This window comes from Aeromonas cavernicola, from assembly GCF_002795305.1.
GTDB lineage: Bacteria > Pseudomonadota > Gammaproteobacteria > Enterobacterales > Aeromonadaceae > Aeromonas > Aeromonas cavernicola.
Genome location: NZ_PGGC01000102.1, coordinates 1 through 57,671, shown reverse-complemented (window position 1 = coordinate 57,671; position 57,671 = coordinate 1). Strand labels below are relative to the sequence as shown.

The window sequence follows — 57,671 nt, the reverse complement described above, 5'->3', positions numbered from 1 at the left end:
GCACGCTTACCCCCTCTGAGATCGCCACGGCCGCGCAGCCCGCGTTATCAGGCGACGAGCCGAGCAGCGCCCCACCGCGCTATACCACCAAACGGGTGACCGTGCGTCGTGGTGATAACATGGGGGCCATTTTTCAACGGATGGGCATTGCCAGCACCGATTTGCATCAGATTGATCAGCTGGATGGCAGTGACCCGCTGCGGATGTTACAGCCAGGGCAGGAGCTGACATTCAAATTCAACCAGCAGGGCGAGCTTCATAGCCTCTATTACCCCCACAGCGTGGAGCAGGCACTGAAGATCCGTCGTCAAGCCGACGCCTTTGTGGCTCGCTCCATCACCTTGGCGTTAGACACCCGTGAGCAGGTGACGGAAGGCGAGATCCGCTCTAGCTTCTGGGGCGCCGCAGTAGCAGCGGGGATGACGGAAGATCAGATCATGGATCTGGCTGCCATCTTCGGCTGGGACATCGATTTTGCCCAAGATTTGCAGCCAGGCGACCGCTTTCGCGTGGTCTACCAAAACAAATTCCGCGACGACGAGCGGGTCGCCTCCGGCGATATTCTGGCCGCCGAGTTCGTCAACCAAGGGGTGACCTATCGCGCCATTCTCCACGAGGATGACAACTACTACACCCCCGAAGGCAAGGCGATGCGCAAGAGCTTCCTGCGTGCGCCGGTCAACTTCAAATACATCAGCTCCAACTTCAATCCCCGTCGTCTTCATCCGGTGACCGGCAAAATCCGCCCCCACAACGGCATCGATTATGTGGCACCCGTGGGCACTCCCATCATGGCAGCGGGCTCAGGCAGCGTGGTGGCGGCGGGCTACAACCAGTTCAACGGCAACTATGTCTTTATCAAGCACGCTGGCAACTACGTGACCAAGTACCTGCACCTGACCAAGCGCACGGTGAATAAAGGCCAGCGGGTCAAACAGGGGCAAACCATTGGCACCTTAGGCGGCACTGGCCGTGTGACTGGTGCTCATCTGCACTATGAATTCGTAGTGGGCGGTATTCACAAAAATCCACGCACCCTCACCTTGCCCCAAGCGGATACCCTGACAGGGCGCGAATTGGCTAATTTCAAACGCCTTGCCGCACCGCAGCTAGCCAAGTTGAATCAACCCGATCTGCAACTGGCCCAGCGTCAAGAGAGTGATCGCAGAGGGTAAATCTCGCCATGGCCCCTAGGAGACCTATTTCTGCTGTGATACAACCAAGGCAGACAGTCACCTTACCCACTAACAGGGGCAGCGACCTTGCCATCCTTCACCTGGATGTGCCGATGAGCCCTCGTTACGCCACATCCACTGTCGATGCTGGCGTCGAAACGCCCTTGCCCCACAAGGAGATGCCATGAGTGAGCGTTATATCGGATTGATGTCAGGGACCAGCATGGACGGGATCGATGCGGTACTTATCCATTGCACCGCCGAGTCGTTGCAGGTCGAGGCCGCGCTTTGCCACCCTTGGCCAGCGCAGACGGCTGACGCCCTCCATGCGCTGTGTACGCCCAGTGATAATGAGATCGACCGGATGGGAGTGGCCGACAACTTGATTGCCCAAGAGTTTGCCGCTGCCACCCACGCACTGCTCGCCAAGGCGGGATTGACCGCCAAAGACATTCGCGCCATCGGTAGCCACGGCCAGACCATCCGCCATCGCCCCCACTTAGGATTTACCTTGCAAATCGGCAACGCCGCCTTGCTAGCGGCACTGACTGGGATTGATGTGATCGCTGATTTTCGTACCCTAGACATGGCGTTGGGGGGGCAGGGAGCGCCGTTAGTACCGGCCTTTCATCAGGCTATCTTCGCCAAACCGGGGGTAATGCGGGTCGTGTTGAACTTAGGGGGGATCGCCAATATTTCAGTACTGCCGGGCCATCCTGATGGGGTATATGGCTTTGATACAGGCCCAGCGAATACCCTGCTTGATGGCTGGTATCGCCGTCATCAGCCGCAAGGCGGCAATTATGATGCGGGTGGTCAATGGGCGGCCAGTGGTCAGTTACTCCCCGAGCTGCTAGCTCAGTTGCTCACCCACCCCTATTTCAGCAGCCCCGCCCCCAAGAGCACAGGGCGCGAGATGTTTACCCTAGCTTGGCTCGACGACCAGCTGGCGGGCCACCACTACGCCGCAGTCGATGTACAGCGGACCCTGCAATCACTCACCTGCCACACTATCGCTCATCAGTTACCAACGCTCGCAGCCCCCACCGAGGGCCGCCCCGCACAGGCTGATCTGTTCGTCTGTGGCGGCGGGGCTCACAATCCACCGCTGCTTGCTGAGCTGGCCACTTTGTTGCCACAGTGGCGTATTGCTAGCACCGCAGAGTTAGAGCTAGCCCCCGACTGGGTGGAAGGGGCTGCCTTTGGGTGGCTGGCACAGCAGTTTATTGCCCGCAAACCGGGTAACCTGCCAGCCGTGACCGGTGCACGCCGTTTGGCGGTATTAGGGGCGCTCTATCCTGCCTAGCCACACTTGGCCACTAACAACCCGGTTGGCGTGCTGACCGTCTCCCCCCCTTGCGCCAGCAGAGCAGGCCCGTCGTCCGACTAAGCGACAACTCGCTAGGCACTGTTAAATAGACGGGCTACCTGCTGGCGGACAGGGGCGAAGAAGGGCGGCTTGGGTGGCACCAGATTTATCTGGCGACGCCCTGCTCGGGTCTCGCAGCGCGATAAAAGTTGCAGATAGAGGTCATGCTCACGCTGAATAAATTGCGAAACCTGATACGCCCATACCTTGGGCACGCCCCATAGCGTGCTGGCAATCGCGCCAACAATGCAGAAGAACGCAGGATCGCGCATCCCCATCTTGATGCCATTTTCCAAACTCTCTTTGAACGAGTCAGCGTGGGCGATACCGGTCATGATGTTGATGATAAAGGCCTCATGATCTCCCTCTGTCGCACTGGCTACGCGCGCGCGCAAGCTAACCTCAGGCTGGTAGCCAAACTGGTGGCTGATATTTGCGAGCACCGCATTACGCTGACGGATCACCTTGGCGTAGAACAGCAGCATCACAGTGCAATCAATCACCTTGCACAGTGCAGCCCATTGAGGGTGACTCTTTTTAGGACGGGGGGCGGTTAACAGGGCAATCTCTTCCGACATCGCCAGCAGCCCCACGGGGACTGCCGTGCTGATAAATGACCGCTCGATGGAGCGCTCAAGCTCCTCGCCTTGGGCGGGGCGGGCTAACACAATATGCTCTGCAAACAAGCGGCGTTGCCGCTCGACCACATGACCGTAGACCAGATCACGATACAGCTTCTGTGGATAGGGCGTCGCAAGCAGTGTGTCGATCGTCATCATGGCGGCAGAGACGCGCCCATAACATTGATAGCCCGCAGGCAGAGGAAAATGCTTGCCCAACCGCGGCGGCGGCGTTAACAAAGGCCAGCGACCATACATATCACCCAAGACAAAACCCAGCATCACTCCTCCCTCATTACCGCATTGTCACAAAAACCCAATCGAGTCTTTTTGTTATTTGATAATACGCGTGATAACAACGGAGAAAAGCGACCCAGATCGCAACGACCTGCTATAAAACAAATTAATCAATAATGAGAGCAATCCGATGGATTGGCACACCCCGCTTCACTATCCGCTGGTGGTGTTGGCGAGTAATAAAGTGCCATACCAAGTATCAAAGTGTCATACCGAGCAATAAAGATTCATCCTTACTTAGGCCGTAGCCACGCCCCGTTGGTTTACCGTCGGATCCGGTACCAATCTCTATTGAAGGACAGTCTCTCCGTCCAGTGGGAGGGGTGTTATCTCTTACAAGAAATTTTTTGTCAGTAAGGGCTTGGTTTGCAAGCAATAGCCCCAATATCCGTATGGAGCATAGTGCTCTACAAACGAAAGGCTGGCTGATAGATGCATAATTACAGATATGATTTGCCGCGTAGTGGGACAGGGTATTTAAAGCGTGAAGACGTTAGTCCATTGCAGCCCGACAATGTCTATTGTGTAACCTCAACACAGGTTCTTTCAGATGAACATATCAAACACGTTCATGCGAGTCTTGAAAAGATGCACAATGTTAGCTTGACATTTTGCGATATAACCAACGGAAGTTATATTTTCAAAGAAACCTTTTAATAACAAAGACTTATAATTGATGATGCCGATAATTCCATTTATCGGCATCAGAATGCGAAGAGGTTTCTTATGCGCTTTACACTAGCACTAGGTCAGCAAGTGGCCTTACCTAATTGCCAACAGAAGATGACCGTTAGCTCGGTAGCTGAGGATGGAAGTAAGGTTACCTGCATTTGGTTTAACCAAGAAATGGGCGGGGAGCCCGTTGAATGGACTTTCGATAGCGCTCTTCTTGTTACGAAAAGTCCTCAGACAACTCGTAGACTGCACCAACAGCAAGAACCTGTTTTCTCCGTTCGTGATAATGTCACTCTGTGTAGTAGTGATAAGCCTGTGATGACTGTTGCCGAGATTCTTGAAAATGGCATTCAGTGCATCTGGTTTGATCCGCATCATCGAGAACCTATGCGATTCAAGTTTCCTGCGGCCACATTATCCTTGTTTGATGAACCAAGTTGACATCAAGGGGCCTCTGGTCCCTTTGTTCTACCTACAGGCATGACTGCGCATAATGAAACGTTCTGTTAAATGGGTTCAGGGAACAATAAAACAGGCTGGTATGACACTTTATTGTTCTTGGGTGTGATCCAATGGGGGCAGATCTCACCAGTTGGTATGACACTATTACCTCCGTGAGGGATGTTCAAAACCATGAAACGTTGGCCTACCGTCAGATCTGGTATGAAACTCTATTACTCGCCCACAGGTGGCTTATGCAGGAGGGAAAAGCGCAGTGCGGGCCTATTTCAGGCGGCGTAATGGGAGCAGTGCTTACCTTGAACCAGCAGCCTGTGCGGCGGTTCTCATCATAAGGGGAGCATCACGCTCCCCTTGACGTGCCATCAGTGCTTGATGTTATCACCGCTCCTGATGCTGAGACGGGTTATCCCAAATCCCCTCTTCTAACTGGCTGCGCAGTTCTGGGTATTTGTTGGCATCAAAGGTGGGCAACTTACCCAGCTTAAGCTGATCGTTGTAATCCTTGGCCAGCTTGATGGCAACGCCTGACAGCAGCAAGATGGCAATCAGGTTGACGATCGCCATCAATCCCATTGAAACATCCGCCATCGCCCACACAATCGGCAGCTCACCTACCGCCCCAAACATCACCATGCCCAGCACGAACATCCGAAACAGTACCAACCCCCCTTTGTGGTTGTGCTCAAGGAACACCAGGTTGGTCTCGGCATAGGAATAATTTGCCACGATAGAGGTGAACGCGAAGAAGAAAATCGCCGCTGCAATAAAGATGTTGCCGCCACTACCAACCTGAGAGGAGAGGGCACGCTGAGTCAGCTCAACCCCCGTGACGCCTGAGCCAGGTTCGAATTGACCAGACATCAAGATAATCGCCGCAGTGCAACTGCAAATAACGATGGTATCGAGGAACACCCCCAGCATCTGCACATAGCCTTGCGAGGCAGGATGTGGCGGATAAGGGGTAGCGGTCGCAGCGGCATTGGGCGCCGAGCCCATCCCTGCTTCGTTAGAGAAGAGACCACGCTTGATCCCGTTGAGCATCGCCTGGGAAATGGCATAGCCAATGGCCCCTGACCCCGCCTGTTCGATACCAAAAGCGGATTTGATGATCAGGCTAAACACGGCAGGCAACTCGCCAATATTCATCAGCACCACAAACAGGGCCATCAGAATGTACGCCAGCGCCATAAACGGCACCACCAACTCGGCAAAACGGGCGATGCCGCGAATCCCACCGAAGATGATCAAACCAGACAGCAGCACCAGCGCAAGACCACTGACCCAATCAGGGATGCCAAAGGCAACCTTCATCGCCAAGCTAATGGAGTTTGCTTGTACCGCATTAAACACCAGACCAAAGGCCAAGATCAGGCAGAGTGAAAACAGCACCCCCATCCAGCGCATACCAAGGCCTTTCTCCATGTAGTAGGCAGGGCCGCCGCGGTAGTTGCCATCCTCATCTTTGACCTTATAGAGCTGGGCTAGGGTGCTCTCAACGAAGGCGGTGGCCATACCAATAAAGGCAATCAGCCACATCCAGAAAATAGCCCCAGGGCCGCCCAAATAGATGGCAACGGCCACCCCGGCCAAGTTACCCGTACCGACCCGTGCCGCTAAGCTAGTGCACAGCGCTTGGAAAGAGGAGATGCCAGCGTTATCCGATTTACGGCTGTTTTTCAGCACGGAGAACATGTGACCAAAATGACGGATCTGGATAAACCCCAGACGGAAGGTGAAAAAGATACCGACCCCAATCAGCAGGTAGATGAGCACCGCTCCCCACATCAGGTCGTTTAACATCGCAATCAAGGTATCCATAATTCTCTCGTTGTTATACACATCCATGACCAATCTGCGCTGGCCGCTTATTGTCTGTCTTTTAATTAGCGATAGCGCTAAAGGGCCGGAATCTAGCACAGTGGGAGAGCCCAGAATAGTGATCCCTATCACTGGAGAGACAAAAAATGAGCTAACAAACTTCATTTGAAACCCATCTATTTTATAAAAAAATCTTTTATTACAATCAGTTACCAACCTAATATTCTGCTCACGCTAAAAGACTCATCTGAATTTTTTTGTTAACACTTGTCGTTATAAACGTTTCTATAGCCAACGACACTTATGGTGTGACAGTGCCAAACGTTTTCGCTGTAATAAAATTTCAAGCCCCAACCTTGAACATTTGTGTGACCAATGACACAAATATGAATATTGGTTAAAAAATTTGGCCGCAAAAGAATTGCCGGCAAGGCTCTAAATTGCGTTAAAAAACCTTATTTATCATATATTTTCATATGATTAGTCCTCGCCGTGCAAGGGGCTGGACGTTTAACCATCAACTCCCCCTATTGCAGGATGTAGCACATCAGTATTAATTAGGCAGGCAATGACGATGGGCACTGCCTATCGCCCTTTTCTGAGCTTGAGGCAGCAAGGCGATGTAATTTTATTTCACAACCCACGCCTCACGCCCGCAACCTAGGGGTTTCCCCTCCTTAAGAGACGATATTTGCTATGGCCGATCAATTAACCCAGCTCAAAGCCCTCACCACCGTTGTTGCCGATACCGGCGATATTGAAGCCATCAAACGCTATCAGCCCATCGATGCCACCACCAACCCCTCGTTGGTTCTGAAAGCAGCCGAGATCCCAGAATACGCCCCACTGATCGAAGATGCGGTCAAATGGGCCAAAGCCCAGAGCCAAGACAAGGCGCAGCAAATTCTCGATGCCGGTGACAAACTGGCAGTCAACATTGGTTTGGAGGTGCTGAAGATCGTCCCGGGCCGCATCTCCACCGAGGTGGATGCCCGTCTCTCCTTCGATACCGACGCCAGCATCGCCAAAGCACGCAAACTGATCCGGCTCTACAACGAAGCGGGGATCAGTAACGACCGTATCCTGATCAAACTCGCCTCCACCTGGGAAGGGATCCGGGCCGCCGAGGTGCTGGAGCAAGAGGGCATCCAGTGCAATCTGACCCTGCTGTTCTCCTTCGCCCAGGCCCGTGCTTGTGCCGAAGCGGGCGCCTTTTTGATCTCCCCGTTCGTGGGGCGCATTCTCGACTGGTACAAGGCCAAGCACAACCGTGACTACACCGCCAGCGAAGATCCAGGCGTGGTCTCGGTGACCGCTATCTACAACTACTACAAGCAGCACGACTACCCAACGGTGGTGATGGGTGCCAGCTTCCGTAACACCGGTGAGATCTTAGAACTAGCCGGCTGTGATCGGCTAACTATTGGCCCAGCCCTGCTGGAAACATTGAGCAACACCGAGGCCGCCGTGGTCCGCAAGCTCGATTACACCGGCGAGCGCAAGGCTAAACCAAGCCCGATGACCGAAGCAGAATTTCGCTGGGAATTGAACCAAGACGCCATGGCCCATGAGAAGCTGGGCGAAGGTATCCGGCTATTTGCCATCGACCAAGGTAAGCTGGAGACCATGCTAGCCAGCCGTCTCTAAACCATCGAATACCACCCTAAAAGCCGGTCTTTCAATAAAAGAGACCGGCTTTTTTATTGGCTGTTTAGCGAGTTTTTTACCCTGTCATAGAAGTGTCACGAAAACGTTTTACTTTCAGCTGCGGTGTGTTATATGGATGGTGAAAACGATAAAAACCAAGGAGGGAACCATGGAAATGTTCAACTTCGATTATGAAGAAGTAGTTGAGCTCGGTTCACGCAGCCGCGGGACAACGGGAAAAAAACGCAAATGGCGTGAAATAGAAGCCTTGAAAGATAAACATCGTCTGCAGAAGGAGCTGCAATCCATCGATATCGCTTACGAAGGTGTCTCTGACGATATCGATTTATAAACCTTACGATATGTCGATAACAACGCCCCGCCCCCGTCGCGGGGCGTTTTATTTAGCACAGAAAACCGCCACTTTATGGCGATCCCTCATCTAAGCCACCGCGATATAACAAAAGCCCCCGCATCATGCGGGGGCTAGTTGGTGCGCTATCGATGTTAAGTATTAGCAGTAGCCATAACCCAGCAACCGCTGATAACGCTGCTCTAACAGCTGCTCGGCATCCAGTGGGCGTAACGCGCTGAGATCTTGCTTGATGCGATCTTTAAGACGCTTAGCCATCAACTCGATATTACGGTGTGCGCCACCCAGAGGCTCTTCCACAATCGTATCAATCAACTTGAGCTCTTTGAGACGCTGAGCAGTAATCCCCATGGCATCCGCAGCAACGGGGGCTTTATCTGCACTTTTCCACAAAATAGAGGCACACCCTTCTGGAGAGATAACAGAGTACGTAGAGTACTGCAGCATGTTGACGCGATCGCCGACCCCAATGGCCAGCGCACCGCCAGAACCGCCCTCACCGATCACGGTGCAGACCACCGGCACCGTCAGACCCGCCATCACTTTGAGGTTACGGGCAATCGCTTCGGACTGGCCACGCTCCTCAGCACCGACTCCAGGATAAGCACCTGGGGTGTCGATAAAGGTAATAATGGGCATCTTGAAGCGCTCAGCCATCTCCATCAAACGCAAGGCCTTACGGTACCCTTCTGGGCGCGGCATACCAAAGTTGCGTCTGATCTTCTCTTTGGTCTCACGCCCTTTTTGCTGACCAATCACCATCACCGGCTCACCGTCGAAGCGAGCAATACCGCCAACAATGGCTTTATCATCGGCATAAGCGCGATCACCGGCCAGCTCATCGAAATCGGTAAAGATATGTTCGATATAATCGAGGGTATAGGGGCGCTGGGGATGACGTGCCATTTGGGATACCTGCCACGCCCCCAAATCACCGAAGATCTTCTTAGTCAGCTCTTCGTTTTTCTTCTCCAGCCGGCGGATCTCCTCTTTAAGATCCACGGCACGATTGCCTTCACTCACATGACGGAGCTCATCAATTTGTGCCTGCAATTCGGCGATCGGCTGTTCAAAATCCAGAAAAAGACTCATAAGGCCTTAAAACCTCTATTCAAAAACCAATTCAACCCGCTCTCGTCCCAGCAGGACGCGCAGGTCATCTATCAGTTGATCAGTGGGCGTCACCCGCCACTCGGTACCGAGCGTCAGTCGCACCTGGGAACCAGGGCGACGATAGTTTACCTGAACCGGACAAACTCCGGCACGGGCGGGCTCCAAAATCTCGCACAAACGCGGAAAAAAGCGATCATCGATACGCTGTGCATCGAGGGAGAGGCGAATCGCCCTAGCAAAACGCTCCCTCGCGTCATTGATATCCAGTAATTCTCGGGCCGACATTTTAAGGCCACCAGAGAAGTCATCAAAGCTGACCTGTCCTGAAACCACCAAAATACGGTCTTTTTGCATCAATTCTTCATATTTTTCCAGCGCCTCACTAAACAGCGTCACATCGAGGCGACCGGAGCGGTCGTCTAGGGTGAAGATCCCCATCTTGTTGCCACGCTTGGTCACCATGCTGCGGGCCGCAATCACCAACCCTGCCGCGGTGGTCACGGTATCACGGGAAGTCGGGTGCAGATCGCACAACCGCCCCGAGGTATAACGACGCAATTCGCTGCTGTACTGGTTGATAGGGTGGCCGGTCAGATAGAGCCCGAGAGTTTCACGCTCTCCCTCCAACCACACTTTATCGGGCCAGTGCGGCACGTTGGCAAACGCCTTTTTGACGTCGTCGATCTCCTCGGTCAGCACGCCGAACATGTCGACCTGCCCCACCGCCTGCGCCTTGGCGTGTTGGTCCGCAGCACGCATCGCCTCCTCCAGCGTCGCCATCAGGGCAGCGCGGTGGGGACCGAGCCGATCCATGGCACCGGAGAGGATCAGCTTCTCCATCACTCGCTTGTTGAGTTTCTTGATGTCGACTCGGTTACAGAAGTCGAACAGATCGCGGAACGGGCCATCCCGATCCCGTGCTTCTAGGATCGCTTCGATAGGGCCTTCCCCCACCCCCTTCACCGCCCCGATACCGTAGACGATGTGACCATCTTCGTTGACCGAAAAACGATAACGACCAGTGTTCACATCCGGCGGGATCACGGTCAATCCCATCCGCTGGCACTCATCCACTAAGGTCACGATCTTGTCGGTGTTGTCCATATCAGCGGTCATCACCGCCGCCATGAACTCGGCCGGGAAGTGGGTCTTGAGCCAGAGGGTCTGGTAGGAAACCAGCGCGTAGGCAGCCGAGTGCGATTTGTTAAAACCGTAGCCCGCAAACTTTTCCACCAGATCGAAGATTTTAACCGCCAGTTCGCCGTCAATGCCGTTTTTGACCGCCCCCTCCTCGAACCCAGAACGCTGCTTAGCCATCTCGGCCGGGTTTTTCTTACCCATGGCACGACGCAGCATATCTGCGCCACCCAAGGTGTACCCGGCCAAGGTCTGGGCAATCTGCATCACCTGCTCTTGATAGACGATGATGCCGTAGGTGGGCTCAAGGATTGGCTTGAGGCTCTCGTGCTGCCATGTGGCATCTGGGTAGGAGATCACCTCATTCCCGCGTTTGCGATCGATGAAGTTATCCACCATCCCTGACTGCAGCGGACCCGGGCGAAACAGCGCCACCAGCGCGATCATGTCTTCGAAGCAGTCGGGCTGCAGCCGCTTGATGAGATCTTTCATGCCACGGGATTCCAGCTGGAATACCGCCGTGGTCTCGTAACGTTGCAGCAAATCAAATGACTTTTTGTCATCAATGGGGATAGCGGCAATGTCGACTGGCGGCTTGCCCTCTTTGGCTAGGCGCGGGTTAATCATGCCAAGCGCCCAATCAATGATGGTCAGGGTGCGCAGACCGAGGAAGTCAAACTTCACCAGACCGGCATACTCGACGTCGTTCTTATCGAACTGGGTCACCGGATGGTGACCCTCGTCATCACAATAGAGCGGGGCAAAGTCGGTGATCTTGGTCGGGGCTATCACCACCCCACCGGCGTGTTTACCAGCGTTGCGCACGACCCCTTCGAGGCGACGAGCCATGTCGATGAGGTCTTTGACCTCCTCATCCTGCTCGTAAAGCTCAGGCAATTTAGGCTCGACTTCAAAGGCCTTGGCCAAGGTCATCCCAGGATCCGGTGGGATCAGCTTCGAGATGCGATCGACAAAGCCGTAGGCGTGGCCCAATACCCTTCCAACGTCCCGCACCACCGCCTTGGCCGCCATGCTGCCGAAGGTGATGATCTGCGACACCGCATCCTGACCATACATCTCGGAGACGTGATCAATCACCTCATCGCGCCGATCCATGCAAAAGTCGACGTCGAAGTCAGGCATGGATACCCGCTCGGGGTTCAAGAAACGCTCGAACAGCAGGTCAAATTCCAGTGGGTCGAGGTCGGTGATTTTGAGGGCGTAAGCCACCAGCGAGCCCGCCCCCGAGCCCCGGCCTGGGCCAACGGGAATACCGTTGTCCTTGGACCACTGAATAAACTCCATCACGATGAGGAAGTAACCCGGGAAGCCCATCTGGTTGATCACTTTGAGCTCGATGTCGAGACGCTCATCATACTCGGGGCGCCGCTCGGCCCGCACTTGCGGGTCAGGGAACAGGAATGCGAGCCGCTCCTCCAATCCCTCTTTTGATTTCATGACCAGAAAATCTTCGGTGGTCATGTCACCGGTCGGGAAGTTGGGCAGGAAGTATTCGCCCAGACGCACCGTCACGTTGCAGCGCTTGGCGATCTCCACCGTGTTCTCCAACGCTTCGGGGATGTCGGCAAACAGCTGTGCCATCTCCTCCTGACTACGTAGGTACTGTTGCGGGCTGTAGCGGCGCGGGCGGCGCTTGTCCATCAAGGTGTAGCCATCGTGGATGGCAACTCGGATCTCGTGGGCGTCGAAATCATCGGCGTTAAGGAACACCACCTCGTTGGTCGCCACCACCGGCAGCTCGAACTCGGTGGCGATCGCCACGGCCATGTGCAGATAGACCTCTTCATCGGGTCGACCGGTACGCAGCAATTCGAGGTAGTAAGCATCGGGGAAGTGGGTCTGATAGAACGTAAGGCACTGCTCGGTCATCTGCCGATTACCCTTGAGCAGGAATTTGCCCACGTCGCCCTCGCGCCCGCCGGAGAGCACGATCACTCCCTTGGCGTGTTCAGCAAGCCAGCCCTTGTCGATCACCGGGCGCCCCTGCAGATGCCCACGCTGATAACCACGGGAGATAAGCAGGGTAATGTTCTGGTAACCCTCGTTATCCATGGCCAGCAAGGTAAGATGAAACTGCTCATCCCCCAGCTCATCGCTCTGCACCCAGAAGTCAGCCCCAACGATGGGTTTGATCCCCTTGCCGTGGGCAGCGCCGTAGAAACGCACCAGACCACACATGTTCATCTGATCGGTCAGCGCTATCGCCGGCATGTTGTCGGCCGCAGCCGCCCCGACGATGGGGTTGATCTTCTGCAGGCCATCGACCATGGAGAAGTCGGAGTGGACTCGCAGGTGGATAAAACGGGGATCAGCCATTGTTATCTCCTCTTGCTGCTCAAACAACATGGCATGGTCTACTCGATGCCCAGTGCGCGGCGCACTGGTTTAAAACTTTTGCGATATTCGGGCAGCGGGCCACGCTCGGCCAAGATGGCGAGGTGTTCCGCTGTTGGATAGCCCTTATGGCGGGCAAAGCCATAGTCGGGATGGCGGCTGTCCAGCTCGATCATCTCAGCGTCGCGGGTCACCTTGGCAAGGATTGAAGCGGCACTGATGGCGGCCACTAGGCTATCACCCTTAACCACGGCGCGCGCCTCCATCGGCAAAGCCGGGCAACGGTTGCCATCGATAAACACCAGCTCGGGGGTGACCTTGAGCCCTGCCACGGCGCGCTGCATCGCCAGCATGGTGGCGTGCAGGATATTGAGCTCGTCGATCTCCTCCGGACTCGCGCGACCAATAGCCCAAGCGATCGCCTTCGCTCTGATCTCGTCAACCAAGGCGAGGCGCTTCTTCTCGGAAAGCTTTTTGGAGTCGGCCAGGCCAACAATGGGATTGGCGGGATCAAGAATGACCGCAGCGGTGACCACATCCCCCACCAAGGGGCCACGGCCCACTTCGTCCACACCGGCAACCAGCTTATCGTCAGGAATATCGATCATCATCATGTCGCCTTAAATCAAAACAAGGGAGTTCGGCTCGAATCGCCAAGCATACTCGAACGATTCCATTCAATAGGTTGGTTGGGTCAGCATTCGGCGACACAGCGAGATGCTCATCCGATAACAGCACGGTGCGGCTAATCGAACCGAGGGCGGCTACCTGCCAAGCAACTCGGCGACCGCTTCGGCGGCCTGCACGTCAGCATTGCAGCGGATCTGTTGATGAAGATCGGTGAAGGTGTTGATAAGCACACTGTTATCATGCTCGAAATACTTGCTCACCTCTTCCACCAGATTGTCGGGAGTGCATTCGTGCTGGATCAGCTCCGGCACCAACATACGGCCAGCGAGCAAGTTGGGCAGCGAGACAAACTCGGTTTTCACCAGGCGCTGAGCCAGCCAGTAGCTAAAGGGTTTGAGCTTGTAGCCCACCACCATCGGCTTTTTCACTAGCATTGCCTCAAGGGCCGCGGTGCCAGAGGCCAGCATCACTACGTCGGCAGCGATCATTGCCTCACGGCCCTGCCCTTCCAGCAGCACCATGTCGAGACCTGGCGCTACCTCTGCCTTGATAGCCATAAACTGCTCGCGCCGTTTCTGGTTGACCAGCGGCACGATAAAACCGAGATCGGGGTAGCGCACCGTCAGGTGTTTGCACGCTTCGAGAAACAGGGGGGACATAAAGCCGACTTCGGCGTGGCGGCTGCCCGGTAGGACCGCCAGCCAGCGGCGATTGGCATCGATACCGAGATTACGACGCACGGCAGCCTGATCCGGCACCAGCGCAATGTCATCCGCCATGGTGTGACCCACAAAGCGGCAAGGGGCGTCGAAACGGTCGTAGAAGGCTTTCTCGAACGGCAGGAAGGCGAGCACCATGTCGGTGGCGGCCTTGATCTTGTGAATACGGTTCTGGCGCCAGGCCCACACCGAGGGGCTGACATAGTGAACCGTTTTGATGCCTGCTCGCCGCAGTTTCAGCTCCACCCCGATATTGAAATCCGGTGCATCCACGCCGATGAAAATATCGGGCGGATTGGCAATAAAGTGGCGCAGCAGTTCGCGACGGACCTTGAGAATACGCGGCAGACGGCCCAGCACCTCGGTGATCCCCATGACGGAGAGCTCTTCCATCTCGAACAACGCCTTGACGCCGAGAGCCTGCATTCGCGGCCCGGCAATCCCTTCAAACTGCGCATCCGGGTAGCGGGCTTGCAGCTCGCGTACCAGACCGGCAGCCAGAATGTCGCCGGAGACTTCTCCGGCGACGATACCGATGCGGATCTTGTTGGAAACCGGATCAGGCACGGATGATCCCGCGCTCGTTGTCTTTGAGGAAATCCACGTAGGGCTGAACTGCTGGCTCACTTTGCGCCATCTCGATCAGGACGGGTAGCACCTCTTCGATGGTCTTGCCGGAGCGGAAGATCTCTTTGTAGGCACGCTTGACAGCGGAGATGGCTTCCGCGCTGAAACCACGGCGACGCAATCCTTCGGAGTTAACCCCGAACGGCTTGGCATAGTTGCCAGCGGCCATCACATAAGGCGGCACGTCCTTGTTCAGAGCGGCGCAGCCACCAACAAAGGCGTGGGAGCCAACGCGACCAAACTGGTGAATAGCGGAGAGACCACCAAAGATCACGAAATCGCCAATCACCACGTGGCCTGCGAGGGTCGCGTTATTGGCGAAGATGCAGTGGTCACCGATGATGCAGTCGTGGGCCACGTGGACGTTGACCATGAACAGGTTACCGCTGCCCACCTTGGTCAGAGATTGATCCTGAATGGTGCCACGGTGCACGGTACAGTTCTCACGAATGACGTTGTTATCGCCAATTTCGAGGAAAGTACGCTCATTAGCGTACTTCTTATCTTGGCAATCCTCACCAATCGAGGTGTGCTGGAAGATCTTGTTACCACGACCAATCTTAGTCGGGCCCTTGATCACCACATGGGAGCTAACCCAAGTGTTGTCGCCAATTTCTACCTCGGCGCCGATGACAGAAAAGGGGCCTATTTCAACCCCTTTACCGATCACGGCAGACTCATGGACGATAGCAGTATCGTGAATGATGGCAGTCTGATCGATCACGTGTGTTAAACCTCGCGTTTGGCGCACATCAACTCGGCAGTACAGACTACTTCACCGTCGACAGTAGCAACACCGGTGAACTTGGCAATACCGCGACGCTCTTTCAGGAACTCCACGTCGAGCACCAGCTGATCACCGGGTCCGACCGGGCGCTTGAAGCGAGCGTTGTCGATGGAGGCAAAATAGTAGAGTTCGTTGGGAGACGGCTTACCCACCATGGTAAAGGCCAAGATGCCGGTGGCTTGCGCCATCGCTTCGAGGATCAATACACCTGGGAATACCGGCTTGGCTGGAAAGTGTCCCTGAAAGATTGGCTCGTTAAACGAAACATTTTTGATAGCACGCAAGGTTTTGCGTTCATCACTGATTTCGTAGTTTTCAACCTTATCCACCATCAGAAACGGATAACGGTGGGGCAGCAGATCCATGATCTCTTGGATCCCTAAACTCTTTTTTTCTGTAGTCAAAACAGTACCCTATACCAATCGTGATTATTCTTGTTCCAACTGTTTCTCAAGCTTGCTTAACCGCTTGTGCATCTCTTCAATGCGCATAACTCGGGCGGCGGTCTTGCGCCACTCTTTGTTGGTTTGCAAAGGAATACCAGAAGAGTAAACACCGGGCTCGGTGATGGGTCGCATCACCATGGCCATGCCGGTTACAGTGGCTTGGTCGCAGATTTCCATATGCCCGTTAAAGACCGAAGCGCCGCCAATGATACAGTACTTGCCTACCTTGAGACTACCCGCCATCACAGTAGAACCCGCCACGGCGGTGCCGTAGCCAATTTCCACGTTGTGGGCGATCTGGCATTGGTTGTCGATGATGACGTTGTCAGCGATGCGGGTATCTTCCAACGCACCACGGTCAATGGTGGTGCAGGCACCGATCTCGACTCGGTTGCCAATGGTCACACCACCGAGCTGGGGGATCTTGATCCATTCACCACGTTCGTTGGCATAACCGAAACCATCTGCACCGATCACTGTGCCGGATTGAACCAGACAGTCAGTACCCATGGTCACATGGTGATAAAGGGTAACGTTGGCCCATAGCCGAGAGCGCGCTCCCAGCCGAGTATGCTTGCCAACAAAACAACCTGGGCCAATGCGTACATCGTCACCCAGTACCACACCGGATTCGATGACTGCATTGGCACCGATAGCGACTCTCTCGCCCAGTTGGACATCTGCCGCGATAACAGCACTCGGATGGATATCCGTGGCCGGTTGCGGAGTAGTGTCGAGCAGTTGAGCTACCCGAGCAAAACCCACATAGGGGTCTTTGAGCACCAGAGCATTGGTGGGACAAAATGGCAAATCCGCCTCTGTAATGAGCACTGCGGTCGCCTTGCTCTGCTCCAGATAAGCACGGTACTTTTTGTTGGAGAGAAAGGTAATATCTCCCTCCCCAGCCTTTTCCAGTGTCGCTACCTTGCGGATTTCCAAGGTTCCATCGCCATGGATCTCGGCCCCCAGTTGCTGAGCCAGCTGTGCGAGAGTAAATGCCATCAATTAGTTGCTCTTGCTTACCTGAGAAATGACTTGAGCGGAAATATCCAGCTTGCTGCTCGCATAGGGCGCGGCATTGCGGTCCAGCACCAGATCGTAGCCATTGCTCTTAGCAATAGAGTCGATAGCAGCCTGCACCTTGGTCAGGATCTTATTGCGCTCTTCGGACTGACGGCGACCGTTGTCCTGCTCAAACGCCTGACGCTTCTGGTTGAATTCCACTTGTAACTTAGCGAGCTTTTCTTGACTCTGCTTCTTCTGCTCAGCGCTCATGAAGGATTCATCCTTCTTGAACTTTTCAACCAGTTTCTGGCCGTCAGCCTCCAGCTTTTGTAACTCGCGCATGCGTGGTTCAAATTCGCCTTTTAGCTTGGTCGCCACAGCTTCACGCTGGGGCAACTTTTGGAACACTTCACCCATATCAACCACGGCAATTTTAGTCTCAGCAAAAGCAGACCCAATACCGGCAGCCATCAGTGCAAAGCTCAACCCAGCTACTTTCAACGCTTTATTCACACTTACTCCTTGGTCCCTCGTGGTGAGGGCTACCTGATTTACGCGACTAAGTAAACGGCGTGATTGCCGTCTTGTTACTGTGTGGGGGCACCCTAAGCCCCCATCATTCCCTTCCCCACTAAGTGAGTCGGAGAAAACGGATTAGAACGTACGCCCGATATTAAATGAGAAGAACTCGGTTCGGTCGCCCTCGTATTCTTTAATGGGTTTAGCCAAGGCAAAGACGAGCGGCCCCATCGGTGATAGCCACTGCAGTGAAACCCCCGCTGACACACGAACATTGGCAGGATCTGAGTAATCTTGGCTCAAGTAATTGCAGTTAGAACCACTTGCACAAGCATAGTTACCATTAGCGAACTCGGTACTCCAGACGCTACCTGCATCGATAAATGCGGTGGTACGGATCTGTGGGCGATAGGTCTCAGAGACAAACGGAGTAGGGAAGACCAGCTCGAAGGAGGCGACCGCCAAGGCGTTACCACCAACAGAGGTGTCAGAGCCTTCGTAGTAGCCTGTTTTACTCGGAATACATGCATCGCCAACACAATCCTGAGGAGGCTTGTTATAGGTAGCATAAATAGCCTTGGGACCAATGGTGTTGCTCTTAAAGCCCCGCACCGTATCGAAACCACCAGCATAGTAATTCTCAAAGAAGGGCAGCATGGTGTTATCACCATACCCAGTGCCGTAAGAGACACGGCCCTTACCAATCATGACCCAGTTGTGATCTGCATCCAGTGGGTAGTAATGAGCATCTTCAGCAGAGAGCTTGTAATACTGCAGCTCCATACCTGGGATGGTCACCTTGGCATTGAGGCGCTGACGGTCGCCGGCAGTGGGGAACATGCCCTTATTAAGGGTTGATCGAGTCCAACTTGCCGTCAGGTCAACGGTCACGAAGTCTAAGTTAGCGCCATCTTGTGAGTAGAGGTTCCAGAACTCATCCAATTGGGCGGACTGGCGACTGTCATTCCATTGATCCCAGCAAAATGAAGAATTTGTTTCATTGTCTTTTAGACACTGTTGGTAGCTGTTTGCATTAAACGTGGGGCGACTCAGCTTGGTACTCTCGATGCCAGTACTGAAATCCAGTCGATTGTATTCATTGACTGGAAAACCACTAGAAAGCCGGAAGCCTACCGTCTCATTTTCATAGGACACAATATCAGCATCGTCAGCACGGAATTGGTTGTAGTAAACCCGGCCACCCAAACTGATCCCATCAACGGTGAAATAGGGATCGTTGTAACTGAGGTCAATATTCTTGGAGTAGTCATTGGTACTGGCACTAATAGCGACTTTCTTACCCGTACCCATGAAGTTATCTTGAGAGATGCCCGCTTGAAGACTAAGACCTGACTCAGTGCCATAACCAATACCCGCATTAATGGAACCGGCTGGCTGCTCTTTGACTTTAAAATCAAGATCTACTAAGTCATCACTGCCCGGCACCCGCTTGGTCTCAACTTCTGCGGACTCGAAATATCCAAGGCGATTAAGGCGATCTTTTGATTGCGCTACGTTATCAGAAGAGAGCCAAGTCCCCTCCATTTGGCGCATTTCACGGCGCAGCACTTCATCTTCCGTGGTCACGTTGCCGCTAAAGTTAATGTTACGAACATAAACCCGTGGACCGGGCTCGATATTCACAATCAACTCTACTTCTTTGCTCTCATCATTAATTTGCGGGAAGGTCACCACTTTCGGATAGGCATAGCCATAGCGACCGAGGAATTTAGATAGTACCTCTTCGGTATGAGTCACCTGGCTCGCGGAGTAGGTTGTACCAGCTTTGATGGGGATAAGCTCTCTCATCTCACTACCACGGTCGATAAGATCGCCCTTAACCTGAATCCCAGAGACCTTGTATCGCTCCCCTTCTTTGATGTTGAGAGTCACATAGACACCCTTTTTATCTGGGGTCATCGAAACTTGAGTGGACTCTTGCTGAAAGCGAATATAGCCACGATCCATGTAGTAGGAGCGCAGGGTCTCGATATCACCGGCCAGTTTCTGCTTTTGATAACGCTGATCAGCGGTGAAGTTCCACCATGGCACTTCATCGCGCAGAGAGAGTTGGGCGATCAGCTTCTCTTCAGGGAAGACACTGTTACCGACAATATTAATCTGCTGGATTTTGGCTGCCTGACCTTCAACGAAGGTGAACTTCAGGTCAACCCGATTACGTGGTAATGGCGTAACAATCGCTTTGACTTTGGCCGAGTATTTACCCACGCCATAGTAGAAATCTTCTAATCCCTTCTCTAGGGAGCTCAACACGGTACGATCTAAGGGATCGCCTACACGGATACCAGAAGAGTCGAGACTTTGGGTCAGCTGCTCTTCTTTTATATCCTTGTTGCCAGCAAACTCAATGCTGGAGATAGTCGGGCGCTCCTTGACCATGACCTGCAGTATTTGGCCATCGCGATAGACTTTTACATCCTCGAAGTTGCCAGACGAGTAGAGCTTTTTGATGGCGCTCGCCAAGCTCACCGTATCAACCGTATCACCGACACGGATCGGCAGATTCAACAACGCGGCACCCAATGTCACCCGTTGTAATCCGTCGACCTGAATATCTTGCACCACAAAAGAGGCAGGGGCCGCTTGGGCCAAGAAACTGGCACCCAGCAGGCAACTCAATACCAATGCTTTGTTAACAGCCATTTTGTTCTTATGTGTCCTTGTTGATGCTCTTGCCTCAAAGGCGAGCGAAATCGTTAAACAACGCAATACCCATCAATAACATCAGAATGGCTGCACCAATCCTGAAACCGACTTCCTGTACTTTTTCCGATACTGGTTTACCTCTGACCGCTTCGATGCAGAAATAAACGAGATGGCCACCATCAAGTACCGGAAGAGGAAACAAATTGATGATCCCCAAATTGACACTGATCAGTGCCAGAAAACTCAAGAAATAGACCAACCCATAATCAGCACTGCTACCCGCTCCTTTAGCAATCGAGATGGGCCCACTTAGGTTGTCTAGTGAAACAATGCCGCCTATCAGCTTACCGATCATATCAAAGGTCAGAGTGATCAGGCTCCAACTCTTCTGGGCAGCCTGCCACAGCGCTTGGAAAGGCCCATACTGTAACAGAATTCGATATTCATCCGGTAATGGAACTAACTCCGGTGATAAACCAACAAAGCCAACCTGTTTGCCTTGAACCGTTTTCTCATCAGGCGTCAATGTTAAGGACAATGTCTGTCCATCACGTGCCACCTCAAGCAGCAGCGTTTCACCAGGAGCCTGTTGCACTCGTTCAACAAATTGCTGCCACTCAGTGATGCTCTGCCCTGCTAGGGTGAGGATTTTATCGCCAACCAAGACGCCGGCCCGCTCACTAGCACTATTGGCAACCACCGCAGAGACCACTGGCAACGCTTTGTTCCCGAGCGGAATAATACCAAGGCTAGCTATCGGCGACTGTTTATCTGGATCAAAGACCCAACTCTGTAGCGATAGCTCTTTGTCGGTGACATAGCTGGTGTGCGGCGTTTTTAGTGTGAGGGTGACGGAACTGTCGCCCAAATGACTAATGAGAGCGTAAGTCACACTTTCCCAATCACCGGTCTCTTGGTTACCCACCCCCACAATCTCCATGCCTGGGGTAATCCCCGCTGCGGCAACGATGGAGGCAGGACGCACCTCACCTATTACGGGTTTGACGCTGGGCACCCCGATGATAAACATCAACCAAAGGGCAAACAGGGCGAACACAAAATTGGCCATGGGGCCTGCCGCCACAATTGCCATCCGCGCCCAGACACTTTTGTGATTAAAAGCATACTGCTCGTCACCGGGCTTGAGTTCATCGACTCGACCGTCAAGCATCTTGACGTAACCACCGAGGGGGATCAGTGCCAGCACATATTCGGTGCCATCTTTGCCCATTTTGCGCCAGAGCGCTTTGCCAAAACCGATAGAAAAACGTTCAACCCGCACACCACAGCGACGGGCAACCCAGAAATGACCGAACTCATGTACCGCCACTAACAACCCAAGCGCAACAATAAAGGCGCCCATATTCCACAACACACCGCCCATCAGCCGAGCTCCTTAATCAGGTGGTGAGCACGCTCTCTGGCCATCTCATCCAACACCAGCAAATCGTCTAACGATCCCACAGCACTGCTTTCAAATGCCAACATCACGGCTTCATTAATCCTAGAAATATCCATAAAACCGATCCGAGTGCTTAAAAAAGCAGCCACGGCCTCTTCATTAGCCGCATTCAGCGCGGTCGTGGCAGCTTGCCCTTGTTGGCACGCATTGATAGCCAGTGCCAAATTGGGATAACGCGCATAATCGGGTCGAATGAAGCTGAATTCTCCGACAGTGAAAAAGTCCAATGGTTCCACACTAGAAGAGATTCGGGCGGGGTATGCCAGTGCATGAGCAATAGGAGTACACATGTCAGGATTACCCAATTGGGCTAACACTGAGCCATCCTTGTACTGCACCATGGAGTGGATCACTGACTGCGGATGGATCACTACCTGGATCTGCTCGGGGGCGGCGTTGAACAGCCAACGCGCCTCGATATACTCCAATCCCTTGTTGATCATGGTGGCAGAGTCGACCGAAATCTTGGCCCCCATCGACCAGTTGGGATGAGCAATGGCCTGTGCAGGAGTCACCTTGCCCAACTCACTGATCTCGGTGTAACGAAACGGGCCGCCGGAACCGGTCAGCAAAATCTTGCTGACCCCTGCGGCAGCCAGATCGCAAAAACCGGGCTGACGCTGTACCTCGGTCGGCAGACACTGAAAAATAGCATTGTGTTCACTGTCGATGGGCAGCAGTTCGGCACCATGCTCGCGCACGGCCTCCATGAAGAAAGCACCGGACATCACCAATGCCTCCTTGTTGGCCAGCAAGATACGCTTGCCCGCACGTACCGCGGCCATGGTCGGGGCCAGACCGGCCGCCCCCACGATGGCGGCCATCACGCTATGGGCATCGGGATGGGCGGCCACATCGCACAGGGCGTCCACGCCCGCCATGACTTGGGTCGCACTGCCGTGGGTTTTGAGACCCGCAGCCAAGGCTCGGGCGGCATCCTCATCGACCATCACCGCAAAACGGGGGGAAAATTCAAGACAGTCCCGCAACATGGCATCCACGTTGCGGGCAGCGGTCAACGCCAAGACGTGCCAACTGCTTGGGTTATGGCGCAGCACTTTCAAGGTACTCTGACCGATGGAGCCGGAGGCCCCCAGAATAACCAGTGATTGCTGCATCACAACTCCTGACTCAGTAGCAGATAGCTGAGCAGAAATACCGGCAGCGCAGCGGTGAGACTGTCGATCCGATCAAGAATACCGCCATGGCCTGGTAGCAGGTTCCCAGAGTCCTTAATGCCCGCTTCGCGCTTGAACATGCTCTCGGTCAGATCACCCAGCACCGAGGCCAATACCGCTAACAGGGAGCAGAACAGCACGGTGAACATCTTGGCTGGCACAAATCCCATTGACCAGGTCACGCCGATGGCCAGCAGGCTGGCGGTAAAGAGGCCACCACACATCCCTTCGATAGTTTTGCCAGGACTGACGGCGGGCGCCAACTTGCGTTTACCGAATGCCTTGCCGAAAAAATAGGCGCCTGAATCGGCCGCCCACACAAGGCCCATCACGAACAACAGGATCCAAGCCCCCATCATGGGATCGTGATAAAAGTTGTAGCCACGGATCGCTACCAGTGACCAGAAAAAAGGGACCAAGGTGACCAGCCCAAACAGCGACTTAAGCCAAGTGGAAGATCGCCATAGCTCAGCGCTGCGAGGATAACGCAGTACTAATAGCAGACCGAGTAACCACCAGCTAACCGCACACCAGAGCACGCCGATGACGATGGGGTGCAGATGGGGCGTCCAGAGTTGATCGACCGGCAACCCTAACAGGCTTGCGCCAAGCAACAGACAAAACCCTAAGGGCAGCCACTGCGACGAACCGGTAGCAACAAATCCCCCCCACTCGCGGCTGGCTAACAGAAAAATTAACGCAGCCAACAAGGCAAAAAACTTCAGTGGTAGAAAAAAAAGCGCCCCAAGCACTAAGGGGATCAACATCAAAGCAGTAATAATTCGTTGTTTTAGCAAAAGAAACCTCTCTCTTGGGAGCGGGGTTTAGCCGATCTGCTGCTCGGCGATAAGTTCCCGTATCTGTTCACCCGTGCAACCGAAGCGACGCTCTCGGGCAACGAACGAGGCGACAGCCTCACTGAACTCAGCCTCGTTGAAATCGGGCCACAATACCGGGGTAAAGTAGAGCTCCGCATAAGCGAGCTGCCACAGCACAAAATTACTGATCCGGTGATCGCCACCCGTTCGGATTAACAGGTCCACCGGGGGTAAATCAGCCATGCAGAGGTAACGCTCTAACATCGCCTCATCGACCTGCTCAGCATCTAACTCACCACGTGCCACCGCATGAGCCAGCTTACGCGCCGCCTGGGTGATATCCCACTGACCGCCATAGTTGGCAGCAATATTAAGGGTCAGCCCCTGATTATCGGCAGTCAGCGCCTCCGCCTTGGCAATCTTGGCCTGCAAACGTTCACTAAAGCGCGCAGTATCACCGATAACTCGCAGCCGGATCCCATTTCGGTGAAGTTTGCCCACTTCTCGGCCTAGCACTGTCATGAAAAGTTCCATCAGGGCATTCACTTCCCCTTCTGGACGACGCCAGTTTTCGCTGGAGAAGGCAAACAGCGTCAGCGCTTCAATCTTGGCCCGAGCTGCAAAGGTAACGGCTTCACGAACCGATTTGACGCCAGCCTTATGTCCGTAGACTCGCAGCTTGCCGCGATTTTGGGCCCAACGCCCGTTGCCATCCATGATAATGGCGACGTGACGGGGCAAAGATGAGTTGGCACAATCACCCAACGTAGCCAACAGCGACATGGTTTTCTCCCACAAAGACAAAAACGCCGTGCAGGGGCACTACACGGCGCTCGTAATATACCTTTCAGACGCTTAGATTTCCATTAGCTCCTTTTCCTTGCCGGCAAGGGCCTCATCGACCAGCTTGACGTAGGCGTCGGTCAGCTTCTGAATCTCTTCTTGGGCGCGACGATCGTCATCTTCAGAGATCTCTTTTTCTTTGAGCAACGCTTTTAGGTCGGCATTCGCATCACGACGAATGTTACGTACCGCAACACGGGCGTTCTCTGCTTCACCACGCACAATCTTGGTCAGGTCACGGCGACGCTCTTCGGTCAGCGGTGGCAGTGGTACCCGCAGGGTCTGGCCATTACTTGACGGGTTCAATCCCAGATCAGAAGTGAGGATCGCCTTTTCTACTGCCTGGATCATCGAACGATCGAAAATAGAGATAGAGAGGGTACGCGCATCTTCAGCCACCACGTTAGCGAGCTGCTTGAGCGGGGTAGCGGCGCCGTAATATTCAACTTGGATACCATCGAGCAAGCTGGGATGAGCACGGCCAGTACGGATCTTGGACATTTGAGTCTTGAGCGCTTCGACACTCTTACCCATGCGCTCTTTGGCGTCGTTTTTAATCTCGTTGATCACAGTGGTTTTCCTTTTAGCAAAGGAGCCGTTACACGGCCCATATCAATCTTATTTACTGACGTGGTGGATCAGAGTGCCTTCCGGCTCGCCCATGATGACGCGGCGCAGTGCACCTGGCTTGTTCATGTTAAATACGCGGATTGGCAGATCGTGGTCGCGGGCCAGAGTAAAGGCAGCAAGATCCATCACTTTGAGTTCTTTTTCAAGCACTTCCTCGTAACTGAGCTCTTGGCACAGCACCGCATCAGGGTTCTTAACCGGATCGTCGGTAAACACCCCGTCAACCTTGGTCGCCTTCAACACCACATCAGCTTCAATTTCGATCCCACGCAAACACGCGGCAGAATCGGTCGTAAAGAAAGGATTGCCGGTGCCAGCAGAGAAAATAACGACTTTACCAGCACGCAACTGGCTGATGGCCTCAGCCCACACATAGGAATCACAGATCCCCTGCAAGGAGATAGCCGACATCAGACGAGCATTCACATAAGCACGATGCAACGCATCACGCATGGCCAGACCGTTCATCACCGTCGCCAGCATGCCCATGTGATCGCCCACCACGCGGTTCATGCCCGCTTTGGCAAGGCCAGCCCCACGAAACAAGTTACCACCACCGATGACCAACCCGACCTGAACCCCCAGCTCAACCAGTTCCTTGATCTCTTGGGCCATCCGATCGAGCACCGCAGGGTCAATGCCAAACCCCTCGGTTCCTTGCAGGGCTTCACCACTTAATTTCAGAAGAACACGTCTGTATGCAGGCTTGGGATTGGTACTCATGTCACTGATTCCTGGTCATATAAAGACCGCGACATAAGTCGCGGTCTGGGGAAACGGAAAAACCGGTTCGATTAGGCCTTCTGAGCGGCCGCGATTTGGGCTGCAACTTCAGCAGCGAAATCGGTCTCTTGCTTCTCGATGCCTTCGCCCACTTCGAAACGGGTGAAGGAGACAACGTCAGCGCCTTCTTTCTTCAGCAGCTCGGCAACGGTCATGGAAGGATCTTTCACGAACGGCTGACCAGTCAGGGAAACCTCACCGGTGAACTTCTTCATGCGGCCTTCAACCATCTTCTCGGCGATATCTTTCGGCTTACCGGAGTTGATGGCGATATCGATCTGAATTTCACGCTCTTTGGCAACAACTTCAGCAGACACGTCTTCTGGCTTGACGAATTGCGGGCTGTTAGCAGCAACGTGCATGGCCAGATCTTTGGCCAGATCGGCAGAACCACCCGTCAGCTTGGTGATAACACCAATGCGGGAACCGTGCACGTAGGTGCCTAGGTTGTCACCTTCAACCAGCATCACGCGACGCAGGTTCATGTTTTCACCGATCTTAGCGATCAAGTTGGTGACGGTCAGCTCGATAGACTCGCCATTGCCGAAATCTGCCGCTTTGAGGGCGTCGATGTCAGCAATCTTCTGAGTAGCTGCAATGTCAGCGATCTTCTGGCCCATTGCCATAAAGCTGGCATCTTTGGCGACGAAGTCGGTCTCACTATTGAGCTCGATCATGGCAGCAACGTTGCCTTCGGTGCGAGCAAAAATAACGCCTTCAGCGGCGATACGGCCCGCTTTCTTGGCGGCTTTGGCCTGACCGGATTTGCGCATATTCTCAATTGCCAGCTCGATATCACCAGCAGCTTCTTCCAGTGCTTTTTTGCAATCCATCATGCCAGCGGCAGTGCGCTCGCGCAGTTCTTTTACCAGGGCGGCAGTAACGTTAGCCATGTTCAGTATCCTCGGTCTTGAATTGACAAGAAACAGGGGCCACAAGGGCCCCTGCTAACCAATTACATCAGCTTGGTTAATAAGGGCTTTACAGTCCTTATCAATTACTCAGCTTCAACGAAGCCATCTTGTTCAGCTTGAACTACGATGTCCTGCTCGCGAGCTTCCAGTACGGTGTCAGCAGCTGCGTTCAGGTACAGGTTCACAGCACGGATAGCATCGTCGTTACCCGGGATGACATAGTCAACGCCGTCCGGGTTGGAGTTGGTATCAACGATGGAAACGACCGGGATACCCAAGTTATTGGCTTCTTTGATAGCGATGTGCTCGTGGTCGGCATCGACAACGAACAGAACGTCAGGCAGGCCGCCCATGTTCTTGATACCACCCAGGCTCTTCTCCAGCTTTTCCATTTCGCGAGTACGCATCAGCGCCTCTTTCTTGGTCAGCTTGTCGAAGGTACCGTCTTGGCTCTGGGTTTCCAGATCTTTCAGGCGCTTGATAGACTGACGAACGGTTTTCCAGTTGGTCAGCATACCGCCCAGCCAGCGGTGGTTTACATAGAACTGGTCGCAACGCTCAGCGGCATCTTTTACGGCTTCAGACGCGGCACGCTTGGTACCAACGAACAGCACCTTACCTTTCTTGGCAGCTACGGAGCTGATGAAGTTCATGGCATCGTCAAACATCGGAACGGTTTTTTCCAAGTTGATGATGTGAACCTTGCTACGGGCACCGAAGATGTAGGATTTCATTTTCGGGTTCCAGTAACGAGTCTGGTGACCGAAGTGAACGCCGGCTTGCAGCATGTCGCGCATAGAAACTTTAGCCATTTTATACCTCTGTATGGGGTTAGGCCTCCACACATCCCATATAACCGACCCGTTAAGGCACCCCGGCATATGTGTCGATGTGTGTGTGTTATGAGTTAGGGTGATGAAATAAAGAAGTCTCCTCCTCCATTCCGGCGCGCTTTATACCATAACTTTGCCAAGGACACCACCGATGGCAGCAGGAAATAACGCCAGAGGCGCACATCGTTAACCACCACCTCACCTCATTTAATCTCGCAATAACAATCACGCTGGAAGTAAGCGGGGGTTGCAGATAAAATTTCGGCCTGATTACAGACGCATCTATTTTCATTACCTGATTGCTGCTCCCTATCACTGCTAGGCTATCAGGCCGCACGAGAGATCCCATGTCGATTCAAATCAAAACGCCGGAAGAAATTGAAAAGATGCGCATCGCAGGTCAATTGGCCGCCGATGTGCTGGTCATGATTGCGCCCCATGTCAATGCTGGCGTCACCACTGATGAGCTCAACACCCTCTGTCACAACTACATCGTCGAAGTGCAGCAAGCGGTTCCAGCCCCGCTGAACTACCACGGGTTTCCCAAGTCCATCTGCACCTCGGTCAATGAGGTGATCTGCCATGGCATCCCCAATCATAAAAAGCTACGGGAAGGAGACATCGTCAACCTCGACATCACGGTGATCAAGGACGGCTACCATGGCGACACCTCCGCCATGTTTATCGTGGGTACGACCACGCCACTGCGTCGTCAACTTTGCAAAGTGGCACAAGAGAGCCTCTACGCGGCGATTAAGCGTGTGCGTCCTGGCCTGTGTATTACGGAGGTCGGCGCGGTGATCCAGCCCATCGTCGAGCAAGCGGGATTTTCGGTGGTGCGCGACTACTGCGGCCACGGCATTGGTGCCCAGTTCCATGAAGAGCCGCAGATCCTCCACTACCGCAACAGTGGGAAACTGGAACTCAAAGCAGGCATGTGCTTTACCATCGAACCCATGGTCAACAGCAAAAAGTATCACTGTAAAGTCAATCCCAAAGATGGCTGGACCGTGACCACCAAGGATGGCGGCGACTCCGCCCAGTGGGAGCACACCCTGCTCGTCACTGAGGATGGCTGCGAAGTGCTGACGCTGCGCCCCGATGACACCATCGACCGAGTGATCAAGCACAGTTAACGCATTAACCCCAGCATAGTGCTGGGGTTTATTTTTCTGACATCCCCATCATGGTGTGAATACCAACACACCCCACAACAGCATGAGATGCCATGGACGCCAGCCTGCTTTCCCCTCACCAGCTGCCCGATGATCAACTCACTCGCGAGAACTGCAGGGCACACCTGAGCCGCTTTCTTAGCTGGCTACACGCTCGTTTTGACGCTGGCGATAACATCATCGAGCTCGTCACCACCCGCAGTGGCTATATGGACCAACTGCTGACCAGGCTTTGGCAACATTTTGGCTTAGATAGCACCGACCTGACCCTGATCGCCGTTGGCGGCTATGGCCGGGGCGAACTCCACCCTCACTCGGATATTGACCTGCTGTTGCTCTATGAAGGGGAGGAGCTAGATGAGGTGTTGGGGCTGCGCATTGGCGAATTTATTGCGCTGTTGTGGGATCTCAAACTGGAGATAGGTCAGGCGGTGCGCAACGTGGCGGAGTGCATTGAGCAAGGCAAGGCCGATATCACGGTAGCCACTAACCTGATTGAGGCTCGCTATATCACCGGCCGTCGAGCAGGTTTTTTGCAACTCCAAGCCGCCACCAACCCAGCCCATTTCTGGCCAAGCGAAGCGTTCTTTCGTGCCAAACGCCACGAGCAAGCACTGCGCCATCAACAGTTTCTCGGCACCGCCTACAAACTAGAGCCTGATATCAAAAGCAACCCTGGTGGCCTGCGTGATATCCAAACCCTAACGTGGGTGGCACGCCGCCACTTTGGCGCTACCACCCTGTTTGAAATGACCAGCCATGGTTTTCTCAACCGCGCCGAGTATCGCGAACTGCTCGACAGCCAAAACTTTCTCTGGAAAGTCCGCTTTGCCCTGCACATCGCCATCAACAAGGGCGACAATCGCCTGCTGTTTGATCGCCAACGCACCGTGGCCCAGATGCTGGGGTTTGAGGGCCAAGGACATGCCCCTGTCGAGCAGATGATGAAGCGTTTTTATCAAACGGTGCGGCGGGTCGCTGAACTCAACGAGATGCTGCTGCAACTGTTTGATGAGGCGATCCTCGGCAACAGTGCCATGGATGTGCGCCGTCTCTCCGACGAGTTCCAGCTGCGCGGCCGCCTCATCGATGCGGTGGATTCCGAACTGTTTGGCCGCGAGCCCGCCGCCATTTTGCGCCTTTTCTACCAGATGGCCCAACATGCCGACATAGTAGGTATCCACTCCGCCACCTTGCGTCAACTGCGCGAGGCGCGGCGTAAGCTCAACTGCTGGCTGCAAGATTTACCCGAGTGTCGGCGTCTGTTTATGGCGCTGTTACGCCATCCAGACGGGATTGGACTGCCGCTCACCCTGATGCACAAATATGGGATCTTGGCTGCCTATCTGCCGCAATGGAATCTGATTGTCGGCCAGATGCAATTTGATATGTTCCATGCCTATACCGTCGATGAGCACACCCACCGGCTACTGAAAAATCTTCACCGCTTCCCCAACGCCGCCAGCCGCCAGAGCCACCCTCTCTGCTACGAGGTGTTCACTCGGCTACGTAAGCCAGAGCTACTGAGCATCGCCGCCCTGTTTCACGATATTGCCAAAGGGCGGCGCGGCGATCACTCCGAGCTGGGCGCCGTCGATGCGCTGGAGTTCTGCCAGCTACATGACCTTGACCGCTATGAAAGTCGGTTAGTCGCTTGGCTGGTGCGCCACCACCTGCTGATGTCAGTAACCGCCCAGCGCCGCGACATTTATGATCCCGATGTCGTGACCGAATTTGCCCAAAAGGTGCGTGATGAGCAGCACCTCGATCTGCTCTATTGCCTCACCGTCGCCGATATTTGTGCCACTAATGACACCTTATGGAATGACTGGAAGGGGACCCTGCTGCGAGAGCTCTATTTCGCCACCCAAAAGGCCCTGCGCCAAGGGCTGGAAAACCCACCTGACGTGCGACTGCGGATCAGAGAGAACCAGCGTCAAGCGAAGCAGCTGCTCGCCCAGCGGGATGTATCAGAAGAGGCAATTAACCAACTATGGAGCGACTTTAAAGCCGACTATTTCCTGCGCCATAGCCCCGAACAGATTGCTTGGCACTGCCGCAAAATTATTGAACACGCAGACACCCCAGCCCCTTTGGTCATCATCGGTAAACAACCCACTCGCGGTGGCAGCGAGGTGTTTATCTACTGCCGTGATACACCGAACCTGTTTGCGACCGTTGCTGCGACCTTGGATCAGAAAAACCTCACTATCCACGATGCCCAAATCATGAACTCGCGCAGCAACTATGTGCTCGATACCTTCGTGGTCCTTGAACCGAGCGGAGAGCCCATTAGCCCTAACCGCACCACCGCCATCAAGCAAGCACTAGAAAGCGCGTTGCAAACGCCCAGTAAGCTGGTGCTACGCAGCAAGCCGCTGTCACGGCGTCATCGCCAGTTTAACGTACCGACTCGGGTGGTCTTTCTCCCTCACAAAGGGGAAAATCGCCACACCCTGATGGAGCTCACTGCCCTCGATACCCCAGGTCTCCTGGCGCGCATCGGCGCGGTGTTTCAGCAATGTGGCTTGTCACTGCATGCCGCGAAGATCGCCACCTTTGGCGAGCGAGTGGAAGACTTTTTCAGCCTAACCAGCCTCAACGGTGACCCGCTGACACTCGAGCAACAACAACAACTGGAAGCGCGGTTGGTCAGTCAACTCAACCCGCCACCCGCTGCGCCCGAGTGAGTTAATCTTGACTCAAAAGAAACCACCCTAACACCTTTTTCTCTATGCCAAACAATAGGTTGAGTGAGAAAAATGGACAAAATAACCACTAGCGGGAAGAAATCTACGCTTCCCCTTAAAAAGCACCAGAAAAGTGTGATACAACAAACCCCATTTTTTAAAGGAAACCTGTCATGATCGAGTTGCAAAAAATCATTGAGACGGCCTTCGAGCGCCGCGACACCATCACCCCAAGCACAGTGGATAGCGTCACCAAGTCTGCCATTTTGCAAGTCATCGAGCTGCTAGATGCAGGCACGGTACGAGTGGCCGAGAAAATCGCCGGTGAGTGGATCGTCCATCAGTGGCTGAAAAAAGCGGTACTGCTCTCGTTTCGTATTAACGATAACGGCATCATCAAAGGGGACGATGCCCAGTATTACGACAAGGTTCCCCTCAAGTTCGCCAACTACACCGAAGAGCAGTTCAAAGCCGCAGGGGTACGGGTAGTGCCGCCAGCGACCGCCCGTAAAGGGTCGTTCATTGCGCCCAACACGGTGCTGATGCCCTCTTATGTCAATATCGGCGCTTACGTTGACGAAGGCACCATGGTCGATACCTGGGCCACCGTGGGTTCCTGTGCCCAGATCGGCAAAAACGTCCACCTCTCTGGCGGTGTCGGCATCGGCGGCGTGCTGGAGCCACTGCAGGCCAACCCGACCATCATTGAAGACAACTGCTTTATCGGCGCCCGCTCCGAAGTGGTAGAAGGGGTGATCGTCGAAGAGGGCTCGGTGATCTCCATGGGCGTCTTCATCGGTCAATCGACCCGTATCTATGACCGTGAAACCGGCGAGATCCACTATGGTCGCGTACCGGCGGGCTCGGTAGTGGTGTCAGGCTCGCTGCCCTCCAAGTGCGGTAAGTACAGCCTCTATGCTGCAGTTATCGTCAAAAAGGTCGATGCTAAGACCCGCACTAAAGTCGGCATCAACGCCCTGCTGCGGGCTATCGACGACTAACCCGGCGACCTCAGCGACGGCCGTTTATCTGACGGTCAGTGCGCTAACCCGCTCGTCAACAACAAGGGGGAGGCTATCGCCTCCCCCTTGTTGCATGTGTAGCCCATCACTGCGGCCCCATCCCAAGCGGCATGATGGTGGCACTATGTGTCGAGCAGAACGTTGCTCATCTGCTTATCGGGTGTTAAGGCTGGCGGCAAAGTGCAGCATTCGCTCAAGCGGGATCAAGGCACGTAGCCGCAGCGGCTCTGCAACCTCGATCTCATGGTGGGCCGCAGGCTCGGTCAGCGCCGCTTTGACGGACATCAAGCCATTCATCGCCATCCACGGGCAGTGGGCACAGCTGCGACAGGTGGCACCCTCCCCGCCTGTTGGGGCGGCCACCATCTCTTTATCTGGGCAAGCCTGCTGCATTTTGTAAAAAATGCCGCGATCCGTTGCCACGATTAGTTTGCGCTGGGGTAGCGCTTTGGCGGCTTTGATCAATTGACTGGTAGAGCCCACCGCATCCGCCAACGCAATCACCGCCGCAGGTGACTCAGGGTGCACCAACACAGCGGCGTCAGGATGCTGGGTTTTCAGCTCATCAAGGGCCCGGGCTTTAAATTCGTCATGGACAATACAGTGCCCTTGCCAACGCAGCATCTGGGCACCGGTTTTTTTCTCGATGTAATCCCCCAAATGGCGATCTGGGGCCCAGATGATCTTCTGACCAAGGCTATCGAGATGCTCGACAACCTCAAGCGCAATACTGGAGGTCACCACCCAATCAGCGCGCGCCTTGACGGCCGCAGAGGTATTGGCATACACCACCACCACGTGGTCGGGGTTAGCATCGCAAAATGCTGAAAATTGATCAGCCGGACAGCCTAAATCGAGGGAACACTCGGCCCCTAAGGTTGGCATCAGGATCTGTTTGTGCGGGCTTAAGATCTTGGCGGTTTCCCCCATAAAGCGGACCCCCGCCACGATCAATGTGTCGGCCGGCTGATCGCGGCCAAAACGGGCCATTTCGAGGGAGTCACCCACAAATCCACCGGTTGCCTCAGCTAAGGCTTGGATCACGGGATCGGTATAGTAATGAGCTACTAATACCGCTTGGCGCGCCTCAAGCAGGGTGGTGATCTCTGCCACTAACGCCGTCTGCTGTTGCGCCGTTAAGGGGGTAGGCTTAACCGGAAAGGGATACTCCATATCCAACACCGGTGGAGGGACAACATGACTCATTGCGATGGTTCCATCAAAGCTCGTGAAGGTGGAAATTATACCCACAAGGCCCGCGCAAACCCATCATAAAACCACCCGTGAACCACGATAAAACTCAAACGAATACATCTTGTTAGCGACTCAGTGGCCTTGCTGACTATCATCCCTCCCTCTCCAGCGAAACGAAGCGGCATCGCCGCTTTCATTCTGGTATGGTGGCCCTTTTCCCCCTGTTGGCCAAAGGAAGTAGACCCATGTTCGAGCAGTTCCAATTCGAGAGATATGATGCCCTGATTTTTGATATGGATGGCACCTTGGTGGACTCTATGCCTCTGCATCTGGATGCGTGGCAGCAGACCAGTGCTGAGTTTGGCCTGCCTTTTGATCGGGCAGAGATCAACGAATATGGCGGGATCCCGACTCGCAAAATCGTACCGATGATCGCCAGTCAGCATGGTCTGACTATCGATGTGGAAGCGTTCACCCAGCGTAAAATCGCCCTTTACATGGAGAACATTAGCCGCGTGAAGGTCTTCCCTAACATGTGGGATCTCGTCAAACGCTATCACGGCAAGGTCGCGATGGGGATCGGCACTGGTTCGCCCCGTCAGCAAGCTGAGCTGATCTTAAAAAGTACCGGTCTTGATGCGTATATCTCGGTGGTGATCACGGCCGACGATGTGACTAACCACAAACCTCATCCTGATACCTTCCTCAAGGTGGCCGAGCAACTAGGAGCCACTCCTGCTAACTGCTTGGTATTTGAAGATACCCAGATTGGTATTCAAGCCGGCAAAGCCAGTGGCATGGCCACCATGCTGGCCACTGAAGGCCACTTGCAGCCGATCCTTTGAGTCAGCACATCAGTCAGACCCTCAGCAATAGAAAGGGGCCTATTCATTAGGCCCCTTTCTTTGTCTGTTGCGTGCTTAACGTGTTGGCGGTCAGCCCAGTAGACCAGCAAGCGCGATAGGCACAGAGGTGGCCAGCTCAAACTTGCTGTGCTCACCTAACTCTTGCTGAAACTCGCCTTCACTACGCAGTAACCCCAGCGCCTGACTCGGCGTCTGTGCCTTAATCGGATTGGTCAGGGCAACAAAGCCCTGATCCAGCAGTTGCTGGCGCTCGCCGCTGTAGCTGGGCAGGCTGGTATCAAGGTAGGTCAAGATGCCCTCGTGCTTGAAAAAGTGATAAGTCGCCATGGGTGTGCTCCGTAATGAAAAATCCACTTTAGCTGTGCTTGGCAACGGGATCACCTTGAAATGGAGACAAAAGAGGCTCAAATCACACTTCTGCTTGGCTCGGTGCCGCACCGCCGCCCAGACAACCGCCATTAGCGCGCGTTGGTTGACTCAAAAATTTTATCAGCCGACGCTTCGACAAACCCTGAATAGAGTGCGCCATCAGGCTGAGGGTAACGCAACGCAAACTCATAAAAACAGCTAGGAATGGGGTATACCCCATCACTGAACACCACCTCAGCCCGATCGGCCATGGTGGCTGATTGCTCCAACATCACTTGCGGGTCTCCCTTTACCTCACCGCCCGCACTGTTAAGCACGAACCCCGCCGCCTTCAGCGCCGCGTTGACTTGGTGCAGGGTATCGAAATTCGGCAATGTGTTGATATTCACCGTGAAGTGGTTGGCTCGATAACCCCACGCCGCCACCCACGCGGCGTATTCACTCTCCGCTAGCAGGGTCTGGTAGTCAGCGTAAGAGGCCTGCCAAGGGGCACCTGCGTAGAGAAATGCAGGGGTATCGGTCAGATGCTCAGGGACCTGCTCGGCCAGCTTGCGGATGATGGCCTGAGCCCCTGCAGAGAGCTCGTCGACCTTCAGCTCGCTGATAAACACCTTGGGTGCGTCCGGATCTTGGTGCTCGAAATGCTGGGCATAGAGCTTCTTAGCCTTGAACAGATACTCGCCTTTCTGCTCGTAACCGAGCGCCAGAAAGTGGCCAGCCAGCTTATCTAATCCCAGCGTGGGCAGATTGTAGGTGCGAAACGCCACGTGATCGTTGACGATGGGCTCGCCACCGCCCAGCAGAGTGTGCACCTTGGCGGCGCTTGGGGTCACCTGGAGGTAGTTGTCCCACAGATGACTGAACAGGGTGTCGATATCCTTTTGCATCTCTCTTTCCTTTGATTGTGGGTACAGATGGGGGCACCGCTGGGTGCCCCTGTTGTTATTAGAAGCGCAGGCCGGGCGACAGCTGATCCGGCATAGCCGCTTTGCTCTCTTCAACGGAAGCCACCGGGGATATGACACAGTAGTCGGCGGCGTTAAGCCATCTCTGCTACATTGGCATCCCCATTTGCTCTTAAAACGTCAAGCCAGGAGACAGCTGCTCCGGCATGGCGGCGTTGCTCTCTTCAACAGAAGCCACCGGATAGGCGCAGTAGTCAGCGGCGTAGTAGGCGCTCGCTCTGTGGTTACCGGAGGCGCCGATCCCCCCAAACGGCGCGGCACTGGAGGCGCCGGTGATGGGCTTGTTCCAATTAACGATGCCAGCACGGATCCGCTTAAAGAAGTGGTGCCAGTCCGCCTCCTTGTCACCCAGCAGACCCGCTGAGAGACCATAACGGGTGGCATTGGCCTGCTCGATGGCGGCATCGAAATCGTCGTAACGAATCAGTTGCAGCAGCGGGCCGAAGTACTCTTCGTCCGGCAGGGCACTGACGGCAGTCACGTCGATGATACCCGGCGAGACCAAGCCGGTGCCCGCTTTCAGGTGCTCAAGCACCAGCAGGCTCTCGCCAGCCAGCTGTTGCAGATTGGCTTGTGCCTCGACCATGGTTCGCGCCGCCTGCTCGCTTATCATCGAGCCCATAAAGGGCTGATCCACGTCGTCGTAATAACCGACCTTAATCTGGCTGACCACCTCGACCAGTCGCTTGACCAGCTCATCGCCCCGCTCGCCGCGCTCGACAAACAGACGGCGGGAGCAAGTACAGCGCTGACCGGAAGTGATGAAGGCCGACTGGATAATGGCATGCACCGCGCCGTCGATGTTGCTCACATCCTTGACGATCAGCGGGTTGTTGCCGCCCATCTCCAGCGCCAGGATTTTGCCCGGCTGGCCGGCAAACTGCTGATGAAGCAGATGACCGGTGCGGGAGGAGCCGGTGAAGAACAGGCCGTCGATAGCGGGATTGCCAGCCAACGCCTTGCCGGTCTCCACCTCCCCTTGCAGCAGAGTGAGTACCCCGTTGGGCAACCCAGCTTGCTGCCATATCTTGACCATGGCCTCGGCTACCATGGGGGTCAGCTCGGAGGGTTTGAACACCACGGTGTTACCGGCGATCAGCGCCGGGACGATATGGCCGTTGGGCAGATGGCCCGGGAAGTTGTAAGGGCCGAACACCGCCACCACGCCGTGGGGTTTGTGGCGGACAAACGCCTTGGCGCCCGGCATGGTATTTTCCACGGTGCCGGTGCGCTCGTCATGGGCCCGAATCGAGATGGCAACCTTGCCCTGCATCGCCGCCACCTCGGTGCGGGTCTCCCACAGCGGTTTGCCGGTTTCGCGGGCGATGGTGAGCGCCAGCACATCGATTTGCTCGCCGAGCAGGTCGGCATAACGACGCACGATGGCCAGACGATCCGCAAGGCTCATGTCCGCCCAGAGGTAGAAAGCAGCGCGGGCTGCCTTGACGGCGGCATCCACTTGCGCCGCGCTGGCGGCAGCCCCCTGCCAAATCACCTCGTTTTTGGCCGGATCCCGTGACTCGAACTGCTTGCCTTCACCGGCAAGCCACAGACCGTTGATACATTGCACTAACGATTGCCCTAAAGACTGCACTAACTGGCTCATCCTTCACTCCCTGTGATGCTGCGGTGGCCACCCCACCGACGCCTATGCCATGTGGTCAGTGTGTCGCCGCACACGACCCACTTAATCGAGCTCGACGGTACGCACCATGTCACCATCTTGCACCTTGAGTGCTGCCGCCATCTTGGGCGGGATGATCGCTTCGTGCTTGTCGAGATCGACCCGAATATTGCCGTAACAGGCGCGATAGTGTTCAAAACGGGTATTACACATCAGGTGGGTTTTTCCGCCGATCGGCTCCCCCACCACGACCCGTAATTTCAAACTACGGCGTACGCTGCGGATATTTTTTATATCGCACTCAATGGTCGGGCCCGCATCAAAAATATCGACGTAACCACGACTGACAAACCCCTCATCCTGCAACATCTTGATGGCTGGCCGCGTTTTTTCATGGGTCTGGCCAATCACGGCGCGCGCTTCGCTACTCAGCAAATTGACGTAAATGGGGTGCTTGGGCATCAGCTCGGCAATAAAACGCTTCTTGCCAATCCCGGTGAGGTAATCGACGGTGGGAAAATCCATCGAGAAGAAGTGCTTTTGGAGCCATTCGTAGAAAGGGCTGTGGCCATTGCTATCAGAGACGCCGCGCATCTCGGCAAACACGGTTTGCGCAAACAGCTCAGGATGCTCGGCCATAAAAAGGAAGCGATGTTTGGAGAGCAGACGACCATTGAGCCCTTGGCGGGCACATTCTCGCAAAAACAGGGTACACAGCTCGGTGTTACCGGTGTAGTCATTGGAGAGGGTCAGGGTTTCAACAACGTTATAGATGCCAAGCTTGGGAGAGGAGTGCACCACCTTACCAAGGTGATAGTGGTAAAACGGCTGAGATAGCCCCACCGCCGCATCAATGGCGCAAGTGCCGACCATCTCACCACTGTCGAGATCTTCGGCAACAAAGAAATAGAGGCAATCGCCTTTGCCTGCGGGTTTGTCAGAAAAGGTCTGGGTTGACGCATCAATCTTACGCTGGAGCAGGTTGTCGTTCACTGGCAGCGACGTCATACCAGTACCTGATTCAATCGCGCAAAGCTTTAACCCCGCAAAATCTTTTTGCTCGATAGGACGGATGACCAACATAGATGACATCTCCCTTTCTATGACGACAGGTGGGGGCTTGGCGCCTGCCAAGATGGCTCCCCACCTCAATAAAGATCAGCCTTGCACTACCTGAGCAACCGCTTGCTCAAAACGAGCCAACCCTTCTTTGATGTCAGCCTCTGGGATCACTAATGAAGGAGCGAAACGCACCACATTGGTCCCCGCCACGAGCACCATCAGACCCTGCTCGATCGCGGCGAGTGAAAAATCGCGAGAACGGCCCTGATAATCATCATTCAGTGCGGCCCCAAGCAGCAGCCCCTGTCCCCGGATCTCGGCAAAACAGTGGTACTTGGCATTGATCGCCGCCAGCCCATCCCGAAACAGCTGCTCGCGCTGTTTCACCCCAGCGAGCACCTCTGGGGTATTGATCACATCCAGCACGGCCTCTGCCACCGCACACGCCAACGGGTTACCGCCATACGTCGAGCCGTGGGTGCCGACTTTAAAATGGGCAGCAATCGCACTGGTCGTCAACATGGCACCAATGGGGAAACCACCACCCAGCGCCTTGGCACTGGTGAGGATATCTGGCGTGACGCCAAGCCCTTGGTAGGCATAGAGCGCCCCAGTACGGCCCACTCCAGACTGCACTTCGTCATAGATGAGCAGGGCATTGTGCTTATCGCACAGCGCGCGCACCCCGTTGGCAAACGCATCGGTGGCGCGAATAATCCCGCCCTCCCCTTGCAGGGGCTCCATCACCACGGCACAGGTTTTATCAGAGATCACCTCAGCCAGTGCAGCCAGATCGTTGTAAGGCACATGGAGAATATCGCCCGGCTTAGGGCCAAAACCATCGGAGTAAATGGCCTGACCACCCACGCTCACCGTAAAGAAGGTGCGGCCGTGAAACCCCTGATGGAAGGCGATGATCTGGGTTTTATGCTCACCAAATTGTTCGATGGCGTAACGGCGAGCGAGCTTAAGGGCCGCTTCGTTAGCTTCCGCACCAGAGTTACAGAAATAGACCTTGTCGGCAAAGGTGGCAGCGACCAGCTTTTTCGCCAAACGCAGGGCTGGCTCATTGGTCATCACGTTAGAAAGGTGCCACAGCGTCTCGCCTTGGGCTTTGAGTACCTCCACCAGCTTGGGGTGACAATGACCCAAACCATTGACGGCGATGCCGCCCGCAAAGTCGATATACTCGCGTCCTGTTTGATCCCATACCCGTGATCCCTCTCCCCGCACCGGAATCATCTTGGCGGGCGCGTAATTGGGCACCATCACATCATCAAACAGGTCACGGGTTACGGCTAACAACTCTGACATATTGAGCTCCTTGAATCTGGCAGCAGAATAATTCACCACCCATTAGTTAAATCCGTGTAAACACATCGGCATTATCACAATTAAAAAGTAAATTGTCTGTAAAGAAAGCCGCCATAAGGCACAATCTCCGGTTGCCTATGCGGTTTTAGGCAACCTCATTGCATAACGGCTCAGGGGATATTGGCAAGAGATAATTTGAACTGGCAGGAAGATGAATAAACTATCAAGAAAATATTTTTATCTACTCAAGGGGATTGCCCGACCAAATAGGCTTCATTCAGGGCTTAACCAAAAAGTTTGCTAATAGTTGATGGCCTTGCTCACTGAGAATACTTTCTGGGTGAAACTGTACGCCCTCGATATTCAAATGGATGTGACGTAGCCCCATGATCTCATCGATGGTGCCATCGTCATGCTCACTCCAAGCGGTGATTTCAAAACAGTCGGGCAAGGTCTCGCGCTCCACAATCAACGAGTGGTAACGCGTAACGCGCAGTGGATCATTGAGGCCACGAAAAACGCCGCCATGTCGATGACGGATCTGCGATAACTTGCCATGCATCACCTGCCGAGCTCGCACTACTCGCCCACCAAATGCTTGCGCGACTGATTGATGGCCAAGGCAGACCCCTAATATCGGTAAACGACCAGCAAAATGGCTGATCGCAGCCAAGGAAATGCCGGCCTCATTGGGCGTGCAAGGGCCTGGGGATACCACCAAATAATCGGGGGACAGTTGCTCAATGCTGGCTAATGTCAGTTCATCATTACGCTTCACCACGACCTCTTGCCCTAATGCGCCAAAATATTGCACCAGATTCCAAGTAAACGAGTCGTAGTTATCAATTAACAGCAACATGAAATAGCCAACGGCAAAAATTTAACGATCGAGAAAACGGCCTTGCTCCATTTCACGCTCACGCTGGCACTCAGCTAAGTAAATAGCGGCCGCAATGGCTGGGCTCTTATAGTGTCGGTCAATGGCGTTTGAAACCATCAATTGGAGGGTATTAATATTTTTCGCTTTGCGAAATTTGCGTAGCCAGTGACCCTTGTCACTTAACTCTTCAGCAGAAATATTTAGTTGAACAGACATGCTTACTCTTGAGGAAATTACCCAGGTTAAAATAAAAAATTAAAACAATTAATTATTTAGGAAAGGAAAGCCGAGTAAATACCCAGCTTTCTTGATTATGTTTGCACCGCATATTTACGCACGTGGTACAAAACCGAGCACATCATATACGCTCGTTAAGGTTTTTTCAGCCCTTTTGCGTGCCTTTTGTGCACCTTCAGCCAAAACAGATATCAAATGGGCCTCATCCTGCCGCAGTGCTTGAAAACGCGCTTGGATCGGCGCCAGCAGCGCGACCACGGCGTCAGCGGTCTCGGTCTTGAGATGGCCATACATCTTGCCTTCAAAGTGCTGCTCCAGCTCAGGAATGGAGCGGCCTGTTACCCCAGACATCAGAGTCAGCAAGTTGGAGACTCCCGGCTTGTTCTCCGGATCAAAACGAACCACCGCCGGTTCGTCTGAATCGGTTACCGCCCGTTTAATTTTCTTAATGATGACCTTGGGATCTTCGAGCAAACCGATGAAGTTGGCTTCGTTGTCATCCGACTTGGACATCTTTTTAGTCGGCTCCTGCAGGCTCATCACCCGCGCCCCTTCAGCCGGAATAAAGGGCTCCGGCAGGGTGAACACCTCGCCATAGAGGTTGTTGAAGCGGGTGCAAATGTCGCGAGTCAGCTCCAGATGCTGTTTTTGATCGTTACCGACCGGTACCTGATTAGGCTGATAAAGCAAAATATCGGCGGCCATCAGTACCGGATAACCGAACAAGCCAACGTTGACGTTGTGCTCGAAACGGGCGGACTTGTCCTTAAATTGAGTCATGCGCGATAGCTCGCCCATCTGGGTGTAGCAATTGAGCACCCAACCGAGCTCGGCATGCTGCGGTACGTGCGACTGGATGAACACGGTGCTCTTCTTGGGATCAATGCCGACCGCCAGATAGAGGGCAGCCGCATCCAGACAGGCTTTACGCAGGGCCACGGGGTCTTGCCGGGTGGTAATGGCGTGCAAGTCGACAATGCAGTAGAGGCAGTCGAACTCATCCTGCATGTTGACCCACTGACGCAGGGCCCCCATGTAATTGCCGATGGTCAGTTGGCCGGAGGGTTGCGCTCCGCTCAATACAATTGGTTTAGTCATGAGAGTGTTAATCCTTATTATTCGGCCGGCCCGTAAGCGAGCTTAATTGAGCAATGTATCGAGCTGGGAAAAGTGTTCAAACACCCAATCTGGCTGGGAGTCAGCAATGGGGCGGCCATAGTTATAGCCGTAAGTAAGACCCACCACCTTGATGCCAGCCGCCTTGGCCGCCAGCACGTCATTTTCGGAGTCGCCCACCATCAGGGTACGCGCTGGGCTCACTCCCAATGTCTGACAGGCGTGCAGCAAGGGCTCCGGGCTCGGCTTCTTGACCGGCACGCAGTTGCCGCCAAGCCAAAGTGCAAAACAATCGCTGATGCCAAGGGCATCGAGGATGGGGGCCACAAAGTCGCTCGGCTTGTTGGTCACAATCGCCTGCTTGTAGCCTAGGGTTTGCAGGCGACGCAGACTGTGCACTACGCCGTCATACATGGCTAGCCCTTGCAGCAGGCAGGCGTTGTAATGCTGAAAAAATATCGGGCGAGCGTTGGTCAGTAGCTCAGGGTCGGCCTCGCGATAGGCGAGCGCCCGCTGGATCAGCTTATCGGCACCATTGCCCACCCAGGTACGGATCACCGCTTCATCGGCATGGGCTAGACCCAGATCGGTCAGGGTCAGATTGACCGCCTGCGCCAGCTGGGCGGCACTGTCGATCAGGGTGCCGTCCAAATCGAACAGCACCAAGTCAAATGCGCGCTCAGGGTGTGACATGAGCCAGCTCCGCACGCATCTTGTCGATCACTGCCTTGTAGTCAGGCTGGCTGAAAATGGCCGAGCCGGCGACAAACATGTCGGCGCCCGCTTCAGCAATTTCACGGATGTTGTCGACCTTCACCCCACCATCAATCTCGAGACGGATATCGCGGCCGCTCTCGTTGATCAGGCGACGCACCTGCCGCAGCTTGTCGAGGGTGCCGGGGATGAAGCTCTGACCACCAAAGCCCGGGTTGACTGACATCAGCAGGATCACGTCCAGCTTGTCCATCACATACTCGAGGCAGGAGAGAGACGTTGCGGGATTGAGCACCAGACCCGCCTGACAGCCCAGCTCCTTGATCAGGCCCAGCGAGCGGTCAACGTGGTCGGACGCTTCTGGATGGAAAGTAATCAGCGACGCTCCCGCCTTGGCAAAATCGGGAATGATACGATCCACCGGCTTGACCATCAGATGTACGTCGATGGGCGCCTCGATACCATAGTCACGCAGCGCCTGACAGACCATGGGGCCAATGGTCAGATTGGGTACATAGTGGTTATCCATCACATCGAAGTGAACCACGTCAGCACCAGCAGCCAACACGTTGGCGACATCATCCCCTAAACGAGCAAAATTGGCGGAGAGGATCGAGGGGGCAATCAGAAAATCTTTCATCAGCATCATCCATTGGCAGCCAGGAAAAAACGGCGCGATTCTAACGTAAATACCCAGTGAAAACGATACGAACAGACAGATCAACCCCGATTCCCCCGCAACAGGGGCGAGGCAGTGAGAAAACAAAGTGGGTAGATGATCAAGCAATGCCATGACGTGGCAGCGACATCGCGGGCAAGGTTAACGGCGTGCCCATCATCGCACATCCCGTTTCGAGCGAGCCATCAGGGGCGACGGATATTCATCATGTTGGCGCTTATCACACCGATTTCATCGATTATTTGAACTGTTTATGCTGCGGCTGATAGTGAAAATGCGCTGCGGCCAGACGGCTCACCAGCGCCGCTTGATCGAGATCTTGCGCCTTACAGAGATCCTCAAGATCTTCATACTGGTCGCGTAACTGCATGTTGATAACACTGACCAACATATTAACGTCCATGGTGGCAAACTGTTTTAGGATCATTCTTGCGGCTCCTTATCGAGCGATTGTAACTGTTCGATAGCACTGCTGACGGTATGCAGGTGCTGACGGATCGCCTCACGAAACGCTCCCGGTAAATAATCAGTCAACGTGTGCTGCCAACTACCCGCTTCCTCTTTGAGCTGCACAAAGAGAGCAAGGCCTTGGTGAGTCAGCGATACCAAACTAATCCGCTTATCTTGCTCGTCGTTTTCGGTAAACAGAATGCCCTTTGCGACCAAACGACGAATTTCACGGGAAATCCGTACCTTGTCCATGCCGCTCGTCTCGACCAGCTCTTTTTGACTGATGGGATAGTGCGGCCCGAGCACCATCATTAAGCGCCATTGAGGAACGGTGAGTTGATAGCGCTGTTGATAAAATTGCTCAAAGGTATCCCGCAACATCTCAGCGGCATGGACTAGCTGGTAAGGAGGATAGTGTTCGAGTAACGGTATAATTCTGGGCATATGACACCTTGTTCGGGCCGCGTTTCATGGCGTTTCTGTTGTTAGAGGCTGATGATACAAAACACAAAGAGGTTTGTCCGAGGGTATTAGGATGAAATGTGCTGTTGAGCACGGCAAACGGCCAAGATCGAGCAATCTGGCTCATTTAGTCAGTAACTAACACGATCCTGAGATGAATCACCGACAACGTGCCATGCCCAAAACACCCAGGATGGCGATCATGCCTCGCGCGTGCAACCCCTCATCAGGCACAACCAGCTAGGTCAGAGCAGGGCTCTTGAGGTAACATGCGCGACCATTGGGTCAGCCCGCTAGGGTAATGAAAAAAGAGAGCAGCATGATACAGATCGGCAAAATGAACTCCCTCACCATCGTTGAACTCGAAGATCGCGGAGCTTGGCTCGCGGCAGACGAATACGGTGAGTTGCTCCTGCCTAAACGCCAGCTACCTGATGGGGTAAAAGAGGGCGACAACGTGGCGGTCTTCCTTTATCTGGATGCCGACTGCGAGCCGGTGATCACCACCGATAAGCCTTTTGCCATGGTGGATGAATTTGCCGGTCTAAAGGTCATTAATGCCAACAAAGTGGGGGCATTTCTTGATTGGGGAATGAAAAAAGATCTGTTCGTGCCAAGCCGCGAGCAAAACAAACCGATGCAGGTTGGCCATGTCTATCTTGTGCGTTTGCAGCTCGATAATGAAGGGCGCATGGTCGCTACCAGCCGCCTTGAGCGTTTTCTAAATGATGCAACCAGCGGTTTCAAGGTCGGGGATGAGGTGACAGCACTCCCCGGCGAGCATTCTCCTCTTGGTATTAAAGTCATCGTCAACGGTCAATATCCCGGCATGCTGTTCAAGAATGAGGTGTTTGGCCGTGTGCTCACCGGTCGTCCGCAGACGGCATGGGTCAAGCAAGTGCGTGAAGATGGCAAACTCGATTTAACCCTGCAAAAACCAGGTATGGCCAACGTAGAGGATGCCAGCGAACGCATCCTCACTCGGATCAAAAAGCAAGGTGGCAGTTTGGCACTGGGCGATAAAAGCGAGCCAGAACTTATCTACAAATTGCTGGGCATGAGTAAAGGCACCTTTAAAAAAGCCATCGGTGGGCTCTACAAACAAGGGAAAATCGTCATTGAGGCTCATGCCATCACCTTAGTCAAACCCGCGGCGGACGACGAATAGATGCCAAGCCCCTGCAGCAGTCGTTGCCAAGCCAAAGGGGGGTTATGTGTTGGTTGTGGACGCACCCTGACAGAAATTACCCGCTGGTCATCCATGGATGAGCGATCCCAATTGGCCGTCATGGCTGAGCTGGAGGGTACCAAAAGCACCCATTCATGCCCGGGTTGTGGCAACCCCACCTATTGCGCGGTCTCCGCTGGCGAGCCCATCTCGCACTGCTGGTGTAGCCAGCTGACTGCACTCCCGCTCGGTGAAGCCAGTGCTTGCTGGTGTCGACACTGCCTGAGTAACAGGATCGGGCAGGAACCTTGAGCCCATAGCGCTAGCCATGCAGACGCCATAGCGCAGATCAGTGACCCGCATTGGTGATAGATGAGATAACCACTAAAAAAGAGGACAGCGCAACGTCCTCTTTTCATTTAAGCAGTTAAGAATCAAACTGTTAAACCGCGATGACGTTACGATTATGACGGCTCCGAGAGCGGCAACAGTGAAACGATGGAGAGACTATAATGAGGCCACATGCCGACTTATAGCCATAACACAAGCTGACTCGCCGCTCCTCCATGAGCCCTGATTAAGCTTGCTGCTGACGATACCACCGGACATAGGTCGCCTCTTCCGTGACATAACGAGGCAGCAAGAAGCTGGCAAAGAGCACCTCAAATTCATCTTGATGATCGAGCAATCCGACCTGCACTTCGACCCATAACGCTATGTCGACAGGCATTCCCAGCTCAGCTGACCAATCCGCGTTAGGGAGAGTCGCCTCAACGGCTCCACGCTGCTCAAACTCTAAGGTGATATCGACTATTTGTTCTGGTGCCAGCATATCAGCAGCCTGCTCAAGAAACTGATCATAGGCCCACTCAACTAACTGATCTGGGGTACGCTGCTCCATAAAATAACTCCAAGCACATCAAGGGTAATCAAGTAACGAGCCACAACCAGCTCATGGGATATAAGAGGTCGCAGCAAACGGATAATTAAAGAGGGGGACTTTCAGATCACATGGCATGATGATGCATCCATGATGCTCTGGTTATCCACAGCGGTGCACCCAAACCTCAAAATATTACTCAGTTTGCTGCATCTCTTTAAGCGTTATATGACCCAACTGTACCATCTGACGCCGTATCCATGCCGAACGTTTTTGCACATAAGGAGAGGCCGGTTTAATGCGATATCGCCAAGGATTAGGTAACACGGCGGCAAGTAGTGAGGCTTCATATCGAGTCAGGCGGGCAGCTGATTTACCAAAGTAGTGTTTCGCCGCCGCTTCTGCGCCATAAATACCGGGACCAAACTCCACGATATTCAGATATACCTCAAGGATCCGCGACTTGTCCCATCCCAATTCCATCAGCAGCGTGAACCACGCCTCAATCCCCTTGCGGATCACGCTACGCTCACTCCACATAAAGAGATTTTTGGCCGCCTGCTGACTTAATGTGCTTCCCCCTCTTACCCGCTCACTCTGCTGGTTGTGTTTGAATGCGGCGCTAATTGCCGCCATATCAAACCCATGATGGCGGGTAAAACGCTGATCCTCTGCGGCGATGACCGCCAGCTGTAACTCTTTGGATATCTCGCTCAGCGCCACCCAATCATGTTTAACATCAGTGACCTTCGCTGGCGGGAACAGTGCCCGCTCAAGGCGCCAACTCCACATTGGAGGATCAATAAACCGTAACAGCGCCACCGAGAGCACAGAGCTGATCAGAGCAGCCAGTACGACATGACCAGCCCAACGTACTATTTTACGGCCAAGCGAAGACCTTATCGGTGTTGGGGCAGCAGGGGGAAGCCGCCGCTCATCGAGGGCTGGTGTTATTGAGGTAACCATTCGATATGACAAAATTTTTCATCAATGCGACGGGAAAGTAACATGCGGGCAAACAGGTGTTCGTACTCTTGTTGGGGATTGCCAAGCCCGACCCACACCTCGGCATAGTCAGCATCATTCACGGCAAAGCCGACATCCGCTTCCCACTCTTCACTAGGCTCCGTTTCAGCCAACAAACCACGGCTGTTAAACGCGTCATTGAAAAGAGTTATCTCATGCTCCGGCAGATTATCGGAGGCTAACTCCATAAAGAGCTCCAATGCGGTATCAAGTAACGCTTCAACACTGTATATTTCGTCTTGCAAAGACATACCCCATTTGTATCTATTTAAAAATAAAACATGAGTGACCATCCATAGTTAATGGCCGCGCTATTCTAACTGCCAGCTATCTTATTGGCGAGAGACTCGGCAATTGAGCCTAATACTTGGCAATAAAAAACCGGAGCCATAGGATGGTTCCGGTTTCTAATTAACAACGAGGCTGGACATAAGGTGTCAACTCATCCCCTTTTTATCATCCGCAAAGGTGATATTGAGTTCGAGCACTGACAGCGCATCACTTTTCTGATCTAGCTGAACCGTGATCTGATTGGGATCAATATTCACATACTTGCGGATCACATCCAGGATATCTTGTTTGAGTTGGGGTAGATAATCTGGCCCCCCTCTGGATGAACGCTCGTGAGCAACAATGATCTGCAACCGCTCTTTGGCCAGTTGTGCGGTGTTCTGTTTCTTGTTGGAACGAAAATAATCCAATAATGACATAGTTAACTCCCGAACAGTCGGCTAAAGAAGCCCTTCTTCTCTTCTTCCAGAAAACGAAACTCCTTGGTATCCCCAAGCAAGCGAGAGACTGCGTCTTCATAGGCTTGTCCCGCATCCGACTCTTTATCGAGGATAACGGGCTCACCCGAGTTAGAGGCACGCAGTACTGCCTGAGATTCAGGAATAACCCCCAGTAACGGGATAGCCAAAATATCCTGCACATCCTGCACACTCAACATATCCCCCCGACTCACACGGGTAGGGCAATATCTCGTCAGCAGCAAATGCTCTTTTATCGGCTCTTCGCCACGCTCTGCACGACGGGATTTCGACGCTAAAATCCCCAAAATCCGATCAGAGTCACGCACAGAAGAGACTTCTGGGTTAGTGGTCACAATGGCCTCATCGGCAAAGTAGAGCGCCATCAGCGCGCCCGATTCGATCCCCGCCGGAGAGTCGCACACGATGTAATCAAACTTCATTTCAGCCAGCTGTTCCAGCACTTTGCTAACCCCCTCATGGGTTAGCGCATCCTTGTCTCGGGTCTGTGAGGCCGGCAGAATGTAAAGATTTTCAGATCGTTTATCTTTGATCAAAGCCTGATTGAGGTTGGCTTCACCATTGATAACATTGACAAAATCATACACTACTCGGCGCTCACACCCCATAATGAGGTCTAAGTTGCGCAGACCGATATCAAAATCGATCACCACCGTTTTGTGGCCACGCTGAGCTAAACCGGTACTCAAGGCCGCGCTCGTTGTGGTCTTACCAACGCCACCTTTACCGGATGTAACGACTATGATTCGCGCCATTCTCGCTTCCTTAGTAACGCTATTTGATGCTGTCTATATGGAGTTGTTCATTATCCAACCGGATATGCGCCGGTTGCTGCATAAAATCACTTGGCAAGGCATCGCTCAGTTGAAATGTTCCTGCGATAGAGATCAATTCAGCCTCTAAGTGCTGGCAATAGATACGGGCCTGATTGTTACCCATGGCTCCAGCGATGGCCCTACCACGTAGGGCGCCATAAATATGAATACTGTCATCAGCGAGGACTTCAGCTCCGGGGCTAACCGATCCCAGCACAACCAACGACGTGCCTGCCGCATAAATCTGCTGGCCCGAACGCACGGGGCCCACATGCACCTTGGTTGGGATCACTGCTGGCAGTTCAGGGGTTGGTTCAGCGAGAGGGGCGACATCACGCGCAGGCTCAGGGGGAATAGTGCGGCTTTTTCCCGAGGCCATGACAGCCAAACCAGCCGCCTTAGCTGCCGTCTTCATCTTTTCATCACGGGCCCCTGTAATGCCCACTAACACAAACTCTTCTAACTCAACCAGCTCTTTTAGCTGCTCAAAATTGGGAATCTGTTCTAACCGAGACACATTAATAACCAGCGGAGCGCAATTAAAAAAATAGGGCGCTTGTGCCACTTTCTCCGCTAACAGTTGCCGGATCCGCTCGGGCTCACCATCACCAATATGTAACACTGAAATGGTGAACGTAGTTCCTTTCAATTCGTTATCGCGCTCAACCATGAAATTCCCCAAGACAGAGACGGCAATCCGTTATTGTTATTCAATTTCTGATGTTATAGTTTGCCCCCATCAGAGGCAATAAACTCATCGGATTATATCAATTTATATGTTGTGTGCAGTCTATAAAAGTCGCAAAAAAGCTGAGACCTATCTTTTTGTAGAACGGCGAGAAGATTTTTCCCGAGTACCTGAGATTCTGATGACCACATTTGGTCGCCCGGAGCTAGTATTGATGACCAAATTGGATCTCACTAAACCCTTAGGGCTGGCTGACGTCAACAAGGTGATGGCCGCGCTCAATCAGCAGGGATTCTACTTACAGCTACCGCCTCCCACTGAAAATTTATTGGTTCAGCACAAAGTGAACTTAGCCCTTGGCGACAGATAAATGTGGGTCTCGATGTTTCTCCACTTGCCTTCGACTTAATATTGGTTAGCTACGCGCCTTCACATCAATATTACTGAGTGTTTTTTATACTGATTTTTTAGCTACCCTTGTTGTAACCTAATATTGGGTACCCATTTAACACTACGCTCTCCTCATTATTGCCTTATCGCCAATGACTTGTTCCATTGGCTGATATTGGGCATCCTAAATTGTCTCCTTTCACATTGGACCTATATCGTATGAATATTCGCGATCTTGAATATTTGGTAGCACTGGAAGAAGAAAAACATTTTCGTAAAGCCGCTGAGCGCTGTTTTGTAAGCCAGCCAACCTTGAGTGGTCAACTGCGGAAATTGGAAGATGAATTAGGCGTGATTTTGATCGAGCGAACTTCACGCAAAGTGCTGTTCACCTCCGCAGGCGATGCCATGGCTCGCCAAGCGAGACAGGTACTCAAAGAGGTGCGAGAACTGAAGAATATCGGTCACTATTTTGCTGATCCGATGTCTGGCGAGATCCATATTGGGTTTATTCCCACCGTTGGCCCCTATTTATTACCGCTGATCATCCAAGATTTGCGCAGCCACTTTCCTCGGCTGGAATTTTATCTCTACGAAGAGCAGACACAGAGCTTGTTGAAAAAATTAGAAGAGGGGCTACTCGATTGTGTGGTCATGGCGGAGCTCGCCAACATCGAAGGGGTGGGCTCTCTTGCGCTTTATGAGGAACCCATGTGGTTAGCACTGCCTCAACATCACCCAGATGCCCTAGCAACGCAGCTACCACTTAGTCACCTCAAAGGCCAAAAGATGTTGATGTTGGCCGATGGCCACTGCTTACGCGATCAAGCGATGGGGTTTTGTTTTGCGGGCGGTATTGAGGAAGATACGCGCTTTAAGGGCACCAGTCTGGAGACACTACGCAACATGGTGGCGGCAGGAAGCGGCATGACCTTGATGCCCAAACTGGCCGTACCGGTCGCCCACGATGCGGCAGGTGTGAGTTATCGCCCGGTCATTGACCCGATCCCGCAACGTATCATCTCCTTATTTTACCGCCACTACTCGGTACGCCGCCCCTGTTTTAATGAGTTAGCAGAGCGCATTACTCGCTTAATCTCATCTGCCCTAGGGGAATAAACCACCCTCATCGTTATCACTCGCTGCCATCTGTTTACTTACCATCGTCGGGTGCGCGTTTACGTTTTTCCGCAACACTGGCCATAGCCAGCAGCATCGGCCATGCCAGAGCAACTGGGATTTGTTTATCCCCCTTACTGGCGACTAAAGTAGAGGTCTTTCGTTGCAATCGCCCCTTTTAAATTTTGGCTTGGCAAACCACGTAAGGTGGGATCAATCAGCCTCATTTGGTTGTAGTGATAGATCGGAATAATGGGCACCTGATCCAGCAACAGCTGCTCGGCGGCCTGATAACGAGCCGTTCGCGTGGCCTTATCCAAGGTCTCTGAGGCTTGTTGTAACCGTGCATCAAACTCAGGATCACAGTATCCGCTCTCATTTTGTGGGTCCTGGCAGCGAAAGCTATTGAGCATGGCAGAGGGCTCCACATAATCCCCAAAGAGGAAACTACGAGCCACGCTAAAATCGCCACTCTCTTTAGCCTGCTGATACTTGCCCCACTCCAGCTCAGTCAATGTGACCTCAACCCCAAGGGGCTGCCACATGGCGGAGACCGCAAGCGCCATGTTTTTATGATTTTCCGATCGGTTGTAGGTGAGGGTCAGGGGGAGTGGATGAGCACGGCTATAGCCGGCCTGCGCCATTAAGGCAGCCGCTTGAGTAAGCCGAGTAGGCTGATCCTCCCCTGCCAACGGACTCACCAACGCTGGATACTCCGGCATGGCAGGCAGTAAAGACCAAGCGGGTAACTCCCCTTGCCCGCTCACCACGTCAGTCAGGCGCTGCCGGTCAATGGCCATCGAGAGCGCACGCCGCACTCGGACATCTTGTAACTCAGGGCGGCGCAAATTGAAGCTGTACAGATAGGTGCCAAGCAGCGGGAGTCCCCACATTCGTTCGGGGGCCGTCTGTTTCATCGCTTGGTAATACCCCAACGCCACCCTATTGGTCAGCTGGATCTCTCCGGTTTGGTAGCGCAACTGCTCAGCATGTTGGGATGCTAACGGCAAATAGGTCACCCGCTGGATACGGGTATGCAGGTCATCCCAATAGTGGGCGTTACGCACCGCTTCCACCCGCTCATGGGGCACCCAATTCACCAACTTATACGCCCCGTTACTGACCAACCTACCAGGCGCCGTCCATTGCGGGCCAAATTGGCGGATCGCCCGCTGATTGACCGGCACAAAAGGGCGCTGGCTAATCAGTTGCAGAAAATAAGGCACGGGACGCTCTAAGGTGACTTTTAAAATCTGCTCGCTTTCGGCCTCTACCCCCAAAGCTCCTAAATCAAGCGCTCCGGCATAAATAGATTGGGCATTGTTCAGCCCACTGGCCAACATCAGCCCAGCGGAAGGTGAACCAATCGCAGGATCAAGCAGCCGGCGCCAGGCATAGACGAAGTCGCTAGCCGTTAGCGGCTCACCATTAGACCATGACAAGTTGGGCCGCAAAAAAAAACGCCACACTAGACCATCGCGGCTGGTTTCCCACCGCAAGGCTTGAGCGGGTACGATGTTGCCGGAACCATCCTCGGTCACCAGCCCTTCGAACAAGTCAACCAAGATCACTTCACTAGGAAAGCCCGAGCGCACTAGGGCAGGATCTAAAGTATCAGGCTCGGCACCATTGCCTTTGACCAAGATTTGCCGCTCGGCCAGCGGTAACGGAATATCAACCGGCGTTGCTTGGGCTGAACTGCCCACTAACACGCTAACCAGTAGCGAACAACACCAGCTGGACACTGGCGATAACAAGAAAACAGCGTTCATGAACAGCACCTTGCTCCATCTCACGTCAAGGGGGGAAGGCCGACGGCGCGCCTAGATGAATGCATAATGCCGCCCTTGTTATCCCCGAAAACGCCCCGTATTGTATCCGGCTTGCCCAAAAGATGGTGTCTTTCGGGCTTTTTTCAGGAGTTTTTTATGGGTTATGAATGGCTGGCGCTCGCTTCTGCCAGTTTGTGGGCAGTAGCGGCCCTGATTTCAGTGAAACCGGCTCGGCATTTGGGGGCATTTGCCTATAGCCGCTGGCGGATGCTGTTAGTGAGCATCATGCTCGGCGGCATGAGCCTGTTCACTGGCGGATGGCAGAGCCTCACCGCTCATGCACTACCGATGCTCGCACTCTCTGGCTTAGTCGGCATTTTTGTCGGCGATACCGCCCTGTTTGCCTGTATGAACCGACTCGGCCCACGACGCAGTGGCCTGCTGTTTTCCTGCCATGCACTCTTCTCGGCACTCCTTGGATTATGGCTATTTGACGAACGACTCGGTGGGTGGCGACTAGTAGGGGCCATGTTGGTGCTCGGCGGAGTAATGCTGGCAATCCTCTTTGGACGACGCAATCAGCAGCATGAATGGGAGCAGGTACGCGGTCATCTGGCGATCGGCATCGCGCTCGGCTTGACCGCCGCTCTCTGCCAAAGCCTCGGTGCCATTATTGCCAAACCAGTCATGGTCACTGGCACTGTCGATGCCGTAAGTGCCTCTGGCGTTCGCATGGCCAGCGCGCTGTTGGCGCACTGCGTATTACGGGGGCTGCGGGTGCCACTGGCGTTACCACTTAACCCAATTAACCGCCACATACTGGGGATGATCGGCATCAACGGCTTTTTAGCCATGGCGATGGGGATGACGCTCATTTTGGTAGCGCTGCGACAAGCGGATGTGGGGATGGTTGCGATTCTCTCCTCCACCACCCCTGTGATGCTGTTACCACTGCTGTGGTGGCACTCAGGCCAGCGTCCAGCACTGGCGGCTTGGGGGGGCGCCTTGCTCGCCACACTGGGTACCGCCATGGTCTTAGGGATCAGTCACCCCTGATCCCTGTCGCACCCTCTGCACTCATAATCAATTAGCGGGCATGATCAGAATTGAGCGACCTCAGCTGCAGTCAGCTCACGGTATTCGCCCTCTGCCAAGGCGCTATCCAGTGCGAGCGTCCCGACACACTCGCGATGCAAGCCAACCACCTTGTTACCGATCGCTGCAAACATCCGTTTTACCTGATGGTACTTCCCTTCGTGAATGGTTAACTGCGCCTCACGCTCTCCCAACAGCACCAGCTGCGCAGAGCGCGTTTTTTCGGTTTCACTGCGCAGTAATACCCCCTCAGCAAACAGCGCGATGGCATCAGGGCTCACTGGGTCTGCCAGCCACACATGATAGGTTTTGGCACACTCATGGCGCGGCGAGGTGATACGATGCGACCACTGACCATCATCGGTCACCAGCACTAATCCGGTGGTATCAAGATCAAGCCGTCCTACCACATGCAATTTTCCCATGGCAGGTTCATCCATCAGAAAAAACACCGTGGGGTGATCTGGATCATCGTTAGAGCAGACATACCCTTGCGGTTTATGCAGCATGAAATAACGATGACGCTGATCCAACGTCAGGATCGCTCCATCGAACTCAATCTGGCTCCCTTCATTGATATGAAAAGCGGGCTGCTTGACCACAATGCCATCCACCATCACCTCACCTTGGCGAATCAGCTTGCCTGCCAGCGAGCGGGTTAAATCGGAACAGTCACAGAGAAATTTATCAAGCCGCATCACCACCTCACCATTAATTACTAAAAAGAGTCGCTTTCTAACAAGGTGCGACATCGAACAAGTGTCGATCGCTAAAGGAGCCCATTGCTAAAAGGGCGACATTATATAGCGCCCCCCTGACAACGCCACCGTTAACGGGGATGATGGTCGCGATCATCGCCACGGTGGTACACTGCGCCCTATCCCACGCAAATGACGATGATAATAACCAATCTGCAGGTACCGCCAATGAAGCACCGAGCTGCCTATCCGGTCATCCCCATCAATCAGCTGATACCCGGTATGTTTGTGATCGCTATCACTAGCCAAACTGGGGGGATGGAGATTGCACAAGTGGGATTAGTGACCAGTCAGGGGCAGATCGAGCGCCTAGTGCGTCAAGGGGTATTGACGGTACGCATCGACTTAGCAAAAAGCCGCTTGCGCACAACTTACCCCGAGCTGATGGCCTCATTGACTCGTCGCGTTCCTAGTCACCACGCCCATCGTCACTCGGGTAGCCGAGCGTTAAAGATCCGCCGCCTCTACCAAGCAGCACGCGAGCTACAAGCTAAATTTATTCGCCAGCTCAAAGCGGGAGAACCCGTCGATATCACCTCGTTGACCGAGGTCGCTGAAGCGCTGGTAAATACCATGTTCAGCCATGGGGATGCCATGCTCTGTCTGGCCCGCATTCGGGCAAAAGATGCCTATCTGATGGAACATTCGATGAATGTGGCTATCTTGCTCGCCCATTTTGGTCGCTATCTGAAGTTGGATCGCAGCACTCTCTATGAGTTGACCCTAGGGGGATTGCTACACGACATTGGCAAGATCATGACCCCCGATGAAGTGCTCAATAAACCGGGAAAACTAACCGATCAAGAGCAGATCGTCATGCGCCAACACGTGGTACACAGCCAGCGCATTTTACAAGAGACCCCAGGCATCACCGCAACCATGCTAGAAGTCGCAGCCAATCACCACGAACGGCTCGATGGCACCGGCTACCCGAGACAACTCAAGGGCGAGCAGCTGTCTCTTTACACCAGAATGAGTGCTATCGTCGACGTTTACGATGCCGTGACCGCAGATCGCGTCTACAAAAAAGGGGTCCAGCCAACCCACGCATTTCGCATCCTACTGAAAGGATGCCATCGCCAGTTTGATGCTGAACTGGTCACCAAATTTATCAAGTGCATGGGGGTTTATCCCGTTGGTACCTTGGTACAACTCTCGAATCAACGCTTGGCGATTGTGATGCAGCGTAACGGTAAAGAGCCGCTCAAACCGGTGGTGAAAGTGATCTATCACGCTGTCTTGCGCCATTACTTGGACGTACAGTGGCTGGATCTTGCCGAAAACGGGGTCAATGAGACCATCGAATGTACCGTTGATCCCAGCGCCGTTGGCATTGAGCTGAGTCATTTCGTCTAACCCTGCCGAACGGAAGAACGTGAATTCAGATAATTAAGTGGAATGCTCCTGATGAATAGAGAAAAGAGTGGCGTTAATGGGATGGTCGCCCCTCCCCAAAACGGCATCTGAGTGCCAAAGTGGCGAATGTAAGTTCCCGCTGATGAGAGAGGCGACGACTATCGGCATCGATCTGGCAAAATATCTCTTCCAATTACATGGTAATCCCCCCGAAAAACTGAAGTGCTCCTAGGTAGAATTTTCTCGTATTTTGAACGCGGGAGGTTCCACATGAAAGCATCACGCTTTAGCGATGCCCAGTTCATCGCCATCCTCAAACAGGCCGAGTCAGGCTCACCCGTACCTGAGCTGTGCCGCGAGCACGGCATCAGCTCCGCCACCTTCTACAAGTGGCGTTCAAAATATGGCGGGATGGATGCCTCCCTCATGACTCGTCTCAAGGAGCTGGAGGACGAAAACCGCCGCCTCAAGAAGATGTATGCCGAGGAGCGCCTCAAGGCTGAGATCATCGCCGAGGCTATGGCAAAAAAGGGGTGACACCATCTGCCCGCAAGGAGATGGCTACCAAGGCCGTGGCTCATTACATCCTATCTATCCGCCTGGCTTGCCAGGTGTTCAAGGTGAGCGAGGGTTGTTATCGCTATCAGCCCGTGCTGGCCGATGAAAACCAGCTGATTGGTTGCTGCATATCACCAACACCCAGCACAACGGGGGCTTTGGCCTCTGTTTTCTCTACCTGCGCAACGTCAAAGGCGTTGGCTGGAACCACAAACGGGTCTACCGGATTTATCGAGAGCTTGAACTGAACTTGCGTATCAAGCCCAAAAAGCGATTGGTACGTGAAAAGCCGGAAGCATTGGCTGTGCCCGACAAGCCCAATCACTCCTGGTCGATGGATTTTATGCATGACCAGCTCAGTGATGGCCGGTCGGTGCGACTGTTTAATGTGATCGATGACTTTAACCGTGAGGCGCTGTGTATAGAGGTTAATTTTTCATTGCCTGCCTAGCGGGTCAAACGAGCCCTGGAGCAGGTGATCGAGTGGCGTGGCAAACCATCGATGATCCGGTGTGATAATGGCCCGGAATATATCAGCGAAGAGCTCAAGGAGTG

General features: G+C 53.9%; 54 protein-coding genes and 1 pseudogene (1 of these 55 running past the window's edge). 15 read left to right on the top strand and 40 right to left on the bottom strand.

Annotated elements, in window-relative coordinates; genetic code table 11:
- Window positions 1-1,175: the 3' portion of a peptidoglycan DD-metalloendopeptidase family protein gene (locus tag CUC53_RS12245; protein WP_100294429.1), read on the top strand. It extends 115 nt beyond the left edge of the window; only the last 1,175 of its 1,290 coding nucleotides appear in the window; its start codon lies off the left edge, out of view; its stop codon occupies window positions 1,173-1,175.
- Between the two features lie 184 nt (window positions 1,176-1,359).
- Window positions 1,360-2,481 (top strand): anhydro-N-acetylmuramic acid kinase, encoded by a 1,122-nt coding sequence (locus tag CUC53_RS12240; RefSeq protein WP_100294428.1) that lies wholly within the window; start codon window positions 1,360-1,362, stop codon window positions 2,479-2,481.
- A 95-nt stretch (window positions 2,482-2,576) separates the two neighbouring features.
- Here CUC53_RS12240 and CUC53_RS12235 read toward each other — a convergent pair whose 3' ends face one another.
- Together CUC53_RS12235 and CUC53_RS12225 are read right to left on the bottom strand one after the other, a co-directional pair.
- Entirely contained in the window at window positions 2,577-3,446 is an 870-nt protein-coding gene (locus tag CUC53_RS12235) for a hypothetical protein (protein WP_100294427.1), read from the bottom strand.
- A 1,530-nt stretch (window positions 3,447-4,976) separates the two neighbouring features.
- Window positions 4,977-6,416 (bottom strand): alanine/glycine:cation symporter family protein, encoded by a 1,440-nt coding sequence (locus CUC53_RS12225; protein WP_100294425.1) that lies wholly within the window; start codon window positions 6,414-6,416, stop codon window positions 4,977-4,979.
- 696 nt (window positions 6,417-7,112) lie between these two features.
- Between CUC53_RS12225 and tal the strand changes: the two genes are divergently transcribed.
- Together tal and CUC53_RS12215 are read left to right on the top strand one after the other, a co-directional pair.
- Complete coding sequence (gene tal / locus CUC53_RS12220) at window positions 7,113-8,063, top strand: transaldolase (protein WP_100294424.1); 951 nt, start codon at window positions 7,113-7,115, stop codon at window positions 8,061-8,063.
- A gap of 169 nt (window positions 8,064-8,232) precedes the next feature.
- Window positions 8,233-8,415 carry a DUF3545 family protein gene (locus CUC53_RS12215; protein ID WP_100294423.1) on the top strand — a complete coding sequence of 61 codons (183 nt, stop codon included), beginning with the start codon at window positions 8,233-8,235 and terminating at the stop codon, window positions 8,413-8,415.
- Window positions 8,416-8,577: 162 nt separating this feature from the next.
- Here CUC53_RS12215 and accA read toward each other — a convergent pair whose 3' ends face one another.
- From accA to rpsB, 17 genes are all read right to left on the bottom strand, one after another.
- Window positions 8,578-9,528 (bottom strand): acetyl-CoA carboxylase carboxyl transferase subunit alpha, encoded by a 951-nt coding sequence (gene accA / locus CUC53_RS12210; protein ID WP_100294422.1) that lies wholly within the window; start codon window positions 9,526-9,528, stop codon window positions 8,578-8,580.
- A 15-nt stretch (window positions 9,529-9,543) separates the two neighbouring features.
- Window positions 9,544-13,023 carry a DNA polymerase III subunit alpha gene (dnaE, locus tag CUC53_RS12205; protein ID WP_100294421.1) on the bottom strand — a complete coding sequence of 1,160 codons (3,480 nt, stop codon included), beginning with the start codon at window positions 13,021-13,023 and terminating at the stop codon, window positions 9,544-9,546.
- Window positions 13,024-13,061: 38 nt separating this feature from the next.
- Window positions 13,062-13,652 (bottom strand): ribonuclease HII, encoded by a 591-nt coding sequence (gene rnhB / locus CUC53_RS12200; RefSeq protein WP_100294420.1) that lies wholly within the window; start codon window positions 13,650-13,652, stop codon window positions 13,062-13,064.
- A gap of 153 nt (window positions 13,653-13,805) precedes the next feature.
- The gene (gene lpxB, locus CUC53_RS12195) at window positions 13,806-14,957 is read right to left on the bottom strand and encodes a lipid-A-disaccharide synthase (protein WP_100294419.1); all 1,152 of its coding nucleotides are present in this window, start codon (window positions 14,955-14,957) and stop codon (window positions 13,806-13,808) included.
- The gene (gene lpxA / locus CUC53_RS12190) at window positions 14,950-15,741 is read right to left on the bottom strand and encodes an acyl-ACP--UDP-N-acetylglucosamine O-acyltransferase (RefSeq protein ID WP_100294418.1); all 792 of its coding nucleotides are present in this window, start codon (window positions 15,739-15,741) and stop codon (window positions 14,950-14,952) included. The genes lpxB and lpxA overlap by 8 nt, the downstream gene beginning before the upstream one ends.
- 5 nt (window positions 15,742-15,746) lie before the next feature.
- Entirely contained in the window at window positions 15,747-16,208 is a 462-nt protein-coding gene (fabZ, locus tag CUC53_RS12185; protein ID WP_010673414.1) for a 3-hydroxyacyl-ACP dehydratase FabZ, read from the bottom strand.
- Between the two features lie 24 nt (window positions 16,209-16,232).
- Window positions 16,233-17,252, bottom strand: coding sequence for a UDP-3-O-(3-hydroxymyristoyl)glucosamine N-acyltransferase (gene lpxD / locus CUC53_RS12180; protein WP_100294433.1), 1,020 nt, complete (start codon window positions 17,250-17,252; stop codon window positions 16,233-16,235).
- A 3-nt stretch (window positions 17,253-17,255) separates the two neighbouring features.
- Window positions 17,256-17,768, bottom strand: coding sequence for an OmpH/Skp family outer membrane protein (locus CUC53_RS12175; RefSeq protein WP_100294417.1), 513 nt, complete (start codon window positions 17,766-17,768; stop codon window positions 17,256-17,258).
- A gap of 141 nt (window positions 17,769-17,909) precedes the next feature.
- Window positions 17,910-20,438 carry an outer membrane protein assembly factor BamA gene (gene bamA, locus CUC53_RS12170; protein ID WP_100294416.1) on the bottom strand — a complete coding sequence of 843 codons (2,529 nt, stop codon included), beginning with the start codon at window positions 20,436-20,438 and terminating at the stop codon, window positions 17,910-17,912.
- Between the two features lie 34 nt (window positions 20,439-20,472).
- Window positions 20,473-21,825 carry a sigma E protease regulator RseP gene (gene rseP, locus CUC53_RS12165; protein WP_100294415.1) on the bottom strand — a complete coding sequence of 451 codons (1,353 nt, stop codon included), beginning with the start codon at window positions 21,823-21,825 and terminating at the stop codon, window positions 20,473-20,475.
- On the bottom strand, window positions 21,825-23,021 hold the full coding sequence (gene ispC, locus CUC53_RS12160; protein ID WP_100294414.1) for a 1-deoxy-D-xylulose-5-phosphate reductoisomerase: 1,197 nt from the start codon (window positions 23,019-23,021) through the stop codon (window positions 21,825-21,827). The genes rseP and ispC overlap by 1 nt, the downstream gene beginning before the upstream one ends.
- The gene (locus CUC53_RS12155) at window positions 23,021-23,878 is read right to left on the bottom strand and encodes a phosphatidate cytidylyltransferase (RefSeq protein ID WP_100294413.1); all 858 of its coding nucleotides are present in this window, start codon (window positions 23,876-23,878) and stop codon (window positions 23,021-23,023) included. Before CUC53_RS12155 ends, ispC begins: the two co-directional genes overlap by 1 nt.
- Window positions 23,879-23,905: 27 nt before the next feature.
- Window positions 23,906-24,682, bottom strand: coding sequence for a polyprenyl diphosphate synthase (gene uppS / locus CUC53_RS12150; protein WP_100294412.1), 777 nt, complete (start codon window positions 24,680-24,682; stop codon window positions 23,906-23,908).
- A 72-nt stretch (window positions 24,683-24,754) separates the two neighbouring features.
- Window positions 24,755-25,312 (bottom strand): ribosome recycling factor, encoded by a 558-nt coding sequence (frr, locus tag CUC53_RS12145; protein WP_100294411.1) that lies wholly within the window; start codon window positions 25,310-25,312, stop codon window positions 24,755-24,757.
- A gap of 48 nt (window positions 25,313-25,360) precedes the next feature.
- Window positions 25,361-26,095 (bottom strand): UMP kinase, encoded by a 735-nt coding sequence (pyrH, locus tag CUC53_RS12140; RefSeq protein WP_100294410.1) that lies wholly within the window; start codon window positions 26,093-26,095, stop codon window positions 25,361-25,363.
- 71 nt (window positions 26,096-26,166) lie between these two features.
- On the bottom strand, window positions 26,167-27,048 hold the full coding sequence (gene tsf / locus CUC53_RS12135; protein WP_100294409.1) for a translation elongation factor Ts: 882 nt from the start codon (window positions 27,046-27,048) through the stop codon (window positions 26,167-26,169).
- Window positions 27,049-27,152: 104 nt separating this feature from the next.
- The gene (gene rpsB, locus CUC53_RS12130; protein ID WP_100294408.1) at window positions 27,153-27,881 is read right to left on the bottom strand and encodes a 30S ribosomal protein S2; all 729 of its coding nucleotides are present in this window, start codon (window positions 27,879-27,881) and stop codon (window positions 27,153-27,155) included.
- Between the two features lie 368 nt (window positions 27,882-28,249).
- On the opposite strand from rpsB, the gene map reads away from it, so the two are divergent.
- From map to dapD, 3 genes are all read left to right on the top strand, one after another.
- Complete coding sequence (map, locus tag CUC53_RS12125) at window positions 28,250-29,038, top strand: type I methionyl aminopeptidase (protein ID WP_100294407.1); 789 nt, start codon at window positions 28,250-28,252, stop codon at window positions 29,036-29,038.
- 92 nt (window positions 29,039-29,130) lie between these two features.
- Window positions 29,131-31,767 (top strand): bifunctional uridylyltransferase/uridylyl-removing protein GlnD, encoded by a 2,637-nt coding sequence (glnD, locus tag CUC53_RS12120; RefSeq protein ID WP_100294406.1) that lies wholly within the window; start codon window positions 29,131-29,133, stop codon window positions 31,765-31,767.
- Window positions 31,768-31,940: 173 nt separating this feature from the next.
- On the top strand, window positions 31,941-32,768 hold the full coding sequence (gene dapD / locus CUC53_RS12115) for a 2,3,4,5-tetrahydropyridine-2,6-dicarboxylate N-succinyltransferase (protein WP_100294405.1): 828 nt from the start codon (window positions 31,941-31,943) through the stop codon (window positions 32,766-32,768).
- A 174-nt stretch (window positions 32,769-32,942) separates the two neighbouring features.
- Here dapD and nadA read toward each other — a convergent pair whose 3' ends face one another.
- Window positions 32,943-33,995 carry a quinolinate synthase NadA gene (nadA, locus tag CUC53_RS12110; protein WP_167386750.1) on the bottom strand — a complete coding sequence of 351 codons (1,053 nt, stop codon included), beginning with the start codon at window positions 33,993-33,995 and terminating at the stop codon, window positions 32,943-32,945.
- Window positions 33,996-34,228: 233 nt separating this feature from the next.
- On the opposite strand from nadA, the gene CUC53_RS12105 reads away from it, so the two are divergent.
- Window positions 34,229-34,828: an HAD family hydrolase gene (locus tag CUC53_RS12105; protein ID WP_100294403.1), complete on the top strand. Its 600-nt coding sequence runs from the start codon at window positions 34,229-34,231 to the stop codon at window positions 34,826-34,828.
- Window positions 34,829-34,918: 90 nt separating this feature from the next.
- Here the strand turns inward: CUC53_RS12105 and CUC53_RS12100 are convergent, their stop codons facing one another.
- The 12 genes from CUC53_RS12100 to CUC53_RS12045 form a co-directional block, all read right to left on the bottom strand.
- On the bottom strand, window positions 34,919-35,176 hold the full coding sequence (locus CUC53_RS12100; protein WP_100294402.1) for a hypothetical protein: 258 nt from the start codon (window positions 35,174-35,176) through the stop codon (window positions 34,919-34,921).
- Between the two features lie 131 nt (window positions 35,177-35,307).
- On the bottom strand, window positions 35,308-36,105 hold the full coding sequence (locus tag CUC53_RS12095; RefSeq protein ID WP_100294401.1) for a DUF1338 domain-containing protein: 798 nt from the start codon (window positions 36,103-36,105) through the stop codon (window positions 35,308-35,310).
- A 190-nt stretch (window positions 36,106-36,295) separates the two neighbouring features.
- The gene (gene astD / locus CUC53_RS12090; RefSeq protein ID WP_100294400.1) at window positions 36,296-37,789 is read right to left on the bottom strand and encodes a succinylglutamate-semialdehyde dehydrogenase; all 1,494 of its coding nucleotides are present in this window, start codon (window positions 37,787-37,789) and stop codon (window positions 36,296-36,298) included.
- An 81-nt stretch (window positions 37,790-37,870) separates the two neighbouring features.
- Complete coding sequence (gene astA, locus CUC53_RS12085) at window positions 37,871-38,890, bottom strand: arginine N-succinyltransferase (RefSeq protein ID WP_100294399.1); 1,020 nt, start codon at window positions 38,888-38,890, stop codon at window positions 37,871-37,873.
- A 75-nt stretch (window positions 38,891-38,965) separates the two neighbouring features.
- Window positions 38,966-40,183 carry an aspartate aminotransferase family protein gene (locus CUC53_RS12080; protein WP_100294398.1) on the bottom strand — a complete coding sequence of 406 codons (1,218 nt, stop codon included), beginning with the start codon at window positions 40,181-40,183 and terminating at the stop codon, window positions 38,966-38,968.
- A gap of 277 nt (window positions 40,184-40,460) precedes the next feature.
- Complete coding sequence (locus CUC53_RS12075; protein ID WP_100294397.1) at window positions 40,461-41,042, bottom strand: aminodeoxychorismate synthase component II; 582 nt, start codon at window positions 41,040-41,042, stop codon at window positions 40,461-40,463.
- 21 nt (window positions 41,043-41,063) lie between these two features.
- Entirely contained in the window at window positions 41,064-41,279 is a 216-nt protein-coding gene (locus tag CUC53_RS12070) for a hypothetical protein (RefSeq protein ID WP_100294396.1), read from the bottom strand.
- Window positions 41,280-41,393: 114 nt separating this feature from the next.
- Complete coding sequence (gene trpS / locus CUC53_RS12065) at window positions 41,394-42,398, bottom strand: tryptophan--tRNA ligase (protein ID WP_100294395.1); 1,005 nt, start codon at window positions 42,396-42,398, stop codon at window positions 41,394-41,396.
- A gap of 42 nt (window positions 42,399-42,440) precedes the next feature.
- On the bottom strand, window positions 42,441-43,109 hold the full coding sequence (locus CUC53_RS12060; RefSeq protein WP_100294394.1) for a phosphoglycolate phosphatase: 669 nt from the start codon (window positions 43,107-43,109) through the stop codon (window positions 42,441-42,443).
- Entirely contained in the window at window positions 43,096-43,770 is a 675-nt protein-coding gene (gene rpe, locus CUC53_RS12055; protein WP_100294393.1) for a ribulose-phosphate 3-epimerase, read from the bottom strand. The genes CUC53_RS12060 and rpe overlap by 14 nt, the downstream gene beginning before the upstream one ends.
- A 277-nt stretch (window positions 43,771-44,047) precedes the next feature.
- Entirely contained in the window at window positions 44,048-44,236 is a 189-nt protein-coding gene (locus CUC53_RS12050; protein ID WP_100294392.1) for a DUF4250 domain-containing protein, read from the bottom strand.
- Window positions 44,233-44,703, bottom strand: coding sequence for a MarR family winged helix-turn-helix transcriptional regulator (locus tag CUC53_RS12045; protein WP_100294391.1), 471 nt, complete (start codon window positions 44,701-44,703; stop codon window positions 44,233-44,235). The genes CUC53_RS12050 and CUC53_RS12045 overlap by 4 nt, the downstream gene beginning before the upstream one ends.
- Before the next feature lie 319 nt (window positions 44,704-45,022).
- On the opposite strand from CUC53_RS12045, the gene CUC53_RS12040 reads away from it, so the two are divergent.
- On the top strand, window positions 45,023-45,889 hold the full coding sequence (locus CUC53_RS12040) for a CvfB family protein (RefSeq protein WP_100294390.1): 867 nt from the start codon (window positions 45,023-45,025) through the stop codon (window positions 45,887-45,889).
- The gene (locus tag CUC53_RS12035) at window positions 45,890-46,201 is read left to right on the top strand and encodes a DUF1289 domain-containing protein (RefSeq protein WP_100294389.1); all 312 of its coding nucleotides are present in this window, start codon (window positions 45,890-45,892) and stop codon (window positions 46,199-46,201) included.
- 265 nt (window positions 46,202-46,466) lie between these two features.
- Here CUC53_RS12035 and CUC53_RS12030 read toward each other — a convergent pair whose 3' ends face one another.
- The 6 genes from CUC53_RS12030 to minC form a co-directional block, all read right to left on the bottom strand.
- Entirely contained in the window at window positions 46,467-46,790 is a 324-nt protein-coding gene (locus CUC53_RS12030; RefSeq protein WP_100294388.1) for an HI1450 family dsDNA-mimic protein, read from the bottom strand.
- A 174-nt stretch (window positions 46,791-46,964) separates the two neighbouring features.
- Window positions 46,965-47,735 carry a monofunctional biosynthetic peptidoglycan transglycosylase gene (gene mtgA / locus CUC53_RS12025; protein ID WP_167386749.1) on the bottom strand — a complete coding sequence of 257 codons (771 nt, stop codon included), beginning with the start codon at window positions 47,733-47,735 and terminating at the stop codon, window positions 46,965-46,967.
- Window positions 47,720-48,046, bottom strand: coding sequence for an HI1450 family dsDNA-mimic protein (locus CUC53_RS12020; RefSeq protein ID WP_167386748.1), 327 nt, complete (start codon window positions 48,044-48,046; stop codon window positions 47,720-47,722). The genes mtgA and CUC53_RS12020 overlap by 16 nt, the downstream gene beginning before the upstream one ends.
- Before the next feature lie 186 nt (window positions 48,047-48,232).
- Window positions 48,233-48,505 carry a cell division topological specificity factor MinE gene (gene minE / locus CUC53_RS12015; RefSeq protein WP_100294387.1) on the bottom strand — a complete coding sequence of 91 codons (273 nt, stop codon included), beginning with the start codon at window positions 48,503-48,505 and terminating at the stop codon, window positions 48,233-48,235.
- A gap of 2 nt (window positions 48,506-48,507) precedes the next feature.
- Complete coding sequence (minD, locus tag CUC53_RS12010) at window positions 48,508-49,320, bottom strand: septum site-determining protein MinD (RefSeq protein WP_100294386.1); 813 nt, start codon at window positions 49,318-49,320, stop codon at window positions 48,508-48,510.
- Window positions 49,321-49,339: 19 nt separating this feature from the next.
- Window positions 49,340-50,050: a septum site-determining protein MinC gene (minC, locus tag CUC53_RS12005; RefSeq protein ID WP_100294385.1), complete on the bottom strand. Its 711-nt coding sequence runs from the start codon at window positions 50,048-50,050 to the stop codon at window positions 49,340-49,342.
- A gap of 106 nt (window positions 50,051-50,156) precedes the next feature.
- Between minC and CUC53_RS12000 the strand changes: the two genes are divergently transcribed.
- Both CUC53_RS12000 and oxyR read left to right on the top strand, forming a co-directional pair.
- Complete coding sequence (locus tag CUC53_RS12000) at window positions 50,157-50,438, top strand: YcgL domain-containing protein (RefSeq protein WP_100294384.1); 282 nt, start codon at window positions 50,157-50,159, stop codon at window positions 50,436-50,438.
- A gap of 239 nt (window positions 50,439-50,677) precedes the next feature.
- Entirely contained in the window at window positions 50,678-51,577 is a 900-nt protein-coding gene (oxyR, locus tag CUC53_RS11995; RefSeq protein WP_100294383.1) for a DNA-binding transcriptional regulator OxyR, read from the top strand.
- Window positions 51,578-51,711: 134 nt separating this feature from the next.
- Here oxyR and CUC53_RS11990 read toward each other — a convergent pair whose 3' ends face one another.
- Window positions 51,712-53,349, bottom strand: coding sequence for a peptide ABC transporter substrate-binding protein (locus tag CUC53_RS11990; protein WP_100294382.1), 1,638 nt, complete (start codon window positions 53,347-53,349; stop codon window positions 51,712-51,714).
- 156 nt (window positions 53,350-53,505) lie between these two features.
- On the opposite strand from CUC53_RS11990, the gene CUC53_RS11985 reads away from it, so the two are divergent.
- A complete protein-coding gene (locus CUC53_RS11985; RefSeq protein ID WP_100294381.1) occupies window positions 53,506-54,405 on the top strand; it encodes a DMT family transporter in 900 nt (299 codons plus the stop codon).
- A 44-nt stretch (window positions 54,406-54,449) separates the two neighbouring features.
- Here the strand turns inward: CUC53_RS11985 and rsuA are convergent, their stop codons facing one another.
- The gene (rsuA, locus tag CUC53_RS11980) at window positions 54,450-55,142 is read right to left on the bottom strand and encodes a 16S rRNA pseudouridine(516) synthase RsuA (protein WP_100294380.1); all 693 of its coding nucleotides are present in this window, start codon (window positions 55,140-55,142) and stop codon (window positions 54,450-54,452) included.
- 228 nt (window positions 55,143-55,370) lie between these two features.
- Here rsuA and CUC53_RS11975 point away from each other — a divergent pair, with 228 nt between their 5' ends.
- On the top strand, window positions 55,371-56,558 hold the full coding sequence (locus CUC53_RS11975) for an HD-GYP domain-containing protein (RefSeq protein WP_100294379.1): 1,188 nt from the start codon (window positions 55,371-55,373) through the stop codon (window positions 56,556-56,558).
- Window positions 56,559-56,828: 270 nt separating this feature from the next.
- Window positions 56,829-57,671 (top strand): annotated as a pseudogene (locus tag CUC53_RS11970) (IS3 family transposase); the annotation flags it as partial.

What these genes read in the sequence shown, in the direction of transcription:
- accA (WP_100294422.1), bottom strand. Translation starts at nt 9,528, where the DNA reads ATGAGTCTTTTTCTGGATTTTGAACAGCCGATCGCCGAATTGCAGGCA.
- oxyR (WP_100294383.1), top strand. Translation starts at nt 50,678, where the DNA reads ATGAATATTCGCGATCTTGAATATTTGGTAGCACTGGAAGAAGAAAAA.
- astA (WP_100294399.1), bottom strand. Translation starts at nt 38,890, where the DNA reads ATGTTGGTCATCCGTCCTATCGAGCAAAAAGATTTTGCGGGGTTAAAG.
- dnaE (WP_100294421.1), bottom strand. Translation starts at nt 13,023, where the DNA reads ATGGCTGATCCCCGTTTTATCCACCTGCGAGTCCACTCCGACTTCTCC.
- CUC53_RS12225 (WP_100294425.1), bottom strand. Translation starts at nt 6,416, where the DNA reads ATGGATACCTTGATTGCGATGTTAAACGACCTGATGTGGGGAGCGGTG.
- astD (WP_100294400.1), bottom strand. Translation starts at nt 37,789, where the DNA reads ATGAGCCAGTTAGTGCAGTCTTTAGGGCAATCGTTAGTGCAATGTATC.
- CUC53_RS12075 (WP_100294397.1), bottom strand. Translation starts at nt 41,042, where the DNA reads ATGTTGCTGTTAATTGATAACTACGACTCGTTTACTTGGAATCTGGTG.
- CUC53_RS11975 (WP_100294379.1), top strand. Translation starts at nt 55,371, where the DNA reads ATGAAGCACCGAGCTGCCTATCCGGTCATCCCCATCAATCAGCTGATA.
- bamA (WP_100294416.1), bottom strand. Translation starts at nt 20,438, where the DNA reads ATGGCTGTTAACAAAGCATTGGTATTGAGTTGCCTGCTGGGTGCCAGT.
- CUC53_RS12020 (WP_167386748.1), bottom strand. Translation starts at nt 48,046, where the DNA reads ATGTCTTTGCAAGACGAAATATACAGTGTTGAAGCGTTACTTGATACC.
- nadA (WP_167386750.1), bottom strand. Translation starts at nt 33,995, where the DNA reads ATGAGTCATGTTGTCCCTCCACCGGTGTTGGATATGGAGTATCCCTTT.
- tsf (WP_100294409.1), bottom strand. Translation starts at nt 27,048, where the DNA reads ATGGCTAACGTTACTGCCGCCCTGGTAAAAGAACTGCGCGAGCGCACT.
- lpxD (WP_100294433.1), bottom strand. Translation starts at nt 17,252, where the DNA reads ATGGCATTTACTCTCGCACAGCTGGCTCAGCAACTGGGGGCCGAGATC.
- minC (WP_100294385.1), bottom strand. Translation starts at nt 50,050, where the DNA reads ATGGTTGAGCGCGATAACGAATTGAAAGGAACTACGTTCACCATTTCA.
- rsuA (WP_100294380.1), bottom strand. Translation starts at nt 55,142, where the DNA reads ATGCGGCTTGATAAATTTCTCTGTGACTGTTCCGATTTAACCCGCTCG.
- CUC53_RS11990 (WP_100294382.1), bottom strand. Translation starts at nt 53,349, where the DNA reads ATGAACGCTGTTTTCTTGTTATCGCCAGTGTCCAGCTGGTGTTGTTCG.
- CUC53_RS12050 (WP_100294392.1), bottom strand. Translation starts at nt 44,236, where the DNA reads ATGATCCTAAAACAGTTTGCCACCATGGACGTTAATATGTTGGTCAGT.
- pyrH (WP_100294410.1), bottom strand. Translation starts at nt 26,095, where the DNA reads ATGAGTACCAATCCCAAGCCTGCATACAGACGTGTTCTTCTGAAATTA.
- uppS (WP_100294412.1), bottom strand. Translation starts at nt 24,682, where the DNA reads ATGTCGCTGTTGGCTACGTTGGGTGATTGTGCCAACTCATCTTTGCCC.
- minD (WP_100294386.1), bottom strand. Translation starts at nt 49,320, where the DNA reads ATGGCGCGAATCATAGTCGTTACATCCGGTAAAGGTGGCGTTGGTAAG.
- CUC53_RS12080 (WP_100294398.1), bottom strand. Translation starts at nt 40,183, where the DNA reads ATGTCAGAGTTGTTAGCCGTAACCCGTGACCTGTTTGATGATGTGATG.
- tal (WP_100294424.1), top strand. Translation starts at nt 7,113, where the DNA reads ATGGCCGATCAATTAACCCAGCTCAAAGCCCTCACCACCGTTGTTGCC.
- trpS (WP_100294395.1), bottom strand. Translation starts at nt 42,398, where the DNA reads ATGACTAAACCAATTGTATTGAGCGGAGCGCAACCCTCCGGCCAACTG.
- ispC (WP_100294414.1), bottom strand. Translation starts at nt 23,021, where the DNA reads ATGCAGCAATCACTGGTTATTCTGGGGGCCTCCGGCTCCATCGGTCAG.
- CUC53_RS12045 (WP_100294391.1), bottom strand. Translation starts at nt 44,703, where the DNA reads ATGCCCAGAATTATACCGTTACTCGAACACTATCCTCCTTACCAGCTA.
- CUC53_RS12100 (WP_100294402.1), bottom strand. Translation starts at nt 35,176, where the DNA reads ATGGCGACTTATCACTTTTTCAAGCACGAGGGCATCTTGACCTACCTT.
- map (WP_100294407.1), top strand. Translation starts at nt 28,250, where the DNA reads ATGTCGATTCAAATCAAAACGCCGGAAGAAATTGAAAAGATGCGCATC.
- CUC53_RS12030 (WP_100294388.1), bottom strand. Translation starts at nt 46,790, where the DNA reads ATGGAGCAGCGTACCCCAGATCAGTTAGTTGAGTGGGCCTATGATCAG.
- CUC53_RS11985 (WP_100294381.1), top strand. Translation starts at nt 53,506, where the DNA reads ATGGGTTATGAATGGCTGGCGCTCGCTTCTGCCAGTTTGTGGGCAGTA.
- rnhB (WP_100294420.1), bottom strand. Translation starts at nt 13,652, where the DNA reads ATGATGATCGATATTCCTGACGATAAGCTGGTTGCCGGTGTGGACGAA.
- mtgA (WP_167386749.1), bottom strand. Translation starts at nt 47,735, where the DNA reads ATGGTTACCTCAATAACACCAGCCCTCGATGAGCGGCGGCTTCCCCCT.
- CUC53_RS12000 (WP_100294384.1), top strand. Translation starts at nt 50,157, where the DNA reads ATGTTGTGTGCAGTCTATAAAAGTCGCAAAAAAGCTGAGACCTATCTT.
- CUC53_RS12105 (WP_100294403.1), top strand. Translation starts at nt 34,229, where the DNA reads ATGTTCGAGCAGTTCCAATTCGAGAGATATGATGCCCTGATTTTTGAT.
- CUC53_RS12040 (WP_100294390.1), top strand. Translation starts at nt 45,023, where the DNA reads ATGAAAAAAGAGAGCAGCATGATACAGATCGGCAAAATGAACTCCCTC.
- glnD (WP_100294406.1), top strand. Translation starts at nt 29,131, where the DNA reads ATGGACGCCAGCCTGCTTTCCCCTCACCAGCTGCCCGATGATCAACTC.
- CUC53_RS12215 (WP_100294423.1), top strand. Translation starts at nt 8,233, where the DNA reads ATGGAAATGTTCAACTTCGATTATGAAGAAGTAGTTGAGCTCGGTTCA.
- minE (WP_100294387.1), bottom strand. Translation starts at nt 48,505, where the DNA reads ATGTCATTATTGGATTATTTTCGTTCCAACAAGAAACAGAACACCGCA.
- rseP (WP_100294415.1), bottom strand. Translation starts at nt 21,825, where the DNA reads ATGGGCGGTGTGTTGTGGAATATGGGCGCCTTTATTGTTGCGCTTGGG.
- rpe (WP_100294393.1), bottom strand. Translation starts at nt 43,770, where the DNA reads ATGAAAGATTTTCTGATTGCCCCCTCGATCCTCTCCGCCAATTTTGCT.
- CUC53_RS12095 (WP_100294401.1), bottom strand. Translation starts at nt 36,105, where the DNA reads ATGCAAAAGGATATCGACACCCTGTTCAGTCATCTGTGGGACAACTAC.
- CUC53_RS12035 (WP_100294389.1), top strand. Translation starts at nt 45,890, where the DNA reads ATGCCAAGCCCCTGCAGCAGTCGTTGCCAAGCCAAAGGGGGGTTATGT.
- CUC53_RS12240 (WP_100294428.1), top strand. Translation starts at nt 1,360, where the DNA reads ATGAGTGAGCGTTATATCGGATTGATGTCAGGGACCAGCATGGACGGG.
- dapD (WP_100294405.1), top strand. Translation starts at nt 31,941, where the DNA reads ATGATCGAGTTGCAAAAAATCATTGAGACGGCCTTCGAGCGCCGCGAC.
- rpsB (WP_100294408.1), bottom strand. Translation starts at nt 27,881, where the DNA reads ATGGCTAAAGTTTCTATGCGCGACATGCTGCAAGCCGGCGTTCACTTC.
- CUC53_RS12070 (WP_100294396.1), bottom strand. Translation starts at nt 41,279, where the DNA reads ATGTCTGTTCAACTAAATATTTCTGCTGAAGAGTTAAGTGACAAGGGT.
- CUC53_RS12235 (WP_100294427.1), bottom strand. Translation starts at nt 3,446, where the DNA reads ATGCTGGGTTTTGTCTTGGGTGATATGTATGGTCGCTGGCCTTTGTTA.
- CUC53_RS12060 (WP_100294394.1), bottom strand. Translation starts at nt 43,109, where the DNA reads ATGTCACACCCTGAGCGCGCATTTGACTTGGTGCTGTTCGATTTGGAC.